This is a genomic window from Pseudomonadota bacterium (genome assembly GCA_023229365.1).
Lineage (GTDB): Bacteria > Myxococcota_A > Polyangia > JAAYKL01 > JAAYKL01 > JALNZK01.
Window position 1 is genome coordinate 1 of the sequence record JALNZK010000020.1, and the last position, 56,407, is coordinate 56,407.

The 56,407-nt window shown below is 69.7% G+C and carries 54 protein-coding genes and 2 tRNA genes (1 of these 56 cut by a window edge); 27 read left to right on the plus strand and 29 right to left on the minus strand.

What is annotated here, in order from left to right; all coding sequences use genetic code 11:
- From M0R80_11515 to M0R80_11525, 3 genes are all read left to right on the plus strand, one after another.
- Positions 1–475: efflux RND transporter permease subunit (locus tag M0R80_11515; GenBank protein ID MCK9460259.1), on the plus strand; the 475-nt coding region annotated here is incomplete at its 5' end.
- Positions 476–559: 84 nt separating this feature from the next.
- Positions 560–2,290 (plus strand): radical SAM protein, encoded by a 1,731-nt coding sequence (locus tag M0R80_11520; protein ID MCK9460260.1) that lies wholly within the window; start codon positions 560–562, stop codon positions 2,288–2,290.
- Positions 2,291–2,360: 70 nt separating this feature from the next.
- Complete coding sequence (locus tag M0R80_11525) at positions 2,361–3,617, plus strand: inner membrane CreD family protein (GenBank protein MCK9460261.1); 1,257 nt, start codon at positions 2,361–2,363, stop codon at positions 3,615–3,617.
- A 49-nt stretch (positions 3,618–3,666) separates the two neighbouring features.
- Here M0R80_11525 and rpsA read toward each other — a convergent pair whose 3' ends face one another.
- The 5 genes from rpsA to selB form a co-directional block, all read right to left on the minus strand.
- On the minus strand, positions 3,667–4,854 hold the full coding sequence (gene rpsA / locus M0R80_11530; protein MCK9460262.1) for a 30S ribosomal protein S1: 1,188 nt from the start codon (positions 4,852–4,854) through the stop codon (positions 3,667–3,669).
- Positions 4,855–4,927: 73 nt separating this feature from the next.
- Positions 4,928–5,140 carry a hypothetical protein gene (locus M0R80_11535; GenBank protein ID MCK9460263.1) on the minus strand — a complete coding sequence of 71 codons (213 nt, stop codon included), beginning with the start codon at positions 5,138–5,140 and terminating at the stop codon, positions 4,928–4,930.
- Positions 5,141–5,447: 307 nt separating this feature from the next.
- Positions 5,448–6,323 carry an MBL fold metallo-hydrolase gene (locus tag M0R80_11540; GenBank protein MCK9460264.1) on the minus strand — a complete coding sequence of 292 codons (876 nt, stop codon included), beginning with the start codon at positions 6,321–6,323 and terminating at the stop codon, positions 5,448–5,450.
- On the minus strand, positions 6,320–7,795 hold the full coding sequence (locus M0R80_11545; protein MCK9460265.1) for a methyl-accepting chemotaxis protein: 1,476 nt from the start codon (positions 7,793–7,795) through the stop codon (positions 6,320–6,322). Before M0R80_11545 ends, M0R80_11540 begins: the two co-directional genes overlap by 4 nt.
- A 62-nt stretch (positions 7,796–7,857) precedes the next feature.
- Entirely contained in the window at positions 7,858–9,774 is a 1,917-nt protein-coding gene (selB, locus tag M0R80_11550) for a selenocysteine-specific translation elongation factor (GenBank protein MCK9460266.1), read from the minus strand.
- A 102-nt stretch (positions 9,775–9,876) separates the two neighbouring features.
- Here selB and M0R80_11555 point away from each other — a divergent pair, with 102 nt between their 5' ends.
- Both M0R80_11555 and M0R80_11560 read left to right on the plus strand, forming a co-directional pair.
- A complete protein-coding gene (locus M0R80_11555; GenBank protein ID MCK9460267.1) occupies positions 9,877–10,257 on the plus strand; it encodes a hypothetical protein in 381 nt (126 codons plus the stop codon).
- 114 nt (positions 10,258–10,371) lie between these two features.
- Entirely contained in the window at positions 10,372–10,671 is a 300-nt protein-coding gene (locus M0R80_11560) for a hypothetical protein (GenBank protein MCK9460268.1), read from the plus strand.
- Positions 10,672–10,678: 7 nt separating this feature from the next.
- On the opposite strand, the gene M0R80_11565 is transcribed toward M0R80_11560, so the two are convergent.
- From M0R80_11565 to M0R80_11575, 3 genes are read right to left on the minus strand one after another with little or no spacing between them, the layout of a single operon-like run.
- Complete coding sequence (locus M0R80_11565; protein MCK9460269.1) at positions 10,679–11,449, minus strand: carbon-nitrogen family hydrolase; 771 nt, start codon at positions 11,447–11,449, stop codon at positions 10,679–10,681.
- On the minus strand, positions 11,446–14,145 hold the full coding sequence (locus M0R80_11570; GenBank protein ID MCK9460270.1) for an MMPL family transporter: 2,700 nt from the start codon (positions 14,143–14,145) through the stop codon (positions 11,446–11,448). Before M0R80_11570 ends, M0R80_11565 begins: the two co-directional genes overlap by 4 nt.
- A 24-nt stretch (positions 14,146–14,169) precedes the next feature.
- Positions 14,170–14,562: a TerB family tellurite resistance protein gene (locus M0R80_11575; protein MCK9460271.1), complete on the minus strand. Its 393-nt coding sequence runs from the start codon at positions 14,560–14,562 to the stop codon at positions 14,170–14,172.
- Between the two features lie 132 nt (positions 14,563–14,694).
- Between M0R80_11575 and M0R80_11580 the strand changes: the two genes are divergently transcribed.
- The 4 genes from M0R80_11580 to M0R80_11595 all read left to right on the plus strand — a co-directional run bounded on the left by M0R80_11580 (position 14,695) and on the right by M0R80_11595 (position 19,350).
- A complete protein-coding gene (locus tag M0R80_11580) occupies positions 14,695–15,813 on the plus strand; it encodes a hypothetical protein (protein MCK9460272.1) in 1,119 nt (372 codons plus the stop codon).
- A gap of 53 nt (positions 15,814–15,866) precedes the next feature.
- Positions 15,867–17,117, plus strand: coding sequence for a hypothetical protein (locus M0R80_11585; GenBank protein MCK9460273.1), 1,251 nt, complete (start codon positions 15,867–15,869; stop codon positions 17,115–17,117).
- Positions 17,118–17,185: 68 nt separating this feature from the next.
- Entirely contained in the window at positions 17,186–17,809 is a 624-nt protein-coding gene (locus M0R80_11590; GenBank protein MCK9460274.1) for an RNA polymerase sigma factor, read from the plus strand.
- A complete protein-coding gene (locus tag M0R80_11595; GenBank protein ID MCK9460275.1) occupies positions 17,797–19,350 on the plus strand; it encodes a zf-HC2 domain-containing protein in 1,554 nt (517 codons plus the stop codon). Before M0R80_11590 ends, M0R80_11595 begins: the two co-directional genes overlap by 13 nt.
- 6 nt (positions 19,351–19,356) lie before the next feature.
- Here M0R80_11595 and M0R80_11600 read toward each other — a convergent pair whose 3' ends face one another.
- Together M0R80_11600 and M0R80_11605 are read right to left on the minus strand one after the other, a co-directional pair.
- The gene (locus M0R80_11600) at positions 19,357–20,457 is read right to left on the minus strand and encodes a hypothetical protein (GenBank protein ID MCK9460276.1); all 1,101 of its coding nucleotides are present in this window, start codon (positions 20,455–20,457) and stop codon (positions 19,357–19,359) included.
- Positions 20,458–20,471: 14 nt separating this feature from the next.
- A complete protein-coding gene (locus M0R80_11605) occupies positions 20,472–22,622 on the minus strand; it encodes a glycoside hydrolase (protein MCK9460277.1) in 2,151 nt (716 codons plus the stop codon).
- 168 nt (positions 22,623–22,790) lie between these two features.
- Here M0R80_11605 and M0R80_11610 point away from each other — a divergent pair, with 168 nt between their 5' ends.
- The 7 genes from M0R80_11610 (at position 22,791) to M0R80_11640 (ending at position 33,801) form a co-directional block, all read left to right on the plus strand.
- Complete coding sequence (locus M0R80_11610) at positions 22,791–23,318, plus strand: sel1 repeat family protein (GenBank protein MCK9460278.1); 528 nt, start codon at positions 22,791–22,793, stop codon at positions 23,316–23,318.
- Positions 23,315–24,943 carry an apolipoprotein N-acyltransferase gene (gene lnt / locus M0R80_11615; protein MCK9460279.1) on the plus strand — a complete coding sequence of 543 codons (1,629 nt, stop codon included), beginning with the start codon at positions 23,315–23,317 and terminating at the stop codon, positions 24,941–24,943. The genes M0R80_11610 and lnt overlap by 4 nt, the downstream gene beginning before the upstream one ends.
- Before the next feature lie 51 nt (positions 24,944–24,994).
- Positions 24,995–26,572: an AmmeMemoRadiSam system protein B gene (amrB, locus tag M0R80_11620; GenBank protein ID MCK9460280.1), complete on the plus strand. Its 1,578-nt coding sequence runs from the start codon at positions 24,995–24,997 to the stop codon at positions 26,570–26,572.
- Positions 26,573–26,728: 156 nt separating this feature from the next.
- On the plus strand, positions 26,729–29,092 hold the full coding sequence (locus M0R80_11625) for a PQQ-like beta-propeller repeat protein (protein ID MCK9460281.1): 2,364 nt from the start codon (positions 26,729–26,731) through the stop codon (positions 29,090–29,092).
- Positions 29,092–30,717 carry an NAD(P)/FAD-dependent oxidoreductase gene (locus M0R80_11630; protein MCK9460282.1) on the plus strand — a complete coding sequence of 542 codons (1,626 nt, stop codon included), beginning with the start codon at positions 29,092–29,094 and terminating at the stop codon, positions 30,715–30,717. Before M0R80_11625 ends, M0R80_11630 begins: the two co-directional genes overlap by 1 nt.
- 50 nt (positions 30,718–30,767) lie before the next feature.
- On the plus strand, positions 30,768–32,348 hold the full coding sequence (gene lysS, locus M0R80_11635) for a lysine--tRNA ligase (GenBank protein ID MCK9460283.1): 1,581 nt from the start codon (positions 30,768–30,770) through the stop codon (positions 32,346–32,348).
- 82 nt (positions 32,349–32,430) lie between these two features.
- Positions 32,431–33,801 carry a hypothetical protein gene (locus tag M0R80_11640; protein ID MCK9460284.1) on the plus strand — a complete coding sequence of 457 codons (1,371 nt, stop codon included), beginning with the start codon at positions 32,431–32,433 and terminating at the stop codon, positions 33,799–33,801.
- On the opposite strand, the gene M0R80_11645 is transcribed toward M0R80_11640, so the two are convergent.
- The 8 genes from M0R80_11645 to thiL form a co-directional block, all read right to left on the minus strand.
- Complete coding sequence (locus M0R80_11645) at positions 33,798–36,089, minus strand: PAS domain-containing protein (protein ID MCK9460285.1); 2,292 nt, start codon at positions 36,087–36,089, stop codon at positions 33,798–33,800. The genes M0R80_11640 and M0R80_11645 overlap by 4 nt on opposite strands.
- A 5-nt stretch (positions 36,090–36,094) precedes the next feature.
- Complete coding sequence (thiS, locus tag M0R80_11650; GenBank protein ID MCK9460286.1) at positions 36,095–36,304, minus strand: sulfur carrier protein ThiS; 210 nt, start codon at positions 36,302–36,304, stop codon at positions 36,095–36,097.
- Positions 36,305–36,312: 8 nt separating this feature from the next.
- Positions 36,313–37,395 (minus strand): 2-iminoacetate synthase ThiH, encoded by a 1,083-nt coding sequence (locus M0R80_11655; protein ID MCK9460287.1) that lies wholly within the window; start codon positions 37,393–37,395, stop codon positions 36,313–36,315.
- On the minus strand, positions 37,392–38,162 hold the full coding sequence (locus M0R80_11660) for a thiazole synthase (GenBank protein ID MCK9460288.1): 771 nt from the start codon (positions 38,160–38,162) through the stop codon (positions 37,392–37,394). Before M0R80_11660 ends, M0R80_11655 begins: the two co-directional genes overlap by 4 nt.
- 15 nt (positions 38,163–38,177) lie before the next feature.
- Positions 38,178–38,705, minus strand: coding sequence for a cytochrome c family protein (locus tag M0R80_11665; protein MCK9460289.1), 528 nt, complete (start codon positions 38,703–38,705; stop codon positions 38,178–38,180).
- A gap of 80 nt (positions 38,706–38,785) precedes the next feature.
- The gene (locus M0R80_11670; GenBank protein MCK9460290.1) at positions 38,786–39,781 is read right to left on the minus strand and encodes an ankyrin repeat domain-containing protein; all 996 of its coding nucleotides are present in this window, start codon (positions 39,779–39,781) and stop codon (positions 38,786–38,788) included.
- Positions 39,778–41,295 (minus strand): protein kinase, encoded by a 1,518-nt coding sequence (locus M0R80_11675; protein MCK9460291.1) that lies wholly within the window; start codon positions 41,293–41,295, stop codon positions 39,778–39,780. The genes M0R80_11670 and M0R80_11675 overlap by 4 nt, the downstream gene beginning before the upstream one ends.
- Positions 41,296–41,309: 14 nt before the next feature.
- On the minus strand, positions 41,310–42,323 hold the full coding sequence (gene thiL / locus M0R80_11680; protein MCK9460292.1) for a thiamine-phosphate kinase: 1,014 nt from the start codon (positions 42,321–42,323) through the stop codon (positions 41,310–41,312).
- A 182-nt stretch (positions 42,324–42,505) separates the two neighbouring features.
- Here thiL and M0R80_11685 point away from each other — a divergent pair, with 182 nt between their 5' ends.
- The 9 genes from M0R80_11685 (at position 42,506) to ribD (ending at position 48,823) form a co-directional block, all read left to right on the plus strand.
- Positions 42,506–43,006 carry a DUF177 domain-containing protein gene (locus M0R80_11685; GenBank protein MCK9460293.1) on the plus strand — a complete coding sequence of 167 codons (501 nt, stop codon included), beginning with the start codon at positions 42,506–42,508 and terminating at the stop codon, positions 43,004–43,006.
- A 1-nt stretch (position 43,007) separates the two neighbouring features.
- Positions 43,008–43,217 (plus strand): 50S ribosomal protein L32, encoded by a 210-nt coding sequence (rpmF, locus tag M0R80_11690; GenBank protein MCK9460294.1) that lies wholly within the window; start codon positions 43,008–43,010, stop codon positions 43,215–43,217.
- 44 nt (positions 43,218–43,261) lie between these two features.
- The gene (locus tag M0R80_11695; protein MCK9460295.1) at positions 43,262–44,254 is read left to right on the plus strand and encodes a ketoacyl-ACP synthase III; all 993 of its coding nucleotides are present in this window, start codon (positions 43,262–43,264) and stop codon (positions 44,252–44,254) included.
- 4 nt (positions 44,255–44,258) lie between these two features.
- Complete coding sequence (gene fabD, locus M0R80_11700; GenBank protein ID MCK9460296.1) at positions 44,259–45,203, plus strand: ACP S-malonyltransferase; 945 nt, start codon at positions 44,259–44,261, stop codon at positions 45,201–45,203.
- 83 nt (positions 45,204–45,286) lie between these two features.
- On the plus strand, positions 45,287–45,523 hold the full coding sequence (gene acpP, locus M0R80_11705) for an acyl carrier protein (GenBank protein ID MCK9460297.1): 237 nt from the start codon (positions 45,287–45,289) through the stop codon (positions 45,521–45,523).
- Between the two features lie 10 nt (positions 45,524–45,533).
- Positions 45,534–46,781, plus strand: a complete 1,248-nt coding sequence (gene fabF / locus M0R80_11710) for a beta-ketoacyl-ACP synthase II (protein ID MCK9460298.1) — start codon at positions 45,534–45,536, stop codon at positions 46,779–46,781.
- Between the two features lie 7 nt (positions 46,782–46,788).
- Positions 46,789–47,226 (plus strand): ribose 5-phosphate isomerase B, encoded by a 438-nt coding sequence (gene rpiB / locus M0R80_11715; protein MCK9460299.1) that lies wholly within the window; start codon positions 46,789–46,791, stop codon positions 47,224–47,226.
- On the plus strand, positions 47,223–47,705 hold the full coding sequence (gene nrdR / locus M0R80_11720) for a transcriptional regulator NrdR (protein MCK9460300.1): 483 nt from the start codon (positions 47,223–47,225) through the stop codon (positions 47,703–47,705). The genes rpiB and nrdR overlap by 4 nt, the downstream gene beginning before the upstream one ends.
- On the plus strand, positions 47,702–48,823 hold the full coding sequence (ribD, locus tag M0R80_11725) for a bifunctional diaminohydroxyphosphoribosylaminopyrimidine deaminase/5-amino-6-(5-phosphoribosylamino)uracil reductase RibD (GenBank protein ID MCK9460301.1): 1,122 nt from the start codon (positions 47,702–47,704) through the stop codon (positions 48,821–48,823). Before nrdR ends, ribD begins: the two co-directional genes overlap by 4 nt.
- Here ribD and M0R80_11730 read toward each other — a convergent pair.
- The 4 genes from M0R80_11730 to rplS form a co-directional block, all read right to left on the minus strand.
- Entirely contained in the window at positions 48,820–49,332 is a 513-nt protein-coding gene (locus M0R80_11730) for a DNA-binding protein (protein MCK9460302.1), read from the minus strand. The genes ribD and M0R80_11730 overlap by 4 nt on opposite strands.
- A gap of 52 nt (positions 49,333–49,384) precedes the next feature.
- Positions 49,385–49,933, minus strand: coding sequence for a hypothetical protein (locus M0R80_11735; protein MCK9460303.1), 549 nt, complete (start codon positions 49,931–49,933; stop codon positions 49,385–49,387).
- Positions 49,934–50,195: 262 nt separating this feature from the next.
- A complete protein-coding gene (locus M0R80_11740; GenBank protein ID MCK9460304.1) occupies positions 50,196–51,032 on the minus strand; it encodes a hypothetical protein in 837 nt (278 codons plus the stop codon).
- A 26-nt stretch (positions 51,033–51,058) separates the two neighbouring features.
- Positions 51,059–51,421 carry a 50S ribosomal protein L19 gene (rplS, locus tag M0R80_11745; GenBank protein MCK9460305.1) on the minus strand — a complete coding sequence of 121 codons (363 nt, stop codon included), beginning with the start codon at positions 51,419–51,421 and terminating at the stop codon, positions 51,059–51,061.
- Positions 51,422–51,577: 156 nt separating this feature from the next.
- On the opposite strand from rplS, the gene M0R80_11750 reads away from it, so the two are divergent.
- Together M0R80_11750 and M0R80_11755 are read left to right on the plus strand one after the other, a co-directional pair.
- A tRNA-Pro gene (locus M0R80_11750) sits at positions 51,578–51,651 on the plus strand.
- A gap of 8 nt (positions 51,652–51,659) precedes the next feature.
- Positions 51,660–51,733, plus strand: a tRNA-Arg gene (locus M0R80_11755).
- Positions 51,734–51,967: 234 nt separating this feature from the next.
- Here the strand turns inward: M0R80_11755 and M0R80_11760 are convergent.
- The 7 genes in view from M0R80_11760 to M0R80_11790 are tightly spaced (at most 57 nt apart) and all read right to left on the minus strand, a layout consistent with a single transcriptional unit that may run on beyond the window.
- Complete coding sequence (locus M0R80_11760) at positions 51,968–52,621, minus strand: TMEM175 family protein (protein ID MCK9460306.1); 654 nt, start codon at positions 52,619–52,621, stop codon at positions 51,968–51,970.
- Entirely contained in the window at positions 52,618–53,082 is a 465-nt protein-coding gene (locus M0R80_11765; protein MCK9460307.1) for a VOC family protein, read from the minus strand. Before M0R80_11765 ends, M0R80_11760 begins: the two co-directional genes overlap by 4 nt.
- Before the next feature lie 18 nt (positions 53,083–53,100).
- On the minus strand, positions 53,101–53,919 hold the full coding sequence (locus tag M0R80_11770) for an MBL fold metallo-hydrolase (protein ID MCK9460308.1): 819 nt from the start codon (positions 53,917–53,919) through the stop codon (positions 53,101–53,103).
- A gap of 13 nt (positions 53,920–53,932) precedes the next feature.
- Entirely contained in the window at positions 53,933–54,694 is a 762-nt protein-coding gene (locus M0R80_11775; protein MCK9460309.1) for a DJ-1/PfpI family protein, read from the minus strand.
- A 42-nt stretch (positions 54,695–54,736) separates the two neighbouring features.
- The gene (locus tag M0R80_11780; protein MCK9460310.1) at positions 54,737–55,105 is read right to left on the minus strand and encodes a nuclear transport factor 2 family protein; all 369 of its coding nucleotides are present in this window, start codon (positions 55,103–55,105) and stop codon (positions 54,737–54,739) included.
- Positions 55,106–55,145: 40 nt separating this feature from the next.
- Positions 55,146–55,571, minus strand: coding sequence for a nuclear transport factor 2 family protein (locus M0R80_11785; GenBank protein ID MCK9460311.1), 426 nt, complete (start codon positions 55,569–55,571; stop codon positions 55,146–55,148).
- Between the two features lie 57 nt (positions 55,572–55,628).
- A protein-coding gene (locus tag M0R80_11790) for an MBL fold metallo-hydrolase (GenBank protein ID MCK9460312.1) crosses the window boundary here: on the minus strand, positions 55,629–56,407 show its 3' portion. Its footprint extends 64 nt past the window's final position; 779 of the gene's 843 nt are visible here — the last part of the coding sequence; the start codon falls outside the window, past its right edge; the stop codon is at positions 55,629–55,631.

Below are 56,407 nucleotides of genomic sequence, written 5' to 3' on the forward strand. Positions count from 1 at the left end.
CGTGGTGATGCTGGCCGTGCCGTTCTCCGCCATCGGCGCCATCTGGCTGTTCTGGCTGCTCGACTACAACGTGTCGATAGCGGCCTGGGTCGGCATGATCGCGCTCCTCGGCCTCGACGCGGAGACCGGCGTGTTCATGCTCCTGTTCCTCGATCTCTCCTACGACGAGGCCAAGCGAGAGGGGAGGCTCCGCTCGATGGAAGAGCTCGATGTGGCGATCCTGCACGGTGCCGTGAAGCGCGCGCGCCCCAAGATGATGACCGTCGCGGCCGCCTTCATGGGCCTCCTGCCGATCATGTGGTCCACTTCGGCGGGCGCCGACGTGATGAAGCGGATCGCCGCACCGATGATCGGCGGGCTCATCACGTCCTTTATCCTCGAGCTCCTCGTCTACCCCGCGATCTACAAGCTGTGGAAGCGTCGCACCTTGCTGCGCACGAGCTCACCCGCCGAGAATCCCGTGACACAACCGTGACAACCGTCATGTAGGGTCTGATCGGGCCGCGGTGGTCCCACCGAGTACGGCGTGCGCGTCGTCCTCCTGGAAATCGAGGCGACAATGGCAACGCAGAGCGGCCGTGTACCTTCAACGAAGAAGCGGATCCTCCTGTCCGGGGTGTTCGGCCCGTTCGGCGTCGACGACGAGTTCGGGCGCAAAGAGAACATCATGGAGCTGTTCCACAACCAGGTGACCAAGGGACAAGGGACCGCCTCCTTCCGCTTCCACCACAGGTCGTTCGGCCTGTACTTCATCGCGGCCAACATCGACGCGGACGTGACGGTGCTCGACTTCCCGAGCCGCCGTCGGTTCACGCGCGAGCTCGCGAAGGGCTACGACATCGTCGGCATCTCGTTCATCGTGCCGAACTTCATCAAGGCCAAGGAGATGGCGCGGCTCGTGCGCCTCCACGCGCCGGGCGCGGAGATCGTGCTCGGCGGCCACGGCGCGGCGATCGAAGGGGTCAAGGAGCTCATCGACTGCGATCACGTCGTCAAGGGCGAGGGGATCCGGTGGTTCCGGGAGCACCTCGGCCAGGAGGCGGACGCCCCGATCTCGCACCCCTCCCTGCCGACGACCGAGTACCAGCAGATCCTGGGCATTCCGATCCCGGGCGCGACGTCGAGCGTCCTCGTGCCCGGAGTCGGCTGCGTGAACGGCTGCAGCTTCTGCTGCACGACGCACTTCTTCGGCAAGACGTACACGCCGTTCATCCGCACCGGGAAGCAGATGTTCGATCTGGCGCGCCGGATCGCCGACGAGCGGGGCACGGACATCTTCTACGTGATGGACGAGAACTTCCTCAAGGACAAGGCGCGGGCGATGGAGCTGATCGATGAGATGGAGCGGCACCAGCGCTTCTTCAGCTTCTACCTGTTCTCGTCGGCCGAGACGATCGTCTCCTTCGGGATCGAGAACCTCGTGCGGCTCGGCGTCCTGTCCCTGTGGATCGGATTCGAGTCGAAGACGCGGCAGGGGCTGTTCTCCAAGAACGACGGCATCGACGCGAAGCGGCTCGTGGGCGAGCTGCGCGATCACGGGATCTCGGTGCTCGCGTCCGGCATCCTGTGCATGGAGCACCACACGCCCGACAACATGCAGGAGGACATCGACTTCCTCGTCGGCCTCGAGTCGGACCTCGTGCAGTTCATGCTGCTCCTCCCGCTGCCCGTGACCGCCGTGTACCAGCGCTTCGCGGAGCTCGGCTGGCTCGATCGCGAGATGCCCTACGAGGAGTGGCACGGGCAGAAGATGCTCCCGTGGCGCCACCCGGCGTTCTCGCCCGAGGAGCCCGCAAAGTGGCTCGCCGCGGCGTTCCGGAAGGACTACGAGACGAACTCGTCGTCCATCTACCGCTACGCCGAGACCGCGTTCCGCGGCTACGAGCACCTCGCGGCGATGCCGGCGGGAGACCCGAACCTCGACGCGCGGCGGGAGCAGGCCCGGGGCCGCGCCATGCAGTACGGGCTCACCCTCGGCGCCGTCGCCAGGTTCGCGGTGAACGAGGTGGAGCGCGAGCGGGCCCACGCCCTCGACGCGGAGATGCGGCGCGCCTTCGGCCCGCTGACCTGGAAGGAGCGCCTCGAGCGCGCGGGGGCGATCGCGTTCGCGGCCGCCTGGCGGCTGCGCGTCAAGCTGCGCGGGGACGGCATCCAGCCGAAGACCATCGTCACGAAGTACAACGAAGCGTCGCGCCTCGCCCTGCTGAAAGACCAGATCGTCGCCTCGGTCACGGAGATCTGCGAGGAGCCGCTCGAGACCCGCGCCGCGGCCATGTCCCGCCTGAGCTGAACGACCTCCTCGGAATACCCGCCCCGCCCGGAGCGTCATTCCTCCAAAGCCCCACGGCGAGGAGGATGCGATGGGAAAGCGGCTCGCGGCGATCGTGCTCGTGTACACGGGTTGCTTCATGGCCTGGATGGTCCTCGGCGGCAGCGTCATGTTCCGCTCCGAGGTCTCGGACGAGGAGATCAAGCAGCGCGTCACGACCCTCTGGGGCAAGGAGCACCGGCAGCGCCAGCCCCAGGTCTTCTTCACGCAGCCGGAGACGCGGACGGAGAAGTATTGGGAGAACGGCGTCGAGAAGGAGAAGCAGGTCCAGTTCGTGAACCAGATCGACGTGCCGCTCTCGAGCTCGGGCATCGACGTCGTCGTGCGCTACGAGCCGCGCCGCAAGGGGCTGTTCTGGTACAGCACGTACACGGTGAAGTTCGCCGCGGAGTACGAGTTCGTGAACACCACCGACGCGAAGCGCACCTTCTTCGCGCGCTTCTTCTTCCCGAGCTCCGACGCGCAGTACGACGACTTCAAGTGCACAGGGCCGAAGGGCGACGTCACCTACGAGAACCAGAACGGGATGGTCGCGTTCACGGCGGACGAGCTCGAGCCGGGCGCGACGTACAGGTTCAAGGTGTCGTACAGCTCGCGCGGCCTCGACACGTGGAACTACATCTTCGACCGCGACGACGCCACCGCGAGCGGCGGCGGCGCCCGCGTCACCGAGGTGAAGAAGCTCGCCTTCAAGATGACGACGAACTTCGACGCGATCGACTTCCCGGTGGGCTCCATGAGCCCGACCGGCAAGGAGAAGACCGGCGGCGGCTACGAGCTCGAGTGGCGGTTCGCGAAGCTGATCACCGGGCTCAACATCGGCATCGCCATGCCGGAGGAGCTGAACCCCGGACCGCTCGCCGGGCGGATCACCTTCTTCGCGCCGGTGTCGCTCCTCTTCTTCTTCTTCGTGCTGTTCGTCATCTCGGTGATGCGCAAGGTCGACCTCCACCCCATGCACTACTTCTTCCTCGGCGCGAGCTTCTTCGCGTTCCACCTCCTGTTCGCGTACCTCGTGGACCACGTGGACGTGAACACCGCGTTCGCGATCTCGGCGGCGACGAGCGTGTTCCTCGTGGTCACGTACATGCGGGTCGTCGTCGGCTGGCGCTTCGCGTGCGTCGAGGCGGGGCTGACGCAGCTCCTCTACCTCGTGGCGTTCTCGTACACGCACTTCTTCCAGGGCTGGACCGGCCTCATCATCACGGTGCTCTCCATCGCCACCCTGTTCGCGGTGATGCAGATCACGGCGCGCGTGAAGTGGTCCGAGGTGTTCGGGAAGAAGTAGGGACGGGGCTCTGGTCGCGGGGACGGCTGTGCCGATCGACGAGGCGCCCCTACTTCTTCTTCAAGCTCGCGCCGAGCAGGTCGCCCAGCGTGCCCATGCCCCGCTTGTGGCTCGCGGCGCTCGCGCGGAACTCCTCGGTCGCCTCGCGCTCCTCCTCCGCGCCCTCGTCGACGAGCGCGAGCGAGATCCGGCGGCGCTCGGGGTCGATCTCGAGGACGCGGACGCGGACCTTTTGCCCGGGGGAGACCATCTCGCGCGGATTCTGCACGCGCCTGTCCGCGGCCATCTGCGACACGTGCACGAGCCCCTCGACGCCCGGAAACAGCTCCACGAACGCGCCGAACGCCGCGAGCCGCGACACCTTGCCCTCGGCGATCCGGCCGGCGGAGAGCGCCGCGAGCGCCTCGTTCCACGGGTCGTCGAGCAGCGATTTCAGGCTGAGCGAGATCTTGCCCTTGGCGCGGTCGATCTCCTTGATCTGCACGCGCACCCGCTGCCCCTTGGTCACCACCTCCTCCGGGTGGCCGATCCGCGTGTGCGAGAGCTCCGAGACGTGGATGAGCCCCTCGACCCCGCCCACGTCGACGAACGCGCCGTACTTCTGCAGCGACGTGACCTCGCCCTCGACGACGTCCCCCTCGCGCAGGTGCTCGAGCGCGACCTTCGCGGCCTCCTCGGCCTCGCGCTCCAGGATCGCGCGCCGGCTGAGCACGATGTTGCCGCCGCCCTCCTCGAATCGGATGATCGAGAAGGCGTACGTCCGGCCCAGGTGCTCGTCCGGCTTCTCGCAGTAGACCTTGTCGATCTGCGAGATCGGGCAGAACGCGCGCTGGCCGAGCACGGTCACCGAGAAGCCGCCCTTGTTGACCTCCTTGACCGAGCCCTCGATCGGCATGCCGGCGTCGAACGCCTCCTTGATCTGGGCGAGCACGGCGCCCGAGTCGTCCCGCCTTTCGGACGCGCTCCCGGTCGCGACGCCCAGCCTCCGGGCGCACATCACAGCCCCGTCCCGCGCCCCGACCGTGAACACCTGGATGCGATCGCCGACCGCCACGGTCAATTCGCCGTCGCGCTCCACCTCGGCGCGCAGGAGCAGCCCCTCGGCGCGGATGCCGATGTCGAGGAACACGTGCTCCTTGCCGATGGAGACGACCTTCGCCTGGAGCTTCTCGCCGACCGCCACTCCCGCGTTCACCGCGGTGGACTCGTTCAGCATGTCTTCGAATTCGTCGTGCATGATTGCCCTCGCGTTGGACGGGACCATAGCGAGGCGCGGTGGGGTTGGCAAACCGGAAATCGCGGCGCGCCCGCTACCTGCCCTGCTCCTTGCCCTCGCGGTTCGACCGGCCCGAGGAGAGGCCGACGACCAGGCTCAGGACGGACACGGCGAGCGACAGGGGCCACAGGATCGCGACGAGCGCGTAGGCCGGGAGCATGGAGGCCAGGTTCGCGCGCTGCGCGTTGATCGCGGACCAGACGGCCACCATGGCGCCGAAGAGGAGATATAGGGTCAGGTACTTCATCTCGTCGCTCCCGCTTCCAAGGTGTGTCCCGCCGCCGGGAAGTCAACGGGCGGGGGAGCGAAGAGATTCCGGGAAAGAATCCAACCCCTACCCCGGCTCCTTTTCGAGACCCATCCCCCGGCCCCTTCCCCACGGGGGAAGGGGAGCAACTGGATATTGTTGCGGTGCATAAACGAGATGCTTCCCCCTCCCGTGTCGGGAGGGGGACCGAGGGGGTAGGTCTCGATGGGAGGGAGACCGAGGGGTGAACATTGTTAATGTGTTACGTTGTATTAAGTATTTAACCAATAGTTATCACTAGCTTAATCTAATCCACACAGTTCGTCTCGATATCGGTCCCGTCGGTCGTGAAGGTGACGTCTCCCATGAGGTCCGTGCGGCAAATCGTCGCGCTGATTGCGGCGTACGCTGCGAGCGCCTCCTCGTGGGGGTGGCCGTAGGGGTTGCCCGCGCCGCAGGAGATCACGGCCCAGTCCGGCATGACCGCCTCCGGGAACGCCGCGGCGAAGTCCGAGGAGCCGTGGTGCGACACCTTGAGGATCTCCGCGCGCAGCTCTTCGTCGTAGGCGGCGAGCAGATCGGACTGCTCCTCGGCCTCGGCGTCTCCGGGGAGGAGGATCCGCACGCCCCTGTAGGTGAGCGAGGCGACGATGGAGTCGTTGTTCTCGTCGGGGTAGCCGGTGTTCGTCGCGAGCACCGTGATCTTCGCCTCGCCGAACGTCCGCGAGTCGCCCGGCGTCGGCTGCACGATCTCGGCGCCGGAGGCGTTGCGCGCGGATCCGTAGCCCGCGTAGGCGGGCGTGGCGAGCGCCTCGCCGTTCTCCCAGATCTCGTCGACCTCGACTTGGTCCATCACCTCGTCGAGCCCGCCGCAGTGGTCGGAGTGCGGGTGCGAGAGGATCATGAGGTCGATCGCCGCGATCCCCTTCTCCTGGAGGAGCGGCCACACCGCGGCGAGCCCCTGCCCTTCCTCGCCGCCGTCGAGGAGCACGATCGAGCCGTCAGGCAGCTCGAAGAGCGCGCTGTCGCCCTGCCCCACGTCGATGAACGTCGCGTGCAGCAGACCGTCCCCGGCGCCGCCGTCCCCCTCGCTCACCTCGGGCGAGGTGTCGATCGCGCAGCCCGCGCCGATCCACAGGGCGAGCGCGCACGCGGAGGCGGCCGCCCGCCGCAGCCCCGTCACGCCCCCCCCTCGCCGGAGGCGAGCACGCCACGCAGATCCTCGTGGGAGGACACGATCTCGTTGACGCCCTCGACGAGCGTGCGCGCGGCGCCCTCGAGCTGGCCCGCCGCGGCGTCGATCTGCGTCAGCGCGACCCGCACCTGGTCGATGCTCACGACCTGCATCTGCGCCGCGTCGGCGATCTTGGAGACCTGGCCCGAGGTGACGACGAAGCTCTCGGTGATCGAGTCGATGAGATCGCCCGTGGCCCGGAGCTCCTCGAAGTACTCGGTGAGCGCCTCGGCGGCCCTCCGCGTGCTCTCCGCGTTCTCCTGCGCCTGGGCCAGGATCTTCCCGAGGAGCCCGCCGGACCGCTTCAGGTTGGCGTCGGTCTTCACGATCATCTCGCGCAGCTCCTCGGCCACGACGCTGAACCCCCGGCCGTACTCGCCCGCGTTCGCCGCCTCGATCGCCGCGTTCACGGCCAGCACCTTGATGTGCTCGCCGATCTCGCGGTTGTAGCCGAGGATCTCCTCTATGCTCTCCGCCTGGCGCGACAGCTCGTTGATGGAGACGAGCGACCCCTCGATCGCCTTCGTCACGTCGCCGAAGCCGCGCTGCACGGCGAGCAGCCGGTCGCGGCTCCGCACGGAATCCTCGCGCGTGGCGTCCGCGACCGCCTTCGCCTTCTTCGCGGCGGAGGCGGACTGGTCGGCGCTCGTCATGATGGCGCCCATCGTCACGCTCACCTCGTTCGTCGTCGCCGCGTGCTCCGAGGACTGGGCCACGAACTCGTCCGCGATCCGCTTGAGCTGCTCCGCGACCTTGTCGATGACCGGCTGGATCCGCACCGCGGCGCCGAGCACCTGTGCCCGGCTCCGGCTCTTCGCCTGGGCCTCGGCGTAGATCGCCTCGTTGATCGTCTGGCCGCGCCTGAGTATGTAGACGACGAGCACTATGATCACGAGCGTGAACGGGATCTGCGCCATGAGCCGATCCGCCGGGGGGATCACGTAGACCGGGTAGAGATCCAGGTTCTTGACGATCTCGCTCGCGATGATGACCGCGGCGAGCCCCAGCGCGGAGGCGTACAAGAACCGCTTGGTGTAGAGCGCCCCGTAGGCGACGACCGCGAAGCACGCGAGGAGCGCGGTGGCCTCCGAGCCGTCCATCATCATCACCTCGAGCCCCTCGAAGACCATCACCGAGCCCATGAACACGTAGACCGACGCCTCGAGGCGGCCGTGGGCGGTGAACCAGAGCGCGATCGCCCACGACCCGAACAGCGCGCAAACGGCGCCGAACATGACGAGGTTCTGCCAGCTCGGGGTCATGTAGGCGGTCAGGGCGTACAGGGCGACGCTCACCGGGCCCGCGAACAGGAACAGCTTCTTCTGGAGCGGCAGGTGCAGGTTCTGGAGGTGGACCCGCCTCTCCTCGGAGAAACCCTCGATCGGCCGCGCGTTCTTCGTAGTCGTTTCTTTTTCGCTCATCGCTTTCATTCACGGCCCGACCCGAAAAGAGATAAGCCCCTCCGGGCGATCCGCCCCCCGGGTCACGCCCCGGACGCCATCTTCGGGCCGGGCACCCGGACGTCGCCGCGCCGGGTCGACCAGCCCTGGCTGTCGTAGTAGTTCAGCAGCGGCACCGAGTACTTGCGCGACGTGTCGAGGAGCGTGCGGAAGTCCGACATCGTCAGCTCGGGCGTGCGCGCGAACCCCTGGCGCAGGAGCTCGACGCCTCGCGCGATCACCTCGGCGTGGAAGTAGATCTTCCCCTCGAGGTTGACCGCGCTCCCGCCGTCCACGAGCACCTGCAGGATCTGCCGCGCCTGCTTCTCGTCGAGCTGCACGCCCTCGGCAAGGAGCGCGATATCCGGGGGCTGGAACCCGCCGTCGCGGAGCTCCCGCTCCATCCTGTCGAGCGCGGACCGCTGCTTCTTCGTGAGCTGAACCGCGAACCCGTAGAGGGCGAGCAGGTCGCCCGCCGGCGACTTGACGCGCAGCCCGCCGAGCGCGAGATCGAGGAGGTGCCGCGCCGCGAACTCCGGGAGATCCCCCGAGACCTTCTTCACCACCTCGCCGCGCTTGGCGCCGCCGCGCAACGGGTTCTTGGCGTGGTACTCGCGGAGCTCCCTCTCGATCGCGTCCACGAACGCCTCGTAGACCCGCAGATCGATGAGCCAGCGCGCGCCCTTGGCCTCGACCTCGATCGCCTCGCCCTCGATGCCGAGCGCCCCGACCACGTCCTCCACCCGCTCCTGGGGAAGGCTCGCCTTGGTGACGAGATCGTCGAAGGAGACGACGCGTTCCTTGGCGAGGACGCGCCGCACGACATGCTCGTCCTTGGCGTCGCCGAGCCCCTGGAGCGAGCCGACGACGTCGCCGAGGTGGCGCTGGCGGTGCTTCGCCGGGTTCGCGTCGAGGATGCGGCCGCCGCCGATGGTGATCTGCGGCGAGTAGCGCCGGATGACGTACCTGTCGAGCCGCTGCGCGGCCGTCCGCTCCTCGAGCCGGAGCTGGACGAGCCCCTCCTCGCCGGGGGCGATCCTGTCGCGGTCGAGGATCACGGCGCGCGCCATGACCTCCTTCGTGCCGAGGTGGACCCGCACGCGCTGCCGCTGCTCGAGCGGCACGGGGCTCCTCTCGAGAATGCGGCACTCGACGTCGAGCATGAACGTGGCCTTGAGCCGCTCCGGCGTCGCGAGGACGTCCCCCCGCGCCGCGTCCTCGACCGCGATCTGCGGGATGTTGAGCGCCACCCGCATCCCGGCCGTGGCCGTCTTCACGTGCTTCCCCTGCGTCTCGACCGCCCGGACGCGGACGAGGTCGCCCCGGGGCAGGAGCTCGAGCCTGTCCTCGACGCTGATCGAGCCGGAGAGCGCGGAGCCGGTGACCACGGTGCCGAACCCCTTGATCGTGAACACGCGGTCGATCGGCAGCCGGAACACCGGCCCGGGCGAGCGCTCCTTCTTCTTGTCCGCGAGCTCCGAGAGCGCGCGCCGCACTTCCTCTATTCCGTCCCCGCTCAGGGAGTCGGCGCGAAGGATCGGGCGCCCCTCGAGGAACGATCCGGCGACCATCTCGCGCAGCTCCTCGACGACGAGGTCGACCCAGTCCGGCTGGGCGAGCGCGCACTTGGTCACGACGACGATGCCATCCTCCACCCCGAGCAGGCGCAGGATGTCGAAGTGCTCCCGCGTCTGCGGCATGATGCCGTCGTCCGCGGCGACCACGAGCATCGCGAAGTCCACGGTCGCGACGCCCGCGACCATGTTCTTGATGAACCGCTCGTGGCCGGGCACGTCGATGATCGCGATCCGCTCGTCGAGGAACGCGTAGCCGAGCTCGATCGTGATGCCGCGCTCCTGCTCCTCCTTGAGGCGATCGGTGTTCGTGCCCGTGAGCGCCTTCACGAGCGACGTCTTGCCGTGATCGATGTGTCCAGCTGTGCCGACGATGACCGGTTTCATGGCGGGCCATGTTACCGCATCAAAACCCCTTTTGACACTCCGACGGATTGCTACGTATGATGGCGCCGAACACCGCGCCCTGCCGAACGCGAGGAGTCGACGATGTCCTGGACCTATTCGTGTCCCAAGTGCAAAGGCGTCGTAAACCCGGACGAGACGGTCATCCTCATCGCCGTGTGCCCGGAGTACCGCTTCCTGATAGGGTTCCACCCGCAGCCGGGCAACTACACCGTGTACACCCCGCCCGGGGTCGAGCTCGTGCACGGCCAGCGCTACGAGTTCGTCTGCCCGCTCTGCCGGGAGAACCTCGAGTCGCCGCAGCACGAGAACCTCTCGATGCTGGAGGTCTGGCAAGGCGAGAGGCGCCGCATCGTGCTCTTCTCGAACATCGCCGGCGAGCGGGCGACGTACATCGTGAAGGACGAAGCGCTCGAGGAGAACCACGGCGAGCACGCGGAGCACTACCGGAACGACGTCCACTGATTGGCTCTTTTTTTTCTGTTCCCGCCGGCCCCTCCCCCCCCACTAGGGCATCGAGTGCGGCGCAACTTGGAATAACTCGCGCCCCTCGGCGGTCACTTGGCCGGAGGTCGAACGATGGGGGAGCCCGACAAGAAGCCGATTGGGCCCGGCGACGAGGCGGACGAGGTGCTCGTCGCGGAGCTGCAGCAGGGGGAGAACCTCTGCGTCCGCGCGTTCCCGCGGGACGTCTGCGAGTTCAGGCCGGCGGGCCGCGGTCCGGCCGCGCTCTGGATCGAGACGATGTGGCGGCTCGAGGCGGAGGAGTCGTTCGCCGCGGCCGAAGACTCGCAGGTCCGCTTCGACGTCGCGCCCCGCTTCCCGGAGATCCTCTACTCGATGTCCAGGACGGCGTTCCTCTGCTGGTCCAGGACGTAGCTCGCCGTCAGAAGCGCCTGTCGCGAAGCGCCGGCAGGCCTTTGCGGGCCTTCGCCAGGAGGTCGAGATCCAGCTCCGCGACGACGAGCCCCTCGGCGTCGCCGCCCGCGGCGAGCGCGTTGCCGAGGGGATCGTAGATCGCGGTCCCGCCGAGGAACGTGTGCCCGCCGCCCTCGCCCACTCGGTTGACCCCGACGACGAACTGCTGGTTCTCCACGGCGCGCGCGGGGAGTAGGAGATCCCAGTGCCGCTGCCGTACCGCGGGCCAGGACGCGATCACCATGACCAGCCCCGTGCCGGCCGCGACGAGGCGGAACAGCTCCGGGAACCTGAGGTCGTAGCAGACGAAGCAGGCCATCTCGACGCCCGCGATCGAGAACGGGCGCGGCGCGGCGCCCGCCTCGTGCACGGCGTCCTCACCGAGCAGCGAGACGAGGTGCGTCTTCGAGTACTCCGCGAGCACGCGGCCGTCCTCGGCCACCGCGAGCCCGACGTTCGCGCCCTTGCCGCTGCGCCGCGTTCGGACGAGACCGCCGACGATCGCCATCCGGTGCTCCCGCGCGAGATCGCGGAGGAACGCGATCGTCTCGCCGCCCTCGCCCTCCGCGGTGACCTTTGGATCGAGGAGGAACCCCGTCGCGAACATCTCGGGCAGCACGAGCAGCTCGACTCCCCGCTCCTTCGCCTCGGCGGCGAAGCGCCGCACGCGCTCGAAGTTTTTGCGCTTGTCCCCCCAGACGACGTCGAGCTGCAGCCCCGCGACGACGAGCCGCGTCATGAAGGCCTCCTGTAGAGGCGCTCCACGAGCACCGGCATGATGACGAGCGCTGCGAGCATGCACGAGGCGATGCCGACGACGAGGATGATCCCGAGGCTGCGCGCGCCCCAGTAGTCCGAGAGGATGAGCGATCCGAACCCGAGCAGCGTGGTCGATGCGGAGATGACGATCGCCTTGCCGGTCGTGCGCACGGCCTTCTGGGCGCTGCCCTCCTGCCGCGCCCGGTGCGCGAGGTTGATCCCGAAGTCGACACCGCAGCCTATCAGGATCGGCAACGCCATGATGCTCGCGTAGTTGAAGTCGATGCCGCACGCCCAGATGAACAGCGCGGTCCAGCCGCCGCCGATGATCACGGGCGCCACCGCGACCAGGAGCTCCCGGGGCCGCCGCAGATCGGCGAGGATGAGGAGAATCACGGCGATCGCGGCGAAGGCGGTCGCCTGGGCGAACCCCTCGTGGATCTGGTGCGTGAACGCGAGGTGCGTCACCGGGTGACCCGTCGTCTTCGGATCCACCGAGAGGACCTCCGCGACGAACCGCTCGAAGAAATCGCGCTCGCCGATGTCGCCTTTGGGGAAGGCGAGCACGGCGAAGCTCGCACCGTCCGCGCTCAAGTACCGTCCGCGGACCTCCTCGGGCAGATCCGCCGCGGTGAACCCCTTCTCGTCGAGGCCCGCGCGGAGCACGCGGCCGGCGCGCACGAGCCCCTCGAAGATCTGCTTCTCCAGACGCTGCAGGCGACCCGCGTCCTTCATCCCGGCCACCGCGTCCCTGGCGAGGCCGACCTTCGACGCGAGCGTCTTGAGCGCCCTGTCCTCGGGCCTCCCGGCCTTCTTGGCGTCGAACGCGAGATCGGTCAGCGTGTCCTGCATCGTCTGCAGTGCGGCGACGAGCGACGCCGGCGTGATCGTGCCCGCAGAAGCCGCGTGCGCTTCCACGTCGGCGAACGACCTCGCGACGCGCTCACGGGCCGCGGGCGAGATCCGCGACAGCGTGGCGACCTTCGCCTCTTGCGCCGTGGGCACGAACAGGGAGAGCGCCTCGGCGCGCACGACCGTCGGCAACGCGGCGAGCCTCTTCCTCTTTCCCTCGGCCTCGTCGAGGGAGCGCGCCTCCGCCACGACGTAGTTCGTCGAGAAGTCGGTGCGCTCGTTCAGGACGCGCAGCCCTCTCGCCGACTCGGCGCTCGCCGGGAGCAGGTTCTCGACCGCGTAGTCGAAGCCGATCCGGCCGATCGAGGCGGCGCCGACGACGAACACGGCGAGGCCGAGCGCGACGACCGCGCGCGGCGCCTTCCCGAGCGAGCCCCACAGGGCGCTCCCGTAGCTGGACGCGCGAACGCCGGACCGCCCCGGGTGCCAGAGCAGGAGCGCCGCCGGCAGGAGCGTGAGGTTCGCCGCGACGAGGATCAAGACGCCGGCCCCCGCGATGACGCCCATCTCCGAGAATCCCCGGAACTCCGAGAGCGCGATCGCGAAGAACGCCGCCGCGGTGGTCGCGCCGCTGGCGACCACCCCGGGCCCGGCCTTCAGGAGCGCCGTCTCGACCGCCTTGCGCCGATCCTCCCCTTCCATGAGCGCCTCGTGGAAGCGCGTCACGAGGTAGATCGTGTACGCCACGCCGAGGCCGAACAGCTCGGCCGCGAAGTAGCCGGAGATCATCGTCAGGTGGCCGTACAGGATCGCCGTGAGCCCCGTCGTCCAGACGAGCCCCACACCGAGCGGCAGCACGACGAAGGCGCCGACGCGGAGCGAGCGGTACGTCCAGAAGAAGACGATGAGCACGGCGAGCCCGGCGAGGATGCCGGTGACGAAGATGTCCCGCGTGACCACCCGCATCTCGTCTGTCGTGAGCGCGGGCATGCCGGTCACGTACGACGTGAACCCCGCGTGCTTCTCCGAGACCTTCGCCGCCTCCGCGCGCAGCATGTCCGTGAACGGCGTGACGACCTCCATCGCCTGGGAGTCGCTCGCGGGCTGGACGAAGAGCACGGCGAGACGCGGCGCCCTGCCGTCCTTCTCGGCCAGGTAGCCCTCGCTCTCGGCGCGTCCGGACATCGACGGCCCGCCCTTCCACACCTTTGCGACGATGTCGAGGTCGTCCTTTGACGGATCCGAGGCGAAGCCCGCGATCTCGTCGATGAGCTCCCCGAACATCGAGAGCGCCTCCTCGATGTCCGCGGGCTTGGCCTCCTCGGGCAGCGGTGTGCTCTCCATGCGCGCGGCGTAGCCCTCGACCATCGACGCGAGGTCCGCCGACGCGCCGAGCACTTCGAAACCGAAGTCGTCGCGCTCTATCGAAGCGGCGATGTTCTTCAGCCCGTCGAGCTCCGTGAACAGCAGCGCGTGGCCCTCGAAGAAGGCGACGTCCGCCTTGTAGAACACGCTCTTGACGAACCCCTTCTTCGCCGCGAGGACGGTGGCGAGCTCGTCGGCCGCCCGGCGAACCTCGCTCGGATCGTCGCCGCCCCGGATGATGACCGCCGCGACGAGGGAGGTGCCGAACCTCTCGTTCATCGCGTCACGGTTTCGGGAGGCCTCGTTGTCCTCGCCGCCGATGAGGTTCCGGTCCGTGGAGATCGTCAGCCGCGGCACGAAGGCCGCGGCGATCGCGGTGACGATGACGCAGACGACGACGACGGTCTTCGGGCGGTTGAGCGGCAGCCGCGCCAGGATGCGCATGAGAAGCGTGATCATCTGCGGCTGTCTCCGAGATCGGACCTAGGACTCCAGCGCGTGCAGGAGCTGTTTCGCGAACGCGTTCGCCGACTCGAGCAGCGGTGCGGCCTCCTCCGTGCTCAGACCGAGCTTGTCGACGAGCGCGCCGATCAGCTTCTTCTCCGACTCGGATTGTTCGCCGTCGATGTACGTCAGCAGCACGCCGTGCTGCAGCGCGAGCTGGACATCCGTCCTTGCGAGGCCGCTCAAGTCGACCGAATCGAGCGTCCGCGGCTCCTTGGCCCAGGCTCGCAGCTCCTCCGCCTCGCCGGCCTCGGCGCCGAACGCGTCGAGCAGCGCCTCGACGACCTCCTGCTCCTCCGTGTCGACCCTGCCGTCGGCCCAGGCGAGCGCCGTGAGCAGCTGGAGTATGCTCTTCTTCTCCGGAGTGAGCATCGCGCCTCCTTGGGGCAGCGTGGCCCCGTCGCGGGTTTCAGGAAAGGTAGGCCAAACACGCGGAGCGGGCAAGGGGCGAGCGGGGGTCCGCCTGTTCCGGCTCGCGGAAATCTATGGTACCGCATTCACCGAATGTTCCTCGCGACACGATCGGGCGCGGCGCTCCTGTGCGCGCTCCTCTGGGCGAGCGCGGCGGCTGGGCAGGCCGGCCCGGGACCTATGTCGCCGTCGGCTCTCGGACCGCGGATCACCATCCTCTCGCTCGGGCCGGAGGATCCCGGCCTGCAGACCCTGCGCACGGCGATCTCCGCGCACCTGAGCGCGTACGGGGTCTCCGTGGAGATCCTCGTCGTCGCGCCCGAGGCGGCCTCGGCGCCGCCGCTGGAGATCGCCAAGAAGGCCCTCGCCCAACGCGACGCGATGGCGGTCGTATGGGTGGACGCGGAGCACGGCCTCTTCACGGCGCTCGTCGCGGACGCAACGGCCGGGGATCAGACCCTCTCGCGCGAGCTTCCCTTCGGACGCGAGGTGTGGGTCGCGAGCTGCGACGGCCTCGCGTCGACGCTGCACGCGGCGCTGATCCCGCGCCTGCGGGTCGGCGACCAGGCTCCCCGGGCGCCGGCGTCTTCGGCGGCCGACCTCGAGCCGCGGCCGGGGCCGGGCGAAGAAGAGGGTGAGGCGCCGGAGCCGCAGAGGAAGCTCACGGGCGACCTCGCGGTGCTCGCGAACCTCGGCTACGGCGCCGTGATCCTGAACAGCAGCGGCGAGGTGCAGCACGGCGCGCGCACGGCGATCGGGCTGTCGTTCCGGCACGGCTTCGAGGCGATCCTCGGGCTCGACCTCCTGTTCCCGTACAAGGCCGGCTCCGAGGCCGCCGGGAGCGGCGACGACGTGCGGCTCGTGCGGTGGCCCCTCCGGCTCGCGGCCGGGTGGTTCTACACGGCGAGGAAGGTGCACGTCGGCGCGCGGCTCGGCCTCGTGCTCGACTTCTCGAGGATCCGCGGCTGGGACCCGCCCGAGGGCTCGGGCGCCCTCTCGGGCGAAGACACCGCGCGGACGAACCCCGGCCTGATGGCCTCGGTCCGCGTCCGCGCCGATCTCGCGAAGTTTCTGTCTTTCTACCTCGAGGTGGCGGGTGACTGGTACTCTCACACCTACATCTACGAAATAGAAGATCGGGAGGTCATCCGGTTCGGCGCGGTCCAGATCGGTTTCATCGCGGGCGTCTCCATCCAGTTCGACGTCAGATAATTTTCCCCCTTTTACGCACGGTCGCGTCCACCCTGTTCAGGCAAGGGGGAGCGATGGAAACGACCATGGCGCGCACGGCGATGTCATTCCTCCTCGGCGCGCTCTGCGCCGCGGCGCCCGGCGGCTGCCTGCAGCACGAGCTGATCTACCTCGACGGAAACGGGAGTGACGGCGGCGCGCCCGCGGAGCCGGGCCTCGACGGCGTCGATCTCCTGTTCATCGTGGACGATTCGAACTCGATGTCGCAAGAGCAGGCGCTCCTCGAGACGTCGGTGTTCCAGCTCGTGAACTCCCTCGCCTACCCGCTCGCCGACACGCCGCACCTGCCCGTGGACGACGTCCGCGCGGCCGTGATCTCGACCAACATGGGCCTCTTTGCCCACGGCGTGAGCGGAGACGAGCACTGGCCCGACGACGTGCCCGCATCCTGCTCGGACCGAGGCGACGACGGGGAGTTCCGGGCGTCGAGCGTCGCGGAGGTGGTCATCGAGAGCGGCGCGATCCCGTGCGCCGGGCTCGAGTGCCACTGCCCGCCGGGCTGGTCGTGCGCGCTCGACGCCGAGCGAGTCGGGAAGTGCGTGCCGCCGACTCCGGACGCGGCGGAGGTCGGCTGTCCCGCGGACGACGCGATCTTCGCCGAGACGCTTCCCGACGCGCCGAACGCGGACTTCGCGCTCGAGCTCGCCTGCCTCGCGTCGATCGGCACGGGCGGCTGCGGGTTCGAGCAGCAGCTCGCGTCGGCGGTGCGAGCGACCCGACGGCAGGATCAGCGGTGGTTCTTCCGCAAGCGGGCGGCGCTCGGCGTGGTCGTCGTCAGCGACGAGGACGACTGCTCCATGTCGGACAACGTCGGGATGTTCGCCTCCGCCGCCGTCGCCGACGATTTCGACATGTGGAACATCGCTTGCGGTGTGAACCCGCAGTTCCTGGACGACCCGGCCTCGTTCGTCCGAGAGCTCGCCGAAGTCAAGGACGGCGTCGAGGAGGCGGTGTTCTTCGCCGCGATCGTCGGCGTGCCGCCGGGCTCCGCGTGCGAGGGGCGGGGCGACGAGATCGGAGGGTGCCTCGAAACGGATGAGATGCAGCTCGACGCCGAGCAGCCCACCGGCACCACCTGGTACTGGAGGCCGGCCTGCACGCGGTTCGAGGGCGCCCTGGAGGTCACGAAGGCGTACCCCGGGCGCCGCTTCGTGAGGCTCGCGATGGAGTTCGGAGCCCGCGGCCACGTGTCCTCCATCTGCAACGGCGGCTGGATGCCCGCGATGGAGGAGTTCGCCCGGATCATCGCCGATGCGACGGAGTAGCCGCATCTTTCTTTTCCCCATCTCGCCCCCCTCGACGTCGGGTACGATGAAAGAGCAGGCAGGAGAAAATGGATTCGGTCACCTTGTCGAACGACATCGCAGCGCCCCTCGAGAATCGCGAGCTGCTCGCGCGCAGCCTCGCGGGTGATCGGGCGAGCCGCGAGGAGCTCGCGCGGGCGTGCCTCGCCCGGGTGCGGCGCACGGTCTTCCTGTCCGTTCGGGGCGCCGCCGACGCAGACGACGTCGTGCAGACCGCGATGTCCAGGATCTTCGCGGGGCTGCCCGAGTTCCGGGCCGACGCGAAGCTCACGACCTGGATCGATCGCGTCACGGTCAACGCGGTGCGCGATCACTTCCGCCGAAAGCCGATCCTCGCGGCGCTCCTCTTCGCCGAGCCGTGCGAGCTCGCGCCGGCGCCAGAGAGCTTCGCGCCGGACGCCGGGTGGGAGCGGCGCCGGCTCGCGGACGCGCTGCGCGGCCACCTCCAGAAGATCCGGCCGAACAAGCGGATCGCCCTCATGCTGTCCGTGGCCTACGGCTATTCGGCGGGCGAGATCGCGGCGATGACCGACTGCACGGTCGAGACCGCGAAGAAGCGGCTGCAGCACGGCCGCAGGGAGCTGATGTCCAGGGTGCGCAAGGACCCGTACCTGTTCAGCGTCCTCGAGGAGCGGGGAACATGTCGAACCTGAGCTGCCGAGAGTTCGAGCGCTCGCTCGGAGACTACGCCGCGGGCGCCATGCCGGCCGACGCGAAGGCCGCCGTAGACGCTCACCTCGCCGGGTGCCGCGCCTGCCGGGAGGCGCTCGCGCTCTGGTCCGGGATCGGCGCGACGCTGCGCGAGATCGAGCCCGCCCCGCTGCCGCCGCTCGTCGAGAGGCGCTGCACCGTGCGGGCGATCGGCGACCCCTCGGAGGCCGCTGCCCGTCCGGCGCGAAGGACGCTCCGGCCCGCCGCCGCGTTCGCCGCGGCGCTCGCAGCCTCGATCGCCGCCGTCGCGATCGCGCTCTACGCGCTCTCGCCTCGGGGAGAAGGCGAACCCGCGGCGCGGATCGCCCTCGCGCCGCGCGTGGAAGGGCTGAAGAGCTCCCCGGAGGAGCTCGCCGAGATCCTGCCGGACGGCCGGACGCTCGTGCACCTCGATCCGGCGACCGACGTCTGGCTCGACCCGGGCACGCACGCGTCGTTCGACAGGATCGAGGCGGACGACGTCCGCATCGCGCTGCACGAGGGCCGGCTCGTCGCGGACATCGGCCCCCACGCGTTCCCGTACCGGTTCGTGGTCGCCACCCCGTCCGGCGAGGTCGAGGCCAAGGGCACGATCTTCATCGTGGAGGTCATCGGGCCCTCGCGCGAGGTGGCGCGCGTGCTCCGCGGCGTCGTCGAGGTCCGCTCCGGGCTCCAGCGCCGGCTGTTCGATCCGTTCCTGGTCTTCGAGGGCCAGCAGGGGATCATCGGCGAGACCGGGCCCGGGCCGATCCCGAGATCCGATCTCCGGCGCGACCTCGCGCTGCTCCTCGGGCAGGACGCCATGGAGGTCGCGAGCTGGCTCGCCGCGATCGATCCCGGCTGCGAGCTCGCCGGGGCGCCCGGAGGAAGCGATCACGCCGCTCGGGCGCGCAGGACCGCCGTCGCGACCGGCGCGGGGACCTTGGCGATGGCCGCGCTCGGGAAAGAGGACGCCTTCCAGGACGGGCAGGCCGGCGCCGCAGGTCCGAAGCAGCAGGTGCGTTCGGCCGGAAAGCGCGCCGGGGATCTCGTGGCGCTGGCGCTCATCCAGCGCCAGGCGGGCGACTACGGGACAGCGGCGTCGACCTACCGGCAGATCGTCTACGAGTACGAAGGGACGATGGAGTCGCTCGCGTCGCTTGTCTCGCTCGGCCAGCTGGAGCTGTACAACCTCGGCCGCGCGACCACGGCGTCGACGCGCTTCGAGGCGTACGTCGAGCGCGCGCCGAACGGGACGCTCGCCGAGGAGGCGCGGCTCGGCCTCGTGCGCGCCTATGACCGCAGCAACCGGGTCTCGGACATCGAGCGCGCGGCGACGGACTACCTCGCGCACCATAGGAACGGGTTCGCCGCGCCGGAGGTGGTCCGCACCCGCGCCGACGCGCGGCGCCTGACCGGCAACTGCGAAGGGGCCCGCGAGGACTACATGTGGATCCGGACCGAGTGGCCGAGCTCGCACGAGGCGACGATCGTCGACGCGATGAAGGGCGCCTGCGCCCCCTGAGCCGGATCAGTCAGCGGCCGGGATCGCGTGCCAAAGGAGGCTCGGCCCGGGGCCGTTCGCGATCACGAACAGCACGCCGTCCGGCGACAGGCTCACGTCGTCGACGCCGCACCGCGGGGAGTCGCCCCCGCACGGCTCGAGGATCCGCGTGAGCCCGCCGTCGTGGAAGCGGTCGAGCCGCCAGTCGTCGATGTTCTCGTTCGTCGCGCTGCCCCTCCCGCCGCCGAGGTACAGGTCGCCGGACGCATCGTCTCGCGCGCCGCTCACCCAGCAGATCGAGTACTCTTCGGCGGAGAGATCGTCGGGGCACGCGAGCACCTCGGTCCACGCCGCGCCGTCGTAGGCGAGCACCGCGTCGCCCTCGAGGACGCTCAGATCCGCGAGCGCCGACCCGTAGGCCCACACGGCGCGCTCGGTCTCGAAGCCGAGGTCGGTCGCGCCGGCGCTCTCCCACAGGCCCGAGCCGTAGAACACGTCGGTCTCGGGCAGCGGGAGCACGCCGTAGATGGTGTCCAACTCCGCGTTCGTCGGCACGACGACGGAGCCCACGATCCACCCCCCGGAGCCGTCCGGGACCCACGAGAGCCGCTCGGCGCTGCACCAGCCGACGATGGCCACATCGTCGACCGAGGTACCGTAGATGGTATCGTAGCGGCACGAATCGTCGGCGCCTTCGACCGCCTCCAGGCTCCACTCTCCCCCGCTCCGCCCGTAGAGCATGGGCTCGAACGTCTGATCCACGACGCCGAACGCCCAGAGGTGATCCGCGTCCAGGCCGAACACGCCCTCGCACACGAAGCCGTCGGCCACCTCCAGGAGCGCCGCACCGTCGAACGCCAGGATGCCGCCCGTGCCGTTCGTCCAGTTGCCGGAGCAGATCGTCGCGTCGTCGGCGGCCGTCGCGTGGACCTTGATGTCGACGCCGTGCCCGGTGAACCCGCCGGGGATCTCGAGGCTCTCCCAGTCCCAGAAGTCGTGGACACTCGTGTCCGTGTCGGAATCCGTGTCCGTGTCCGCGCCGCCGTCGCCCTCGAACGATCCCTCGTCCGAGCAGCCGGCCGCGGCAAGCGCGAGCAGGAAAAGGACGAGACCGCTGCGCTGCGCCATCTGTGATCCTCCTCTCACTCGGCCGCGGTCGCGAGCGACACGCGGGTCAGGCCGCCGCTGCCATAGACGAGCAGCGCGGCCGCGAGATCCTCCGCGAGCGGGATGACGCGCAGCGCCGACGCCGAGACCTCCGATCCGATGTCGTGCGCGGCCCACGTCGTGCCGCCGTCCGCCGACGCGAAGAAGCCGTTCGCCGCCGCGGCGAACACGAGGTCGCGGTCGTACGGGTGGACGTCCACGGCGATCACGGCGCCCGCGTCGGCCGCCGGGGGCGTCACGTCCGTCCACGTCGCGCCGCCGTCCATCGTCTTGTAGACGAACACATTCCAGGACACATCGAGCCCGCGCGCGTACCAGACCTCGGGGTCCGCGGCGCACGCCGCGAGATCCGTCACCGCGAAGCCGGCCTGGTCCGGAATCGCGATCACCGTCTCCTCGAAGGTCTCGCTCAGGTGCACGATCGGCGAGCCGGAGACAGCCAGGAGGTAGCTCCCGTCGGAGAGCGCGACGAAATCGGCCATCGAGTAGCTGCCGTTCGTCCCGGCGCCCTCCCACCCGAAGATCCAGGTCTCGCCCGCGTCCTCGCTCTCGGCGACGAAGGCCCAGGGATCGCCGTCGTTCTCGACCGTGAAGTAGTTGCCCGCCGCGACGAGGTGATCCGGGCCGCCGAGCTCGACGACGATGATCCCCACGTGATCCATGAGCGACTCCTCGAGCGGTCCGATGAAGTCGAACGTCACGCCGCCGTCGTCGGAAACGTAGATCCCGTCGTTCGCCACGGTGCTCGGGCCGTCCGAGACGGCGTACCACCGCCCGGACGGCGCGATGTCGACGAACGTGAACCGCGGCAGCGGCAGGCCCGGCACCGGGTGCCAGCCGTCGACACCGTTCGACGTGATCAGGCCGAGGCCGGAGTTCATCGAGTTGATCGAGATGATCGCCGTGTCTGCATCCGCCGGATCCAGGCCGGCATAGACCGGCGTGACCCGGTTCATCCCCTCGGCTGAGACCTGCCACGTCGCGCCGCCGTCCTCGCTGCGGTACGCGCCGAGCTGCTCCGGCCCGGCGAGCAGTTCGCCGCTCGCGAGCTCCGCGACCGAGTTCATCGACATCTCGCCGAACCCCGAGACCTGCGTCCAGGCGGCGTCGAGCGCGGTCGTCCGCCACAGCCCCGCGCCGTACGTGGCCGCGAGGTAGTCGCCGCCCGACAGCTTCACCACGTCGTTCGCGATGGCGTCGTCGATCTCGTCGGTCGAATCGATCCACATCGCGCCGTCGTCCGTCGAGTACCAGATCCCCGCGAAGGCGCTCCCGAAGACGTGGCCGCCCGCGACGACCGCCTCGGCCTCGCCGAGGATCACGCGGTGGTACGGCACGTTCGGCAGGCCGGATGAACAATCCGCCCAGGTCGCGCCCGAGTCGGTCGAGCAGAAGACGCCGCCGCCCGCAGAGAAGCTCTGCTCGTACGCCGCGAAGATCAGGGTCTCGCCGCTGCCCGCGTCGTAGCGCGTCGCGAGGCTCGTGAAGTACGCCGCGCCGTTGAGCGGATCCGCGTCCCAACCGGCCGGCGCGTTCCACGGTGTCCAGTCCGTGTCGCCGTCCGCGAGCGACCAGATCGGGGCTGTCGAGTACGAGCCGCCGAGCGCGGCCCACAGCCGGCCCGGGGTGCCCTCCTCGTAGGCGAGCCCCTTGACCGTGATGCCGAAGCCCGAGCCCTCCTCGATGTTCTCTCGGATGTCGTCCCAGGTCGTACCGAAGTCGTCGGTCACCAGGACCTCGAAGTCGGTCCCGACGACGAGCCGTCCGGTGTCAAGGAAGAGGAGGCTCGTGGTGCTGAGATCGGTCGGCACCGCGACCTCGACCCAGGTCTCGCCGTCGTCCTCGGACGCGTACATCCCAGTGTCGAAGTCGGCGCCGACGATCGCGGCGAGCCGTCCCTGGGTCGTTGGATCCTCGACGACCTCCGTGAAGGCGCCGCCCCACGGCCCGAGGTAGACCGCCTCACCTATCGACCCGACGTAGTCGGCGTCCGAATCGGCGTCCGTGTCCGTGTCGCCATCCGTGTCCGCATCCGTGCCGCCGTCGCCCCCGGAGCCACCGCTGTCGCCGCAGCCGAGGGCCAAGAGCGAAAGAAGCGAAAAGAAAGGAACGAGGTCACGGGTCATGAAGGCACCTCCGGTTGTGGGACTAGGAAGAAGAGTAGGACACAGGGGACAGTTAGGACAAGTGGGTCCGGTTTCGGGTCTCACCAGTCCCACCTGCCCCCGCTGTCCCACTCCGCCCTCGTCCCGCTTTCTCTTGCCTTGCTCCGCGGTTCACCGGAAAACACGATCATGATTCTCCGACCCCTCGCGCTCGCCCTCGCCGCGCTCGCCCTCGCCGCGTGCGAGGACCGGGCGCCGTTCGAGAAGGCGTGCGACGACGGCGACGCCGCGGCGTGCGTGAAGCTCGGCGACATGCTCGCCAAGGGGCTCGGCGGCCCGATGGACAAGAAGGCGGCGGACAAGGTGCTCGAGCGGGCCTGTGACGCGGGCGACGCGGCGGCGTGCGCGTTCGGCGGCGACGTGGCCTACGCCCGGGACGACGCGGACTCGCGGCGCATGCTGCTCGTGGCGTGCCGGCTCGGCCACCTCGAAAGCTGCGTGAACGCCGCGTGGATGCTCCGCCACGGCGAGGGCGGAGACGTAGACGCGGCCGAGGCGGACGCGCTGCTCGCGGGCGCGTGCGAGGCGGGCGAGGCGGACGGCTGCTTCTTCCTCGGGCTCGAGCGCGCGGCGCGCGGAGGGGACGGCGCGGCCGAGCTGTTCGCGAAGGCGTGCTCCCTCGGGGACCCCGTCGCGTGCGGGAGGGGGACGCCGTGAGCCGGCGCAGGACCTTCGCGCTGATCCTCCTCGCGGCGGTGCTGTACTTCCTCGCCTTCCCGCCGTTCCCGACGGGCTTCCTCGCGTGCGTCTTCCTCGTGCCGTTCTTCGCGGCGCTCGAGGGCAACGGCTTCCACCGCGGCGCCCGGCTCGGCTACGCGTTGGGGTTCCTGTCCGCCGGCGGCCTCGTGTACTGGATCGCGCTGAACAAGGGGACCTCGACCGCGCAGTCGGTCGCCATGCTCGCGATCGGCGCCGCCTACCTCGCCTGCGCCTGGGGCGTCCTCGGCCTGTGCCTCGCGTTCGCGTGCCGCAGGTTCGGGCGCGCAGGGCTGTGGGCCGCGCCGCTCCTGTGGACCGCCATGGAGTTCGTGCAGTCCATGGGCTCCCTCGGGTTCACATGGCATTCGGTCGCCACGACCCAGACCGGGTACGCGCCCGTGCTGCAGCTCGTCAGCGCGACGGGGATGTTCGGCCTGTCGTTCTGGATCGTGTTCCTGAACGTCCTCGCCTACCGCGCGCTCGTCGCCTTCCGCGGACCGAAGGAGGCACGGAACGGTCGCGCGGCGCTGCGGTTCGCGCTCGTCGCGGCCGCGGTCGCGGCAGCGCCGATCGTCTACGGATTCGTCGTCACGAAGCCCGCCGCCGCCGCGGGCCGGGGCGCGATCCGGGCCGCGCTCGTCCAGCCGGACACCGACTCCAACAGGAAGTTCCCGGAGCGCAACCTCGCGTACCTCGCGCTCATGAAGCTGACGATGTCGCTGCGCGACGGCGCCAACGACGTCGTCGTCTGGCCGGAGACCGCGACGGCCTTCGTCCTGCGGGAGCACGAGGACCGCCTACGGGACGTGCGCGAGCTGCTCGAGGCCAAGCGCGCCTCGCTGATCACGGGCATGTCGGATCGGCGCGCCGCGGAGGGCGGGAAGACGAAGCGCGTGGGCGAAGCGGACGGGGAGTCCCGCGCCGAGACGATCAAGAAGGGCAAGTTCCGCAAGGTGAACGCGGTCGGCCTCCTCCGCCCGGGATCGTCGGAGCTCGAGACGTACGAGAAGCTGCACCTCGTGCCGTTCGGCGAGTACGTGCCGCCGTTCCTCGGGTTCCTCGAGGACATGGCGATGAACGTCGGCTCCGGCATCTACGTGCCGGGCACCGAGGTGCGCGTCTTCGAAGTCCCGCTCGCCGAGGGCGGGACAGCCAAGATCGCGGCGGTGATCTGCCTCGAGTCGAACTTCCCGGCGCTCGTGCGCCGCTTCGTCGACCGGGGCGCCGAGGCGCTCGTCGTGGTCGCGAACGACGAGTGGTACGAGGGGACGACCGAGCCCGTGCAGCACGCGGAGATCGCGCGGCTGCGCGCCGTGGAGCACCGCATCCCGGTGCTGCGCTGCTCCAACGCCGGCGTCTCTGCCGTCATCGACGCGTACGGCCGTGTCGTCGCCGCGTCGGAGGAGGACGTGCAGGCGATCGTCTCGGCGCGCGTCCCGCTCGGCCCGGGCCCGAGCTTCTACTCGCGCCACGGCGACTGGTTCCCCATGGGCGCGCTCGGGCTGTCGCTCATCCTGCTCGGCGTCCTGTCGGCGCTGGGCATCCGCAGTCGCCTGTCCCGAAGGTCCCGGCGGTCCCGGTAGTCCCAGCGGTCCCGATGCGCTATCCTCCTCCCATCAGACTCGGAGGTCTCCATGCGAACCATCGCGGCGGCCGCTTGGATCTCGGTGCTCGTGGCGGCGTGCGCCGGGTGCAACGACAACAAGCCCACGATCACCGCGCCGAAGCCGGAGGCGAAGGCGGGCGCGCCGGAGCCGGAGGCGGGAGCGGGCGGGTCGACGCGCGTGGAGAACGCGTTCCCGGCCCAGGTCGCGGGCCAGTTCTACCCAGACGATCCGGAGGAGCTGCGCAGGATGGTCCGCGGCTTCATCGACGCCGCGAAGCAAGGCGCCGTGAGCCCGGATCGCGACATCGTCGGCGTCCTCTCCCCGCACGCCGGATACCCGTACTCCGGAAGGGTCGCCGGCGCCGCGTTCCGCGCGCTCGAGGGCCGCGGCTACAGGACGGTCGTCGTGATGTCGCCGAACCACAGGCACGGTGCGCGGAAGATCGCGACGCTCGCGCGGCCCGCCTACGACACGCCGCTGGGCTCCCTGCCGATCGACGGCGAGGGCGTGCGGGCGCTCACGGCGGCGCACCCGGATCTCTTCGAGGCGAACGAGGCGATGTTCGAGCGCGAGCACTCGCTCGAGGTCGAGCTCCCGTTCGTGCAGGTCGCGCTGCCCGGGGCGGCGATCGTCCCCCTCGTGGTCGGGGTCGACGACGAGGCGCTGCTCGAGCGGGCGGGGAAGGCCCTCCACGAGGCGTTCGGCGCGCGGCGCGACGTCGTGTTCGTGATGAGCTCGGATCTCTCGCACTACCACCCGTACGACCAGGCCAACGCCCTCGACGAGGAGAGCCTCGGCGCGCTCGAGCGGTTCGACCTCCCCGCGTGGCGCAAGGCCGCGGCGCGCTCGGCGGAAGGGATGTGCGGCTTCAAGCCGCTCGTGGCGTTCGCGGCGGCGTTCGGAGCGTACGCCGACAAGGCGCGCGCGGTCGTCCGGCTCGACCACGGGAACAGCGGAGACACGGCAGGGGACAAGTCCAGCGTCGTCGGCTACGGCGCGCTGGCGTTCACGGTGGAGAAGGGAATGCGAAACGAAGAGAGCAAGGCCGCGAGCTACGGTCCGTACGACGTCGCGGCGCGGCGCGAGCTGATGTCGATCGCGAAGAAGGCGGTCGAGGCCGCCGCCAAGGGCGAGGCGTTCGCGCCGCCCGAGCCGTCCTCGGCGCCGTTGCGCGAGCGCGGCGCCGCGTTCGTGACGCTCAAGAAGGGCGGCGACCTGCGCGGCTGCATCGGGCACGTGATCGGGAGGATGCCCCTGTATGAGTGCGTCGCCGAGGTGGCGCGCGCGGCGACGATCCACGACTCGCGCTTCGATCCCGTGCGGCCGGACGAGCTGCCAGCGCTGTCGTTCGAGATCTCCGTGCTCACCGCGCCGGAGCCGACGACGCCCGACGAGATCGTCGTCGGTCGCGACGGGCTCATCATGTCTCGCGGCGGCTATTCGGGGCTCCTCCTGCCCCAGGTGCCGGGCGAGTGGGGATGGGGGAAGGAGGAGTTCCTCATGCACACCTGCCGAAAGGCCGGCCTGCCGTTCGACTGCTGGAAGGACCCGGCGACGCGCATCGAGAGCTTCCGCGCGATCGTCTTCGGCGAATCCGATTTGTAGAGCGCGCGAAGGCGGGCCGATAAATTGCGGCCGCGTTCCGCGGCACGCTACAATGACGCTGGAAGGCGAGACGGACGCCTCGCGCCGCGGGACGGGCTCCGGCGGGCGCCGGAGCGGCATGCGTCGATCGCCCCAGGACCGCGAGGTGTGCTGGAAATGAAGGGTGACGGCTCTTTCAAGCTCGTAATCGGGAGCGATTGGCACGACGCCGGCGTGCCCGGCGCCGGGACGTTCCCGTCCGGCGAACGGCTCGGCTTCGATCCGGCCGTCGCGCGCGGCGTTCTCGACATGGTCGTCGACGGGCAGAGCCTGTTCCACCCCGCCGACGAGGACTCCGTCTTTTTCCTGGTCCGCGACCTGCTCGCGGCGCTCGAGCGCCTGGCGGCGGCCGAGGGCACGGCTCGCGTCAGCTTCTACGAGAGCCCGCACGAGCTCGTGCTGCAGCGGGTCGGACCTCGGGTCTACCTCACGTTCTACCGCGGCGGCAGCCTGCCGGAGGTGATGGTCAAGGACCAGCAGGTCCAGTTCCAGGCGTTCGCGGAGGGCGTCGTCTCGTCGGCCCGCGATCTCATCGAGTCGGCGCGGGAGATCTCGCCGCAGGTCGCCTTCGATCCGCTCCTCGTGTGGATGGACGCGATGATCGACCGGCTGTCCGCGCTGCCGCTCGCGGAGATCTCGGGCGACGGCGCCATCGAGCGGAAGACGATCGAGAGCACGCGGTTCCAGAAGCCGCGGAACGACGCCGGGTTCTCGTTCGGCTTCAAGCTCGAGGCGAGCACCACCGACCTCCTCTGCCCCGGACGCCCCCTGAGCAACGACCTGAACGCGCTCCTGTTCCGCGGGAGGCTCGCCGTCCACGCACGCGGCCGCCGGCGCGCGCTCGGCGAGGGTTTCCTCTTCCTCCAGATCGAGAAGATGCTCGCGTCCGTGCACCAGCTCCTCGCCGCGTGGGAGGAGGGTCGGCCGATCGCGATCCGGCTCATCTCGGAGGGGATCTCGGTGGCGCTGAAGCTGACCGCGGACGACAAGCTGCTTGTGACGCTGATGGATCCGGTCCACCCGGAGTCGATCGCCGCCGTGCACGACCTGACTCCGTGGCAGTACGCCGACGCGGTGCTCGGCGCGGCGCGGGAGCTGCGTCGGCTCGCGGTCGAGGCCGCCCCCCGGCAGCGGCGGAACATCCGCCTCGAGTCGTTCTCCCGCGAGGTGCGGACGCTCGCGGCGTGGGCCAAGGAGCAGCAGCGCGGCGCCGTGTTCAATGAGGACGTCGAGCGCTACAGGCGCCTCGAGGAGCGCCGCCGCGTCGAGGATGCGCGCGAGGGGATCGGCGAGGCGAGCCGCCTCACGTTCCGCGAGCGCTGGCGGATCGAGGCCGAGGGGCTCGACCTGGACGGCACGATGCTGTGCGATCGCGTCGCGCTCGTCTCGGCGCGCGGGTTCGTGCTCGGCGTCGAGACCGAGTCCGGCGCCATCGTCTGGCGACGGGAGACCGACAAGGCCGAGGCGCGCATGCAGATCGCGGGCCGCGACGGCGTCGTGCGGGTCGCGCCGTCGGGACAGGTCGACATGGTGGACATCGCCACCGGCGCCCTGCGCTGGCGGACGAACCTCGCGGCGCGTTCGGGCGGCTCCCCGGTCGTGCTCGTGGTGGATCACGGGCCGGTCCCGGGTGTCGTCGTCGTCGCCGAGGAGGAGCGCAAGCTCGTGGCGCTCGACCTGCGCACGGGAGAGCCGCGGTGGCGGTTCTCGGCGTCGCGCGGCTCGAGGTTCGCCCTGCGGCGGCACGGCCGCCTCCTGTACGTGGCGAGCAGCGACTCGCATCTCAGCGCCATCGACCTCGAGGACGGCTCGCTCGTGTGGCGCGTCCCGAGCAGGACCCGGTTCTCCCTGCCCCCGACCGTGGCCGGCGACGTCGTGATCGCGCCCGGCGGGCGGTTCGGCAAGCAGGACGGGCGGATGTACGCCTTCGACGCGTACAGCGGCCACCCGGTGTGGGAGAGGCCGCTCGACGGCGGCGCCCTCACGGCGCCGATCGTCGCCGCGTCGGCCGCGCTCGTGCCGGTGCGCTCCGGCAAGGGGAAGCACGACCTCGTCGCGATGGGCACCGCGACAGGCGAGACCTTGTGGCGGCTCCCCTGTGACGGGTGGGCCGAGTCGTGCGCGCTCATGGCGCTCGACGACTGCTTCATCATCAACGCCGCGGGCGGCGTGCTGCGATCGGTCCGCGCGCTCACGGGCGAGGAGCGGTGGTCCACGACGCTCGGGCCGACGTGCTCCGACGACGTGCCTATCAACCTGCGCCTCGCGCTCCGGTCGGGCGTCCTGTTCGCGCCCGCCGACACCGTCTACGTCGTGCGGCCCGAGGACGGCCACGTGATCCACTCGCTCGGCGGCGAGCCGCCCGTGCCGGACCTCATGTTCGTCGATCCCGCGTGCGCCGTATTCGTCGCCGAGGAGAGCGGCCACGTCGCCATGTACGAGCTCCAGCGCAGGTTCAGCGTGGTCAACGGGAAGGTTTGATGAGCGCCGTGCGTCGCGCGGCGCTCCTCCTGGCGCTCCTGTTCTGCCTCGCGTGCGGCGGCGGGGCCGTCGTCCCGCGGGAGGCGGATCCGCTTCGCTACGACGTCGCAGTGATCGGCGCCGGCGGCGGGGGGCTGTCCGCTGCCGCCATGCTCGCCCGCAACGGGAAGAAGGTCGTGCTCCTCGAGCAGGGATCGCACGTCGGCGGCTACATGACCGCCTTCGAGCGGCCTCCCTACACCTTCGAGGTCTCGCTCCACACCATGGACGGGTTGAACGAGGGGGGCAGGAGCCGGCTCATCTTCGAGCAGCTCGGCATCCTCGATCGCGTGCAGCCGATCCGGCTCGAGACCGCCTACCGGGCGAGGTTCCCGGACTTCGAGATCGACGTCCCCGCCGACCCGGAGGCCTACAGGGCCGAGCTGAAGCGCCTCTTCCCGGCCGAGTCCGACGGGATCGACCGGTTCTTCGAGGTCACGGGCGACATGTACACGGCCGTCGCCTGGAAGAACCGCGACAACGCCGGAGACCGGAAGGGCGCGGGCCAGACGGTCGCCAAGAACCCGCGGTTCTGGACCGTCTTCTTCAAGTACGGACGCAAGTCGTTCAAAGACCTCCTCGACGAGTGCACCGAGGACCCGAAGCTCCAGGCGGTCCTCTCGTGGTTCACGGGGTACATCGGGGCGTCGCCGTCCGAGATACCGGCCATGCAGGTGATGGCGATGTGGGCCAGCTACCACCACGACGGGTTCTACTACTTCGAGGGCGGCTCCCGCTCGGTGACCGAGGCGCTCGCCGACGTCGTGCTCGAAAACGGCGGGGAGATCCAGCTCGGCGCCCGCGCCACGAAGATCGAAATCGAGGGCGGCCGGGCCGTGGCGGTGGTGACCCTGGACGGGGAGCGGTACCCGTGCCGCCACGTCGTCTCCAACGCCAACGCCTCCTCCACGCTCCTCGAAATGGTCGGTCGCGGGCACCTTCCCCGCGGCTATGTCCGCAGGCTCGAGCGCATGAAGGTGGGTCCTTCCCTCGTCCAGATCTACCTCGGCGTGGATCACGACTACACGGAGATCTTCGGCAAGGCCCACACGATCTCGGTCTCCGACTCGTACGACCCGGCCGTGTACGTCGGCACGGCCCCGGGTGCGGCGGACCCGGAGAAGGTCGGCTTCTTCCTCGCCGACTTCTCGGTCGTCGACCCCGGGGCGGCGCCCCCGGGAAAGAACGTGATCGAGATAACGACCTACCTGCCCTACGACTGGGAGGACGGCTGGCGCCTGCGGGAAGGCGCACGGGCGCACCGCGCTCTCAAGGAGCGCACCGCCGCCGTCCTCATCCGCCGCGCGGAGAAGCTCCTCCCCGGGCTCTCCGAACACATCGAGGTGATGGAGATCGCGACGCCGCGCACCATGCAGCGCGAGACCCTGAACCCCGGCGGCGCGGTGTACGGCTGGGCCGCGGGGCAGTCGATGGGCGCCGGCACGTACACGATGAACCGCCGGACGCCCATCCCCAACCTGTACCTCTCGAGCGCGTGGAGCGCGGGCGGCGGCCAGAGCAACGTGCTCGCGGTCGGCGTCAACGTCGCGCAGGACATCCTGAAGGCGGAGGGATCGGGAGAGTGACGCGCCGCTCGCCGCTTGACCGCCCGCCCTGCCCTCTTCATAGTCGCCCCATGAACGAAGCCAAAGCGCCGAGCTACAAGTCCTGGCCCTTCAAGGAGGCGGAGCGGATCGTCAAGGCGCACCGCGGGAAGCTGCCCGAGGTCGCGGTGTTCGAGACCGGGTACGGGCCGAGCGGGCTGCCGCACATCGGGACGTTCGCCGAGGTCGCGCGCACGACGTGGGTGCGCCGCGCGTACGAGAAGCTCACGGGCGCCGGGACGCGCCTCATCGCCTTCAGCGACGACTTCGACGGCCTGCGCAAGGTGCCGGACAACCTGCCCGCGCAGGCGATGCTGAAGGAGAACCTCGGCAAGCCGCTCTGCGACATCCCGGATCCGTACGGCTGCTGCGCCTCGTTCTCGAGCCACATGATAGGCAACCTCGAGAAGTTCCTCGCGACGTTCGGGTTCACGGTCGAGATGCGGCGCGCCTCGGAGGCGTATAGCAAAGGCGAGTTCAACGAGGGGCTCACGCGGCTCCTCCACAACGTCGACAAGATCCTCGACATCATCCTGCCGACGCTCAAGGAGGAGAACCGCGCCGCGTGGTCGCCGTTCCTCCCGAAGTGCGAGAAGTGCGGGCGCATCTACACGACGCGCGTCAGTGCCTACCGCAGGGAAGAGCTCGCGGTGGACTACGCGTGCGACGGCCGCTTCGGCGAGATCGGCGGCTGCGGCCACACGGGCACAGCGAGCGCGCTCGACGGCGGCGTCAAGATGGGCTGGAAGGTCGACTGGGCGCTGCGCTGGTTCTCGTACGGGGTGAACTACGAGATGTACGGCAAGGACCTCATCCCGTCGGCCGAGCTGTCACAGGCCATCACGCGCGTCATCGGCGGCGAGCCGCCGTGCGGCTTCTTCTACGAGCTCTTCCTCGACGAGAACGGCGAGAAGATCTCCAAGTCGCGCGGCAACGGCGTGACCGTCGAGGAGTGGCTCGGGTACGCGCCGGTCGAGTCGCTCGCGCACTTCATCTTCCGCGAGCCGCGCACCGCGAAGAAGCTGTACCTCGACATGATCCCGCGCACCATGGACGAGTACCTGGCGGATCTGAAGCGCTACGGCGAGATGGAGGAGGCGAGGCGCCCGGACGCGCCGCTCTGGCACATCCACGACGCCGGCCGCCGCGTGCCGGAGTACGAGTCAGCCATCAACTTCACGATGGTGAGCAACCTCGTCTCCGCGCTCGGCCGCCCGAGTCGCTCGCTCGTCGAGCAGTTCCTCCTCCGCTACGACCCGGCGGCGAACCGGTTCCCCGCGATGATCTCGGCACTCGTCGACAAGGGGATGGCGTACTACACGGACCGCATCCTGCCGCACAAGAGGTACCGCGCGCCGACCGACGCCGAGCGTCCGCTGTTCGCCGCGATCCGGGAGAAGCTCTCGGCCCCTGGCGCCGCCGAGCTCGACGAGAAGGCGCTCCAGGGAATCGTATTCGACGTGGCCCGCGAGGGCGGGGTCGAGCCGCGCGACCTGTTCGCCGCGATCTACCAAGTGCTCCTCGGCCAGGAGCAGGGCCCGCGCTTCGGCACGTTCGCGAAGCTCGTCGGCGTCCCGCGCGTGCTCGAGCTCATCGCCGAGAAGGTCGGGTAGGCGGGGCCGACAGATCGATTTGCCTTCACCGACGTAAGGTCAGATAACTGCCCCACATGGAGGCGTCGGAAACGGAGGCGGCATGGACTCGACCCAAGGCATGACCGCGCGGCTCTTCCCGCGCGGCACGATCCCGCTCGCGCTCGCCACGGCGTTCGCGGCGCTCGCCCATTTCGTGACGCTCGGTTGCCTCTACGGCTTCCTCGTCGACGCCCTCGGGCTCTACCGCGACGAGGGGCGCGTCGTCTGGAGCCTGTACACGGCGGCGACGATGATCTTCTACGTCGTCGGCGGCCTCTGGGGCGACTTCGGCGGCCACCGGCGCAACATGATCATCGGGCCGGCCATCACGCTCACGGCGCTCTTCCTGCTGCTGATCACGCCGAGCTACGGCAACGACGCGACCGTGCTGTGGATCGTCGTCGCCGTGTCCGCGTTCGCGTGCGGCCGGTCGCTGTTCACCGTCGCGTCGACGACGCTCGCGGCCCACCTCCACGAGGGCGGGGCGACGCGGGTGCCGCTCGCCGGGACGTACACCCTGCTCCACCTCCTCGCGAACGTCGCGGTGCTCCTCCTCGCCCCGTTGGCGGCGGCGTCGATCGACGCGTTCATCGGCGACGTGGCGGGCACGAGTCCCGAAGAGAGCCGAAAGCTCGTGTTCGCGCTCGCGACGCAGCCCGCGATCTGCGCGCTGGTCTTCGGCGCCGTCTCGCGACGGACGTTCGCCGCCGCGGAGCTTTCCGTGCGGGCCAAGGCCGCCGCGCGTGACGTTTCGCCGCTCCCCGACGGCGCGGTCGGCTACCGGCGCTCGGCGATCTGGCTCCTCCTCGCGGCCGGCGCGCTCGGCTTCGCGGCGTACGACAGCGCGATGTCCGGCGCGCTCGATCTCGCGGCGCGCATCGGCGGCGGCGACGACTGGCACGGCACGATGCAGCTCCTGAACGGCGCGATCATCGTCTTCCTCGCGCCGGTCGCGGTGATCGTCTACGGCCGCATGCGGCGCGGAAGCGGGGCCGTCCCGACCGCGGGCGTGGCCGTGGTCGGCGCGACCCTCTTCGGCATCGGGCTGACGATCCTCTTGGCGGTCTCCGCGATGATGCCGGACGCCGCGTCGGAGCTGGCGCCGCCGTGGCTCGATGACACGCCGTCGATCGCCTGGCCCGTCGCCGCGCAGATCCTCGTGTCGCTCGGCGAGATCCTGTTCATCCCGCTCGTGTCGGCGCTTGTCGCGGGTCTCGCGCCGCGGAGGCTGCGCGGCCTCTTCCTCGGCCTCGCGCTCGCGATGACCGCCCTCGCGGTGCTCTTCACGCGGACCGTCGACGCGGCGTTCGACGGAATCCCGCTCTCCTTCGCTGCGGCGTTCGCCCTCGCGGCGTCCGTCGCCAGCGCCGCGCTGCTCGCGGTCGTGGGGACCGTGTTCCGGAAGAAGAGCAGCTCCAGCGTTCCGTCCTAGATCAGCCGCCGGAGCGCCGCGGCGAGCTGAGCCACGGTGTACGGCTTCGGCAGCACGCCGTCGAACCCGTGCGCGGCGTGATCGCTCATCACCGGATCGTTCGAGTAGCCGCTCGACGCCAGCACGACGGCGGTCCTGTCGCGCTCCTTGAGGAGCCGCACGGCGTCACGGCCGCCCATTCCGCCGACGATCGTGAGATCCATGATCACCGCGTCGAACCGCCTTCCCCCGTCGAGCGCCGCGCAGTACGTCTCCACCGCCGCGGCGCCCTCCTCGACGGCCTCCACGGTATAGTCGAGGCTCTCGAGCATCCGCGTCGCGACCTCCCGTATCACGGCGTCGTCGTCCATGAGCAGGACGCGGCCGCTGCGGGCCTCGGAGTCCGCCGGCGCGTCGAGGACCCGCTCCTCGCGCGAGCGCGCCGTCGCCGGCAGGTACACGCGAAAGGTCGAGCCGACGCCGACGGTCGACTCTACGCTCACGTGACCGCCGTGCCGCCTCAGGATGGAGTACGTCGTCGCGAGCCCGAGCCCCGAGCCGCCCGGCTTCGTCGTGAAGTACGGATCGAACACCCGGTCGAGGTTCTCCTCGGGAATGCCGCAGCCGCTGTCCGCGACGCCGATGCGCACGTACCGGCCGGGCTCCAAGGGGAGCCCCTCGTCCGCGGCGACGCGCACGTTCTCGGCCGAGATGCGGACGACCCCGCCCTCGGGCATCGCCTGCGACGCGTTGAGCACGAGGTTCTGGAGCACCTGGCTGATCTGCCCCTCATCCACCTCGACGGGCCAAAGATCCTCCGCGATCGAAAAGGCGCGCCCCGCCGCCGAGCCGTGCAAGGCGAACCCCGTGGACTCCTCGATCAGGGCGCGCGCCGAGGTGAGCGTCTTGACGGGCATCCCGCCCTTGGAGAACGTGAGCAGCTGTGACGTGAGGCCTCGGGCCCGCTCCAGGGCGCGGCACGCCGCCTCGAGGTTCTTCGCGACGCGCGGATCACCTGCCTCCTGCCGTCCCGCCAGCGTGACGCTCCCCATCGCCGCGGTGAGGATGTTGTTGAAGTCGTGCGCGATGCCGCCCGCGAGGACTCCCACGGACTCGAGCTTCTCGATCCGGGCGAGCTCCTCCTCGAGGAGCCGCTGGCGGGTCACGTCCTGGAACACGACCAGCGCGCCCGTGACCTCTCCGGCATCGCCGTAGATGGGGGCGCAGGTGTCGGCGACGAGCGCCTCCTCGCCGGCACGCGACACGAGGCGCCGGTCCTGGACGTGGCGGGCGGCGCGCTCACCGAGCTTGAGCATTGCGCGGACCGGGTTGTCGAGCGGCGCGCGCGTCCTGTGGCTCACGAGGCGGAACACCTCGCCGACGGGCCTCCCGAGCGCCTCTCCCTGCGTCCAGCCGGTGAGCCGTTCGGCGATCCCGTTCATCGTGGTCACGCAGCCGCGGAGATCGGTCGTGATGACGCCGTCCCCAACGGCCGACAGGGTGGCCGCGAGGCGCCCCCGCTCCTCCGCCAGGGCGCGCTCGGTCTCGACGCGGTCGGTGACGTCCGTCGACACGCCGATGGTGCCGCGGAACTTGCACTCGGGCCCCATGATGGCGCTCAGCCGCGACTCGATCACCTTGCCGTGGATCTCGCTGATGAGCGTGATCGTCTCGCCCGCGGCGAGCCTGGGCCGCAGCTCCGACCAGCCGGTCAGCGCCGGGAACACCTCCGCCACCTTTCTGCCGACGATCTGCTCGGGGGTCAGGCCCAACGCGTAGACGGTCACGCCGTCGGCGAACGTGAACCGCTGCTCCCGATCGACGGTCCACAGCGCGATGGGCGCGTTCGCGATCGTCGTCCGCAGCCGGCGCTCGTACTCGAGTCGGGTGGTGATGTCGCGGGAGACGCCGAACACCGAGGTCACGGCGCCGGAGTCGTCGCGGGCCGGCACGAGCCACGTGTCGAGCCAGCGCGGCGCGTCCGGGAACTCCGTCTCAGCCTGCAGGTGCAGCGGCTCCCCGCTCTCGAACACGCGGATCAGGTTCGCGACCTGGCGAGCCGACGTGTCATCCGGAAACAGCTCCGCGACCGGGCGCCCGATCAGCGCCTCGGGAGACGACGACAGCGTGGAGGCGGCGAAGCGGTTGACGTACAGGACGCGCCGGTCCGCTCCCACCGCGAACACCATGTCCTGAGCGGACTCGACGACCGCGCGGTACATCGCCTCGCGCGCGCCGAGATCCGCGTTGGCGGCCTCGAGCTGCGCGATCCGCGCCTCGAGCCTGGCGATCTCGTCGTCCTTCGCCATGCCCCTCACCCGCCTCCCATGAGCCGGACGAGCTCGAGGCGATCGCCCGCCTCGATCACCTCCGCGTCGAAGCGTGACTTGGGGACGACCTCGCCGTTGCGCTCGACGACCGTCACCGCGATCGCGATCCCGAGCCCCGCGAGCAGCCCGGCCACGGTGATCCCCTCGTCGAACTCCCGCGGCTCGCCGTTGAGCCGCACCTCGATCCTGCCCATCGGCCCTCCTACAGCTCGGTGAAGCCCCGGTCCCAGTCCTTCCAGACCGGATCGTAGCCGCGCGCGCGCAGGGCGCTCGCGACCTCCGCCGGCCGCCGGTCGTCCACCACCTTGAACTGCTCGCCGCCCGCGTCGCCCTTTGTGTACGAACCGGGGCGCGTCCTGGAGCCCGCGGACATCTGCGTGATCCCGAACGGCAGGAGCGCGTCGCGCAGTCGCGGCGGCTCGCGCGTGGACAGCACGATCCCGACCTCCTCGGCGTACAGCCGCAGCGCGCCCACCACGTGCGCGAGCGTTCGGTCGTCGACAGGATGCGGGATCTCGAAGCCCGCCGGGACGTTCTTGAGCCTGGGGACGCCCAGCTGCACGCGGCTTCGCCACCAGCGCCGCGACAGATCCGCCGCGTGGAGCCCGAGCGCGAACGCCTCCTCCCGCCACGGCGAGAGCCCCCAGAGCGCGCCCACGGTGAGCGTCCGCATGCCGGCCGCGCCCGCCCGGTCGAGCGCGTCGAGCCGGAAGGCGTAGTCCGCCTTCGGCCCCGCGGCGTGCAGCGAGGCGTACCGCGCGGCGTCGTAGGTCTCCTGGTACAGGGTGACGCCGTCGACCGCCCCGCCCTCGGCGAGCGTGCGGTACCCGGCGTCGTCGAGGGGCACGACCTCGACCGAGACAGAATCGAACGCCCCGTCCTTGAGCGCGCGGGCCGCGGCGGCGAGGTACGGCGGATCCACGTCCCCCGGCGCGTCGCCCGACACGAGCAGGAGGTGGCGGATCCCGAGGCGGGAGATCGCTTGCCCCTCGGCGACGGTCTCGTCCAGGGTGAGCGAGACACGCTCGATCCGCTGATCGCCGCGGAAGCCGCAGTACGGGCCCCGGCCGACGCCGCGGTTCGACACGTAGAGCGGCGCGTACATCTGCACCGTGCGCCCGAAGTGGCGGAGCGTGGCCGCGTGCGCCTCGCAGGCGATCTCCTCGAGCAGAGGGTCCGCTCCCGGCGACAGGAGGAGCGCGAGCTCGCGCGGCCCCTTGCGCCGCGTCCGGATCGCCGCGCGCACGAGCGCGGGATCGCGGTTGGCGAGCAACCCCTCCGTCATCTGAGGAACCCGGTGAGCGGCGACGACGCCCGGGCCTCGCGGCTCGTCCCGCCGGGCCCCGCGAGCCGCGCGACGCGGCCGGCCTCCACCGCGAGCTTGAACGCACGGGCCATGGCGGCGGGATCGTCGGCGATCGCGAGCGCCGTGTTCACGAGCACCGCGTCCGCGCCCATCTCCATCGCCTCTGCCGCGTGGCTGGGCAGCCCGAGGCCGGCGTCGACGACCACCGGCACCCGGGCCTGATCGATGATGATCTCGATCGCGTCCCGCGTCCGGATCCCGAGGCCGCTGCCGATGAGGCTGCCGAGCGGCATGAGCGTCGCGGCGCCCGCGTCCTCGAGCCGGCGCGCGAGGATCGGGTCGGCCGGCATGTACGGCAGCACCGTGAACCCCTCGGCGACCAGAATCTCGGCGGCGCGGAGCGTCTCGACGGGATCGGGCAGGAGCGTGCGCGGATCGGGCGTCACCTCGAGCTTGATCCACGGCTCGAGCCCGGCGCCCCGGGCGAGCCGGGCGAGCCGGACCGCCTCCTCGGCGTCCCTCGCACCCGAGGTGTTCGGCAAGAGGAGCAGCTTCCCCCGGTCGATGGCGGAGATCATGTCGTCCGCGGGGTTCGCGAGATCGACGCGCCGCAGCGCCACCGTCACGATCCGCGCGCCCGACGCGTCGATCGCCGCGCGCATCTTTTCGCCGCTCGCGAACTTCCCGGTACCGACCAAGAGGCGTGAATCGAAGGCGCGGCCTGCGATGACGAGGGGATCGGCCATTTCGCGCTCCATGGCTCAGCCGACGTGGCAGCCCTTGCAGCTCTTCACTCTCTTCAGCTTCTCGTTGCCGGGCTGCCTCCCGAGCGCCTCCTCGTGGCAGCCGCGGCAGAGATCGTGGAACGCATCCTTCGCCCCGTTCTTGCCGCGTCCCTCGTGGCAGCCCGCCGCCGTGCACTTCCCCGCGCCCGCGCCGCTCTCGTCCGTCGTGTGGTGGCACCTTCTGCACTTGCCGTCCATGATCGGGAGCCCGACATGCATCTCGTGGGGGAACGTCACCGCGCCCTTCTCCGCGCCCTCGAGCGCGAGCCTCACGACATCGGGTTGCGCGATCTCGCCGGCCGTCGGCGCCGCGGGCTCCGTCGCCTTCGGGGGCGGCTCGGGTGCCGCCACGGGTTCGGGCTGCTGCGCGGGCTGTGCGGGTTTCAAAGCCTCGTCGATCTTCGCGATCGGTGCCGGCTCGGCTTCGCGCGCGATCTTCTCCTCACCGCACGCGACGAGCGCCAGCGCGGCCACCGCGAGCGACGCTGCCGTCTTCCACTTCATCACTTCTATTCCTCCCGAACGGGTTCGAGCACCTCTCGTGTATAGTCGAAATCCGCTGAGAATCAAACGGCCTCCGGCGATCACGGCGTCCCGGCGGCTGCCTCGATGGCAAACGCAACGGCCTCGTGCCCTGCGGCGCGGGCGATCTGCGCCGCCGTGGCGCCCAATCCGTCCGCGAGGCGCACGTCCGCGCCCCGGCCGAGGAGGTACGCGACGGCCTCTGCGTGGCCCTTACCGGCGGCGAACATCAACGCGCTCCACCCGGCGAAGTTGACGTCGTCCAGCCGCGCGCCCGCCTCGCACAGGATCCGGGCGATCTCCGCGCACCCGGCGCCCGCCGCGACCATGAGCGCGGTCAGCCCCTGCTTCTTCGCGGCGTTCGCGTCGGCGCCGTGCTCGAGGAGGGTCCGCACGACGACCGCATCCCCGGACGACGCGGCGGCCATCAGCGCCGTCTTGCCGTCCTCGCGCGCCGTCCCGGCCTTTGCGCCGCGCGCGAGCAACAGATCGACGACGGTCGACCGCCCCTCCGAGGCCGCCACGAACAGAGCGTCCTCGCCGACCGCCTCGACGGCCTCGATGGACGCGCCGCGATCGAGCAACAAGGCCGCCGTCTCGGCATCGCCCGCCATGGCGGCGAACATCAGCGCCGTGATCCCCTCGGCCGTCCGCGCGTCGACCTCCGCGCCCGCGGCGACGAGCACCTCCGCGATCTCGGTCTCTCCGAGCCCGGCCGCGATCATGAGCGCCGTCGCGCCGTCCGCCTGCCGCGCGTTCACGTTCGCGCCCGCGGCCAAGAGCGCGTCGACCGCGTCCGCGTCGCCGAGCATCGCGGCGATCATCAGGGCCGTGCGGCCGCCCTCCTCCGCCGCGTCCGGCTCGACGCCCGCCCCGAGCGCAGCGCTCAACGCGCCCGGATCGCCCTTGCGGATCGCCGCGAGGAGCGCCTCCTCCGCGCCCTCGTCGTCGAGATCCCGCACCTCCAGCGTGTACTCCGGCGCCGCGGGCTTCCCCGCCCCGCACGACGCAGCAACGGCCACGGCGAGCGACGCGAGGACTCGTATCGTTCGCCTCATGTTCCGGGCAGCTTTCCGTTGACGTGCGCGGTTCGCCCCGGCGCGACCTTCACGTCGAACCTCTCTCGGTACCCCGCCGCGGGGTTGGACAGGATCACCTCGTGCGCGCCGGCCGACACGCGGAGCCGGTTGATGGGCGTCGTCCCGATAGGCTCCCCGTCGAGCGCGACCTCCGCCCAGGGTCGGCAGTTGATCTGCAGCCAGCCGCTCTTCGAGGCCTTCTCGACGGCCGCGGGCAACGGCGCGATCGGCTCCGCCGCCGCCTCGGCGCGGGCGCCCGAGTCAGGCCCGTCGACGAGAATCGCGTCGGCCACGGGCGCGGCCGCCTGCAGGGGAGCGACGAGGGGATCGCTCGGCGGCGCCGCGGGTTTCGGATCCGCCCCCGCGCCGATGAGCCATCCGGCGCCCAGACCGGCGCACAAGACCGCCGCCGCGATCCCGAGAGCCGGCGCCGGCTTCAACCCGCGCCGCGGGGCCGAAGGCGGTTGCGACGCCCGCGTCGGCCCGTCTGCGAGCGGCCGCCCGGCCGGCACCTCTCCCCCAGGCCCCGAGCGCGACCGGCCCGCGCCGCGAACGCGCGACGACGGCGTGAGCAGGCCCGTGGATCCGCCGACGCTCCGGAGCTCGAGGAGCGCCTTCACGAGGGCGCCCGCGTCCGCCGGCCCGCAAGGGGCGTGGATCCGCAGCGGCGCCAGCTCGGCGAGCGCCCGCTCCGCGCTGCCGATGCGGGTCTCGAGCGCGGGCGCGAGCAGTCGCGCGAGGAAGCCGTTCAGCGCCGGCGACAACCATGGGAGCTCCGGAACGCTCGGCCGCAGCGCGAGCGCGAGCACCTCCTGCTCGTTCCGCCCCACGTGGAGGCGCCGGCCGGCGAGCATCTCGAAGAGCACGAGCCCGGCGCAGAACAGATCCGACGCCGGCCCGACGTCGCCTCCGGCCGCCTGCTCCGGGGAGAGGTAGGCGAGCTTGCCCTTCACGACCCCGGTGCGCGTCGCGCTCGTGCCGCCTCGCGTCTTCGCGATCCCGAAGTCGGCCAGCTTGACGAGCCCCTCCCTGGAGACGAGGAGGTTGTGCGGCGAGACGTCGCGGTGCACGACCGGGCGCAAGACCCCGTCGACGGTGTGCTCGTGGGCGCAAAGGAGCGCCGAGAGCAGCCCCTCGGCGACGTGGAGCGCGAAGCCCGGCGGCACGCGCAGCCCGAGGTCGTCCGCCTGCCGCAGGACATCGCGCAGATCCAACCCGTCGACGTACTCCATGGCGAGGAACAGGCGCCCGTCGTGCGAGTCGAAATCGAACACCTGCACGATGTTCGGGTGCGCGAGCGACGCCGCGATGCGCGCCTCGCGCCGGAACATCGCGGAGAACTCCGCGTCGTCGCCGTGCTCCGGGCGCACCATCTTGAGGCACACGGTCCGCCGAGCGCCGGACGGGTCGATCCGGGAGGCGCGGTAGACCTCGGCCATGCCCCCCCTGGCCAGGAGCGCTTCGAGCTCGTACTTGCCCCACCTGTCGTGCACCCCACCCTCCATCGTCACGCGGGCGGGAAGTGATCGAAGCCGCCGCGCCCGGCGGGGATCGCGCGTCCGCTCAGCTCGACGACGACCCCGGACGCACCCGCCGCGATCTCGCCGATCCGGTGCGCCGAGACGCCGCCGGCGGCCTCGAGCGCGGCGCACACCGCGTCCTCCGCGCCCCGTTCCGCCGTGAAGAGCAGCTCGAAGTCCTCGCCTCCGCGAAGGGCGAGCTCGATGGGATCGCCTCTCGCACCGGCGCAGATCGCCGCCGCGGCGCCCGAGATCGGGATCCGGTCCGCGTCGAGGCGTACGACCACGCCGCTCTCCTCCGCGACGTGCCGCGCGTCCGCCTCCAGGCCGTCGCTGACGTCGATGCACGCGGTGACGCGTCCCAAGTCGCCGAGCGCCCGCCCTTCCCGGAGCCGGGGCGACGGGACGAGGTGCCTCGCGATCGCCGCCGCCGCGAGCCCGGGCTCGACGGCGCCGATCCCGCCCTTCAGGAGCTCGAGCCCCGCCGCCGCGCCGCCGAGCTCGCCGGTCACGAACACGAGATCGCCCGGCTTCGCGCCGCCGCGCCGCAGCCCCCGGCCTCGCGGCACGTCGCCCACGAGGAAGAGGTCGATCATCACCCCGGCGTCGAGGCGGGCCGTGTTGCCGCCGACCAGCGGGGCGCCCTCCCGATCGAGCCCCTCCCGCAGCCCGGCGTAGAGCTCCTCGATCCACTCGACCTCGGTCCCTCCCGGGATCGCGAGCGAGCAGAGCGCCCACCTCGGCTGAGCCCCCATCGCCGCGACGTCGCTCAGGTTGACCGCCGCGACGCGGCGCCCGAGCTGCATCGCCGAGATCCACTCGTTCCTGAAGTGGACCCCCTGGATCTGGCAGTCGCAGGTCAAGACGAGATCCCGATCGCCGTCGGGCCGGACGATCGCGCAGTCGTCGCCCGTGCCCGCGACGACGGACGGCGACCGCACGACCCCTTTGCCGCAGAGGCGCGCGATCAGACCGAACTCGCCGATTTCCTTGGCCCTCATGGGAGCACCTCGCTGCGAATCAGCTTACTCACCGGTCAGCTGATATGCGAATAAATCTATCCACTTGACACTCGAGGGGATGCCCCGTACTGTCCGCCCGGTCCGCGAGGCGGCAGTGCGCGCGCCCGCGGCCAATGTACGTTATGGGCAACGAACGCAAAACTGGTCTATTCGAAATCGACGTGGAAGCGCTCAAGCGCGGTCCGACGATTTTCGATTGCGACATCCCGTTGACGTGGCTCGCCGAGGAGCTTCGGGCCTGCGAATATCCGGTGGAGCCCACGGGCGCGCGCCTCGACGCGTCCGTCTCTTTGGCCGATTCCGGCGTGCTCGTCAGCGGCGAGGCGAAGGCCAGCGTGAAGACCCAGTGCGGGACCTGCCTCGACGACGTCCACCTCGAGCTGGTTGCCCCTCTTAGCGCCTTCCTCATGCCGCGGCCGAGCGTGGCGGACGGGCCCGGCGGGGAGCTGACCCCCGAGGACCTCGAGCGCGAGTGGTACGACGGCGATCGCTTCGCCCTCGACGACCTTTTGCGCGACGCGATCGTGCTCGAGCTGCCGATGACCCCGCGCTGCGAGGGGACCTGCCGCGGCGAGGCCGTGGCACACCTCGTGCAGAAGAAAGACAGAATCGACCCGAGGCTCGCCCCGCTGGCGAGGATACGAATCGCAAAGGAGAAGTGACGTGGCTGTTCCGAAGAAGAAAATGTCGAAGTCGCGCCGCGACAAGCGGCGCGCGAACCACGACCGCATGGACCACCCCGCGGTGTCGAGCTGCCGCCAGTGCGGATCGCCCGTGCGACCGCACAACGCGTGCCAGGAGTGCGGCACCTACCGCGGGCGCCAAGTGATTGATGTCGAGGCGGGCGAGGGAGAGAAGGCAGAGGCCAAGTAGGCGCGTTCGATGGTCGACCGGGGCACTGCAAAGGCGGACCGCTGATGAGCGTTCAACTTCGCACCAGGATCGTCGGCACGGGGAGCTACCGCGCCGAGGGCGTGCTTACCAATTTCGATCTCGAAAAGATCGTCGACACTTCCGACGATTGGATCGTGGGGCGGACCGGCATCCGCGAGCGGCGCGTGGCCGGAGCGGGGATCTGCACCTCCGACATGGCCGCGGCGGCGCTCAAGAACGCGCTCGAGATGGCCGGCAAGTCCGCCAACGACCTCGACATGATCGTGTGCGGGACCGTCACGCCCGACAGGCCGCTCCCGGCGACCGCCGCCTACGTGCAGCAGAAGATCGGCGCGACCAACCACTGCGCGTCCTTCGACCTCGCGGCGGCCTGCGCCGGGTTCATCTACGGGCTGTCGATCGCCGACAGCTTCATCCGCACCGGCAAGGCGAAGACCGTGGGCGTGATCGGCGTCGAGCTCTTGTCGCGCGTGTTGAACTACCAGGACCGCAACACGTGCGTGCTGTTCGGCGACGGCGCGGGAGCGGTCGTCGTGACCGGGGAGACCGGAGAGCCCGGCGTGCTCTCGACGCACATCTTCACCGACGGGTCGCTCACCGAGCTTCTGACCATCCCGGCGGGCGGCTCGCAGCTGCCGACCTCCGCCGAGACCGTGGCGGCGCGCCAGCACTACGTGTCGATGGAGGGCAAGGAGGTGTTCCGCTACGCGGTGCGCTACCTCTCGTCTGCGGCGGAGCTCGCCCTCGAGCGCAACGGGCTCGGACCGAGCGACATCGACCTCGTCGTGGCGCACCAGGCGAACATGCGAATCCTGGACGGCGTGTCCAAGCGCATCAAGGTCCCGCTGGACAAATTCGTCCTCAACATCGAAAGATACGGAAACACCTCGAGCGCCTCGATCCCGATCGCGCTCGACGAGGCGGTGCGGGCCGGCCGGGTGCACCCGGGCAACACGCTCCTCATGGTCGCCCTGGGGGGCGGGATCTCGTGGGGCTCCGCCGTGGTGAGATGGTGATTGCATGACGGGCAGGTACGCGCTGGTGTTCCCCGGACAGGGGGCGCAGAAGGTCGGCATGGGGCGCGAGCTCTTCGATGCGTTCGAGGCCGCGCGCGCGACCTTCGCCGAGGCGGACGCCGCGCTCAAAGAGCCGCTCTCCAGGCTGATCTTCGAAGGTCCCCTCGAGGCGCTGACTTTGACCGCGAACACCCAGCCGTCGATCCTGACCGTCTCGGTCGCGGCGTTCCGCGCGCTCGCCTCGAAGGTCCCGCTCGCGCCGGCGTTCGTCGCGGGGCACAGCCTCGGGGAGTACAGCGCCCTCGTCGCCGCGGGGTCGATGTCGTTCGCGGACGCCGTCCGCACGACGCGCGCGCGCGGCGCGTTCATGCAGGAGGCGGTCCCGGCAGGGATCGGGGCGATGGCGGCGGTGATGAAGCGCACAGAGGCCGACGTCGCTGCGGCGTGCGAGCGGGCCGCGGAGGGGGAGATCGTCTCCCCGGCGAACTTCAACTCCCCGGATCAGATCGTCGTCTCCGGCCACGCGGGCGCCGTGGCGCGCGCGTCGGAGCTGCTCCAGGGCGGCGGCGGCCGCGTCATCCCGCTGAAGGTGAGCGCGCCGTTCCATTGCGCGCTGATGCGGCCCGCGGCGGAGCGGCTCGCCGCCTTCCTCCGCGAGGTGCGGTTCGCGGCGCCGACCGCGCCTATCGTCACGAACGTCGAGGCCGCGCCCAACGCCGACGCGTCGCGGATCCGCGATCTGCTCGTGACCCAGGTGACCTCGCCCGTGCGTTGGACGAACACCGTGCGCCGCATGATCGAGGAGGGCGTCACGACCTTCGTCGAGCTCGGCCCCGGCAGCGTGCTCGCTGGCTTGATCAAGAAAATCGACGCGGGCGCGACGGTCGTGTCCGCCGGCGATCCGAAAGGCATTGAGGCGGCCGCGACGGCGCTGGCCGAGCTCGGTTGATGAGGTAAGAGCGCGGCGAACGCCGCCACACGTGAACGCGCAGGCTTGGTGAAGGTGCCTGCGCCACATTTCGGAGGAAAAAAATGGAGATCGAGAACAAGGTGCGCGAAATCGTTTGTCAGCAGCTCGACGTGGAGCCCGGCCAGGTGAAGATGGAGACGTCGTTCGTCGATGACCTCGGCGCCGACTCGCTCGCGGTCGTCGAGCTTGTTCTCGCGCTCGAGGAAGCTTTCGAGATCGACGTGCCCGACGAGGACACGGAGAAGCTCCGGACCTTCAAGGACGCCGTCGAGTACATCACCGCGAAGGTCAACGGTTGAGGAGAGCGACGTGACGGGAAATCGAAGGGTAGTGATCACGGGGTGCGGCGCCATCAGCCCGCTCGGGCTCGACGTCGGCGCGCTGTGGAGCGGGCTCGTCGGTTGCCGGTCGGGCGTCGGCATGATCACGCGCTTCGACGCGACGGACTTCACGACGAAGATCGCCGCCGAGGTGAAGGGCTTCGATCCGACGAAGTGGGTGGCCCCCCGCGAGGTCCGCCAGATGGACCGGTTCATCCAGTACGCGATCGCGGCGGCCGACGAGGCGATGCGCGACTCGGGGTTCGTCATCACGGACGAGAACGCGACCCGCGTCGCGACCGTGATGGGCGTCGGCGTGGGCGGCCTCGAGACGATCGAGATCACCCACCTCCTCATGAAGGAGAAGGGCCCGAAGCGGATCTCCCCGTACTTCATCCCGGGCATGATCTCGAACCTCGCGCCGGGCCACATCTCGATGCGCTTCGGCGCCAAGGGGCCGTCGGTCACGACGACCTCCGCGTGCGCGTCGTCGGCCCACGCCATCGGCGAGTCGTACCGCATGATCCAGTACGGCACGGTGGACGCGGTCATCTGCGGCGGCGCGGAGGCGACCGTCACGCCCCTCGGCATCGGCGGGTTCAACGCCCTCAAGGCGCTGTCCACGCGGAACGACAGCCCCGAGACCGCGAGCCGCCCGTTCGACAAGGATCGGGACGGCTTCGTGATGGGCGAGGGATCCGGCGTGCTCATCGTAGAGGAGCTCGAGCACGCGAAGCGGCGCGGCGCGAAGATCTACGCCGAGGTGACCGGGTACGGCTCGACGGCCGACGCGAACCACATCACCCAACCCGCCCCGGGCGGCGAGGGTGCGGTCCGCTGCATGCAGCTCAGCCTGGCCGACGCGCGCCTCGCGCCCTCGCAGATCGACTACATCAACGCGCACGGCACCTCGACGCCGATCAACGATCCGCTCGAGACGCTCGCCGTGAAGACGGCGTTCGGCGATCACGCGAGGAAGCTCGCGATCAGCTCGACCAAATCGATGACCGGTCACCTCCTCGGCGCCGCGGGCGCCATGGAGGCGATCGTGCTCTCCAAGGCGATAGAGCTCCAGATCGCGCCGCCGACGACCAACCTGACGACGCCGGATCCGGCGTGCGATCTGGACTACATCCCGGACCAGGCCCGCCAGATGAAGATCGAGCACGCCCTGTCGAACTCGCTCGGCTTCGGCGGGACCAACGTCTCCCTCATCTTCTCCCGTTTCCGGGGTTGACGCGGCCATGCGTCGCATCGCGATCGCCAGCGATCACGGTGGATTCGAGCTCAAGGAGGAGCTGAGGCGGGTGCTCGCGGGAGGCGAGCTCGAGCTCGTCGATCTCGGGTGCGGCTCTGCGGACGAGTCCGTCGACTACCCCGACTACGCGGGCCTGCTCTGCGACGAGGTCCTCTCGGGGCGCGCGGAGCGCGGCATCCTCGTGTGCGGCACCGGCATCGGCATGAGCATCGCCGCGAACCGACGGCGCGGGATCCGGGCCGCGCTCTGCTGGGACCTCTTCACCGCGAGGATGGCCCGCGAGCACAACGACGCGAACGTGCTGTGCCTCGGAGGCCGCGTCCTCGCCGCGGCGACCGCAGCCGAGATCGCGCGCGAGTTCCTCGGCAGCGCCTTCGCCGGCGGCCGGCACTCGCGACGCCTCGCCAAGATCGACCCGTCATGAAGTGCCCGACCTGCGGCGAGGCGGACACCCGGGTCATCGATTCGCGCGCCCTGCGGGACGGCTCGGAGATCCGGCGCAGGCGCCAGTGCGACGGCTGCAACGCGAGGTTCACGACGTACGAGCGCGCGGAGGGCACGTTCCCGCTGGTCGTGAAGAAGGATGGGCGCCGCGAGCCGTGGAGCCGCGAGAAGCTCCTGCACGGCCTCGCGAAGGCGTGCGAGAAGCGACCCGTGCCGATCGAGGTCATCGAGCGCGTCGTGGACGAGATCGGACGCGCCGTGACCGGGCTCGGGGAGGCCGAGATCCGGAGCGAGCGCATCGGCGAGGAGGTCATGCGCCGGCTCCGCAAGCTGGACGAGGTGGCGTACGTCCGCTTCGCGAGCGTCTACCGCTCCTTCAAGGACATCGACGAGTTCATGATCGAGCTCTCGACGCTCATGAAGAAGCGCGAGTCCGGAACGAAGGAGGGGGAGCCGTGAGCGGCCGCCTCTCGCCCCGCGATCTCGACCTGATGCGGCGCGCCCTCGAGCTCGCGCGGCGCTCTCGCCCGAGCCCCAACCCTCGGGTCGGCGCGGTCGTCGTGCACGGCGACGCGATCGTGGGCGAGGGCTTTCACGAGCGCCCCGGGCTGCCGCACGCAGAGGTGATGGCGCTGAACGCGGCGGGGGAGCTCGCCCGCGGCGCCGAGCTGTTCGTCACGCTCGAGCCGTGCTGCCACGAGGGGAGGACCGGTCCGTGCACCAACGTCGTGCACGCCGCCGGAATCCGGCGCGTGGTCGTCGGCATGATCGATCCGGACGAGAACGTTCGCGGGCGCGGAATCGCAGAGCTCGAGCGGCTCGGCCACGAGGTGATCGTCGGGGCGCTCGAGGCCGAGATCGGCCTCATGCTGGAGGGCTACGTGGTGCACCGCACGTGCGGACGACCGCTGGTCAGGCTCAAGGCCGCGGTGTCGCTCGACGGCGCGATGGCCACCCGCGGCGGCGACTCCCGCTGGATCTCGGGAGCGGAGTCCCGGCGCCGCGCCCACGAGCTGCGCGCCGACGCCGACGCCGTCGCCATCGGCGCGGGCACCGCGCTCGCCGACGATCCGCTGCTCACGGTCCGGGACGCCGACGGGCCGACGCCGTTGCGCATCGTGTTGGACTCCGCGCTGAGGCTCCCCGTCGCGAGCCGGCTCGTCGAGACCGCGACCCCCGCGAGCCCCGTGCTGCTCGTGCACACGACGCGCGGCGCGCCTCGAGCACTATCCTTCGAAGGGCGTCCGGGGCTCGAGACGCTCGAGTGCCGCGCCACCGCCGAAGGGCGCGTGGATCTCCATGCCCTGCTCGAGGCGCTCGCGAGGCACGGGATCCTCACGCTGCTCGTCGAAGGCGGCCCCGAGCTCTCGAGCTCGTTCGCGAAGGCCGGCCTCGCCGACAGGTTCTCGCTGTTCGTCGCGCCCAAGCTGATAGGTTCCGGGAGAAACTGGATTTCTCTCGCGGACGTCACGCGCGTCGACGACGCCGTCGCGGTCCGCATCGAGGCGGCGACGCGCCTCGGCGGAGATCTGCTCGTCGAGGGCTCGTTCGTCCGCGCAGGGCCTGCTGGGCGCTAGCCTTCCCGCGTCAGGTCGAGCTCCTCGGCGAACCCCCGAAGGTCGGCGCCCCGCTCGTCGTCGCCGAGGTGCAGCTTGCTCAGGCCCGACATCTCGAGCTGCCGGATGCGCTCGCGGGTCAGGTTCATGATCTCGCCGACCTCCTCGAGCGTCACGCCGCCGCGCTCCGCGACGTCGAGCGCGCACGTCTCCGTCATCTCCCAGACCTCGATGTCAGGGAAGTTCAGCTTGATCGAGCCCGTCTCGGGGTTCACGTCGAGGTACAGGTGGTACTTGCAGCTGACGAACGGGCACGGCCGCTCGCCGTTCTCGCAGTCCGCCCAGGTGAGGGGCCTGTCGTACTCGACCTCGGGATACAGGATCTGGCCGAGCCGGATCTGCTCCTTGGTCATCTTCTTGATAGGGATCGTCCGCGCCCGGACCGGGCGCTTCCGCCGTGTGCTCCGCCGCCTGCTCTCGTCGCCCTGATCGCCCTCGAGCTCCACTCCCAGCCGCTTCGCCTCTTCCATGGTCTCCTCCCGGTTTCTTGCCTCTTGTGACCCGCGACCCGCGCGCCGCCCGTCACACCGCGTCCCGCGCAAAGTGCGCATTCTCTCGAATCGACCTCGCCGCCGCCTCCAACAACGTCATCAGCTGCTCCGCAGATCGTTTCGCCTCTTCGATCTGCTTGCGCGTAGTCTTCGCCACGATGTCGCCACCCCGCTCGGCCGAGATGCTCTCCTCGAGCTTCCGGACGATGTCCTTGAGCAGCCTTCTGAGCTCCTCGAGCTCGCCCCCGACGAACGCGAACTCGTGCCGGATCTCCTCGATGGTGTAGTCGAGCGACATCATCCGCTTGATCTCGTTGATCTGCCGGAGCGTCCCGACCGGGTAGACGCCCTTCGACCCCTTGTGCTTGCCCTTGGTGCCGACGCGCGTGCTTCGCGGCAGGAGCCCGAGCTGCACGTACTTGCGGAACGTCGCCTCGGAGAAGCGGATCCCGCGCCGGCAGAAGACGTCCACGATCTCGCCGGAGCTGAGCCCCTCCGCGTGCTCGGCCTCGAGCGACTCGAGCTCCGCGGCGTCGAGCAGGGCGCGCGTTCCGGCGTGATTTTCTCGAATATCATCCATTCAATGGAATCCATTCTTTGTTTTATTTTCACTGTGTGATTTGGAATGTAATCTACTGAATAGAACTGTGTCAAGCGTCATTTTTCGAACCCCTCGCGGACGCTAAGATCCTCTTCACGCGAGGCTAATCCGCGAAGCCGCGGGGGGCGGCTGGGGAGAATCCCGGCGGCTCGAAAGGGGCTCCCCCGGTCCTAGGCCGTCAGAGGGGGCCCCTCATGGAAGGTGATCGAGGAAATGGATTGTCGCGGGAACGCCCGCGAGATCACTCACCGGAATCGATTCTGTCGAGAAGCTGTCGCGCGTAGGGTCGCCAGGCCTCGCCCTCGTGCGCCCACCGCCCCGTCTTGGGCGCCGAGAGCACCATCTTCAACTCCTTGCGCGCATCGGCGGGCTCGCCCGCTTCGATGAGCACCTCGCCGCGGATCAGGTGGTTCATCGGGTAGTCCACCGTGGCGACCGCCCTGTCCGCGTACTCGATCGCCTTGTCGAGGTCGCCGATGCTGGTCGGCCACGGCGGCGCGTGCATGTACAGCATGGCGAGCAGCCGGTACGGCCCCCCGGACTCGAACACGGGATCCAACGACGCCGCCTTGAGGCCGAGATCCTCGACGTTCTTGGCGAGCTGCATCGCGCTGAACCCGATCCCGGAGTGCTGCGCGCGCCTCCCCTTGAGCACGGCGAGGTAGTAGTACCCCTCGACGCGGTCCGGGAGCTCATCGATGACCCGCTCCGCCGCCTTCTCGCCGCGGGCGATCCAGATCAGCTTGTCCGCCGTCCCCTTCTCCCGCTCCGCCGCGAAGAAGCACACCTGGGCGAGGCGCCAACGGAGCTCCCGCGGATCGACGACGGTCTTCCGAGTCTTCGCGAGCTCGATCGCCCTGTCCAGCGCGTCGGCGGCCGTCGTGAGCTCGGAGAGCGCCGAGTCCTGGAACGACTTGGCCTCCGCAAGCGCGACCAGCACTTCGATGTCGTTGGGCAGGGTGTCGGCCTTCTTCTTTCCCGGGCTGACGGCGGGAAGCGTGGGGCCGCACGCCGCGAGGAGGAATGCGGACGCGAGCAGGACGACGACGCTCTTCTTGGTTCGAGCCCCACGAGGCATGGTGTGGGCCTCCGTCTGGGGCACGCTCAGTGGACGCCGACTTCGCGGATGCGCGCTGCTTTCCCGCGCAGGCCACGGAGGTAGAACAGCCGGGCCTGACGCACGCGGCCGTGCGCCTTGACCTCGACCTTCTCGATGCGCGGAGAGTGGTTGGGGAAGACGCGCTCCACGCCGACGCCGTAGGACACCTTGCGGACCGTGAATGTCCCCCGGAGGCCGCCGTTGTGCCGCGCGATGACGATCCCCTCGAAGACCTGCACGCGCTCCTTCTCACCCTCGCGGATCTTGTAGTGGACGCGAACGGTATCGCCCGACTTGAAGTCCGGCAGGACGTTCACGCGCAGCTGCTCCTGCTCGATCTCGTATAGCTTCAGAACCGTGCCGCTCATGGCAGTAACCTCTTTCCCGGAACCGTATCTCCCCGCTGTCTCCGGGGTGGAGGCATTATGCGTATTCTCCCCTCCTTGTCAACAACTCTGTCCGCCGCCGCGGCGCATCCGGGCTTGTCTTCGCGGCGAACTGCGCGTACCTTTCCGCCTTGCTTTCGGGGCGTGGCGCAGCCTGGTAGCGCACGAGTTTTGGGTACTCGGAGTCGGAGGTTCGAATCCTCTCGCCCCGACGGGAGATGCGCCCGTAGCTCAGTCGGATAGAGCAACGGCCTTCTAAGCCGTGGGTCGCCCGTTCGAGTCGGGCCGGGCGCGCAGGAAAAGTTGATCCCGCCTTGGCCGAGCATCTCGCGCGCCTGTTGTGCAGGGCGCGTCGCATTCAGGTGGGCTGTTTCCTCGACCATCGCTATTCCCCTCTGCGCAGCTCGACACAGAACCGTGTGTCAGCTTGTACCACATCGAAAACACAACGAAAACGCCAAAGCATCGGGTCCAAACCCGGTTCACGGGTCGGGCGGGAAGGTGAGCTAAAAAGGTCGGCTGCCGTCATCAGGGCTTCACATCGGGCGCGGCACGCTCGCGGTCGATCCGATGCGGCAGGATCTGCATCACGATGTAGGCGGCAGGGATGGCCACGCAAAGCAGGAAGCCAACGGTTGCGCTCAGCCACGAAGCGGCCGCGGCGAACGCGAAGAGGATGGGGTAGAATAGCAGGCGTATCGAGACCGCCTTGCGCACGTTCTCGGGAAAGCTGACCACCGTCAGCCGCCCGCCGTGGGTTGCGTAGCGCCAGTTCCAGAGCAGCGCCATCCCGGCCGCCGCCATGTTCCCCGCGTAGACCACCACACCGACGTGGTACCTGTAGAACTCGCTGAACAGCGCGGTCGAGGCGGGGACGAGCGAGATGAGGAGCATGAAGAGGACATTGATCCAGACATGGCGCCTATCGGTCCGCGCGAAGAAGCTGAACTCGAAGTGGTGGGCGAACCAGAACGACGCGAGCAGAGCGAAGCTCACCACGTAGCTGACCAGCTCCGGCCACATCGATAGGAGCCTCTCCGTCAGCTTGTCCGCGCTGCTGATCTCGGCGATCTTCGGCACCCCGATCTCCAGGACCAGCAGGGTCATCACGATCGCGAAGATCCCATCGCACAGCGCCTCGAGACGGGCCTTGCTCAGCCCCGGGACCCCCGTCGCGCTCATCGTCGGCCTTCCAGCGCCGGAGGGTTCTCCTCGTCGACGTAGCCCTGATTCAGCTCGACGATGTTGCCGTCCGGGTCGGCCAGCCAGCACACCCGCATGCCCTTGACGAACGCGCCCATGTCGAGCGGCCCGAGGGTCAATCGCGCCTCGGCGCCCATCCGCGCGAGCTGCGCGTCGAGATCCGGCACCGAGAAGCACAGGTGACGGAGGCACGGCCACGACGGACCGGCTTCCTTCGGCGGCGGGCATGGCGCCTCTTCGGTCGCCTTGAACAGCTCGAGGTAGATCTCGCCGCTCCTGATCATCACCACCTGCCCGGGCCCTGGCGCGTACACGCGCGTCCTCTGGAATCCGAAGTGCTTCGAATAGTAGCGCTCGGTGGCGATCGGGTCCTTGCACATCACGCCGACGTGGGAGAACGACACTGCCGGAACGGCGGCACCCGTACTATTCTGGCTCATGGCTCGGCTCCTGCCCCGCTACCAGGTGCGGTGGTAAAGGAAGAGGCTCATCAGATCCAGCATCTCGGGCACGCGGTACCCTGGATACCGTTCGACGAGCTCCCGCCGGAGCGATTGCTCCCCCGCCCCGGCTTCGAAGCGCCCCTTCGCGAACTCGATGTATTCCAAGAGCTCCCCGAGGATCCCCGTGGAGGTCGGCTCGCCGTGACCGGCGAGCAGCAGATCGTAGTCCTCGGCCTGCGCCTCGCGCAGCGCCCGCATCCAGCCGTCGAACAGGTACTGCCCGGCCGCGTTCTTGTCGCCGACCACCGGAAACACGCGGTTGTAGACCAGGTCCTGGGCGACGAGCGTTCGTTGCTCGGGCAGCTCGAACAACGCCATCAGCGGCGCCTCGGTATCGACCAGTCGACGGCATCGCAGGGTCACGCCGTCCAGATCCGCGTCCCCCTCGGCCAGATCTCCTATCGGCAGCACGAGGCGGCGAGCGATCCTGTCGCCGAGGGTCTTCCGTTTGAGATCGAGCAGGTACTCGCCGATCCGGGCCAGCTCGTCCGCCGTCTCGGGGAGAGCCGACAGGTGGAGGCCAAAGAAGGCCTCGAGCCCCATCCAGTGGTCGGGATGCGTGTGCGTGACGACGACGCGATCAATCGGCTTCCCGAGCGCATCGGCGTACTCCCGCACTTCGCGCGCGTACGGAACGAGGAGCTGCGCGTCGACGACGACGAGGCGGCGGGCGGTCTCGATGATGTGGGAGCAGACCATCTCTCCGTCCACGGGGGAGATGTACGTGTGGGTCGTGCACGGACCCCTGCGTTTGACGACGATGGTCCCGTTCATCGACGTCGCTCCGTCACTTCGCCAACGCGTTCACGAGGGCGGCGCCGAAGGCGATCGAGGACTCCACCGAGAGCCCCGTGACGAAGGGGTGGTCCACCGCGGTGCACGGCTTCTCCCGGTTGGCCGTGGCGTCGGAGATCACCCTCCCCTTCGGGCCCACGGCGTCCTCGACCATCCGCTGCAGCGGGAACATGAAGCCCGTCGTCGTGATGTCTGTTCCCGGGTTGTCCGCGGTCGCACCGTAGAGCGGGTAGTTCATGTCGAAGGTGAAGTCCCACTCGTGCGGATGTGCGACGACGGTGCGTTCATAGATGACGCTCTTGCTGTCACGATCAGGGTCCCGCGTGAAGGCGAGCGCGCCGACGCCGTAGCACAGGGCGCCCACCAGCTTGCCCGCCTTGACCGCGTCGAGGACGAGGGCGTGGACGTTCGCGTTGCCGACGAGATCCAGCGACGCTCCCGGGCCGCCGACGATCACCACCGCGTCGTAGTCGCTCATCTTCGCGTCCGCGAGCTTGATAGGCGAGGCCCACTCGGGACCGTCGAGCAGCTGCTTCGTCCGCTGCACGACCTCGGGCGTGTTGACCTTCGCGTTCTGCATCGGATCGACGAATTCGGGATCCATGCTGACCACGATCGGCAGGGGCTTCTTCCCCAGACGCGTCGCCAGCGTCGGAAGGTGACCCGCCTTGCGCAGCGCATCCCACGGCGCCTGCAGCTCCTCAGCCCAAATCCCGTAGTTCGACGCCAGGACCAGCACTCTTTTACCTGCCATGTGAAGAAGCCTCCTCGTTGCGGACCGTCACCCCGAGCACGTTCACTCTCCCAGAATCGGCTTGAACGGACGCGAGTCGTGGTAGTTGCGGAAGTAGGAGATCTTGCCGTTCTTGATCTCGTAGTAGTTCACCCCGTCCGCCTCGATCGGCTCGCCTTTCGGCCCGACCGTCGAGATGTGCCAGACGACCGCCGCCGTGTCGCCGTCGATGAAGAACCTGCGCGGGCGGTTCTCGAAGGTCTTCGAAGTCCGCAGCCCCTCGATCGACGCGGACAGCGCCTTGATCCCTTCGAGATGCCCGCCGAGCTGCTCGTCCATGACGATGTCGTCGGCGAACAACGCCAGCCAGTCATCCCACCGCCCGCTGTTGACGCACTCGAAGTACTCCGCGACCACTTCTCTCGTTCCCATGCGATACCTCCTCGCGAGCCCTGCTCCCTTCGGCGATCCGCTAGCCCTTCATCCTGTCGAACGCGCCGACGATGTACTCGGAGATGACGGCCTTCTCGGATTGGGGATCGCGGATCACCTCCCAGCGCTGGTGCACGTTGGAGCCGGTCCATTCGCTGTAGGGGGCCGGCGGGGTCCACGTCTTGGCCTGCCAGTTCACCACGAGATTCACCTCGGCCTTGTCGCCCGCCAGCCGCACGTCGAGGAACAGCACGTCGTGCACCTGATCGAAGAAGAGGTTCGTGACCTTGTGGAGCCAGACGCGGAACTCCGCTTGGCTGCGCAGCGAGTCGCCCGGAAACTCCATGTGCAGCGACGCGGCCGACAGCATCGCCTCGAGCTCTTCCGCCGGCGCCTTGTCGGTCAGCTTCTTGAACCACGCGTAGACGAGCTCCTTCACCTCCCAGGCCGTCAACGTTTCCGCCATGATCTCCTCCGTGTATTCGTTCCGAACCGCGAAAACTCTCCGACTCGCCGCCGGCTGCTACGCCATGCCGTACTTCCTCCAATAACACTCGATCACGTGCGGAAGGTCGTATGTCAGCAGAAAGATCGCCGCATCTCCCGGCATGTGCTTCTGCATCGCCGCAATCACCGACGCCTGATCCGCCTCGCTCGGCAGCCTGTCCTTTTCCGGGATCGCGCGGATCGCGTCCAAGAACGCCTGGTTGTAGCCGCGCTGCCAGCGGAGCTGCTCCATTCCTCCCGGCTCGCCGTGGCCGTAGTAGAGAAAGACATCGGCGGGAAGCGTCGTTTCCAGCCGATCGAGGAGCTTCATCCACTCTCGGAGGTGGCCGTCTCGGAAGAAGCTGTGGCAGTCCTTTGCGACGAGGTCGCCGATGAACGCGTGCGTCCCGCTGGCGCCCCGCACCACCCACATCCCGTCGGCGTCCGACTCGCCTGGACCGAGGTCCGAGAAGGCGAACGCGGTGCCGTCGATGGTGAGGGTCGTGCCGCCCTTCACGATCATGTTCGGGAAGACACGCGGCTCCGCAAAGTCGTCTCCGTGGTAGCTCTTGCCCAGCGCACCTTTCTCGGCGTCCTCCTTGCGGGAGAAGTCGAGACAGCCCTGCGAGGCGTACCGCGGTACGTCCTCGAACACCTTGAGGCCGGAGAAGTGATCCGGATGCCCGTGCGTCATGAGCACCGCCCGGATCGGCTTGCCGACCTCCTCGGCGATCGCCACGAGCTGCCGCGCGCTCGACAGCGCGATCGTGGCGTCGATCACGACGGAGGCGTGCTCGAGCTCCACCAGGAAGGCGT

Coding starts and splice junctions, on each gene's coding strand:
- M0R80_11520 (MCK9460260.1), top strand. CDS start 560: ATGGCAACGCAGAGCGGCCGTGTACCTTCAACGAAGAAGCGGATCCTC.
- M0R80_11525 (MCK9460261.1), top strand. CDS start 2,361: ATGGGAAAGCGGCTCGCGGCGATCGTGCTCGTGTACACGGGTTGCTTC.
- rpsA (MCK9460262.1), bottom strand. CDS start 4,854: ATGCACGACGAATTCGAAGACATGCTGAACGAGTCCACCGCGGTGAAC.
- M0R80_11535 (MCK9460263.1), bottom strand. CDS start 5,140: ATGAAGTACCTGACCCTATATCTCCTCTTCGGCGCCATGGTGGCCGTC.
- M0R80_11545 (MCK9460265.1), bottom strand. CDS start 7,795: ATGAGCGAAAAAGAAACGACTACGAAGAACGCGCGGCCGATCGAGGGT.
- selB (MCK9460266.1), bottom strand. CDS start 9,774: ATGAAACCGGTCATCGTCGGCACAGCTGGACACATCGATCACGGCAAG.
- M0R80_11555 (MCK9460267.1), top strand. CDS start 9,877: ATGTCCTGGACCTATTCGTGTCCCAAGTGCAAAGGCGTCGTAAACCCG.
- M0R80_11560 (MCK9460268.1), top strand. CDS start 10,372: ATGGGGGAGCCCGACAAGAAGCCGATTGGGCCCGGCGACGAGGCGGAC.
- M0R80_11565 (MCK9460269.1), bottom strand. CDS start 11,449: ATGACGCGGCTCGTCGTCGCGGGGCTGCAGCTCGACGTCGTCTGGGGG.
- M0R80_11570 (MCK9460270.1), bottom strand. CDS start 14,145: ATGATCACGCTTCTCATGCGCATCCTGGCGCGGCTGCCGCTCAACCGC.
- M0R80_11575 (MCK9460271.1), bottom strand. CDS start 14,562: ATGCTCACTCCGGAGAAGAAGAGCATACTCCAGCTGCTCACGGCGCTC.
- M0R80_11580 (MCK9460272.1), top strand. CDS start 14,695: ATGTTCCTCGCGACACGATCGGGCGCGGCGCTCCTGTGCGCGCTCCTC.
- M0R80_11585 (MCK9460273.1), top strand. CDS start 15,867: ATGGAAACGACCATGGCGCGCACGGCGATGTCATTCCTCCTCGGCGCG.
- M0R80_11590 (MCK9460274.1), top strand. CDS start 17,186: ATGGATTCGGTCACCTTGTCGAACGACATCGCAGCGCCCCTCGAGAAT.
- M0R80_11595 (MCK9460275.1), top strand. CDS start 17,797: ATGTCGAACCTGAGCTGCCGAGAGTTCGAGCGCTCGCTCGGAGACTAC.
- M0R80_11600 (MCK9460276.1), bottom strand. CDS start 20,457: ATGGCGCAGCGCAGCGGTCTCGTCCTTTTCCTGCTCGCGCTTGCCGCG.
- M0R80_11605 (MCK9460277.1), bottom strand. CDS start 22,622: ATGACCCGTGACCTCGTTCCTTTCTTTTCGCTTCTTTCGCTCTTGGCC.
- M0R80_11610 (MCK9460278.1), top strand. CDS start 22,791: ATGATTCTCCGACCCCTCGCGCTCGCCCTCGCCGCGCTCGCCCTCGCC.
- amrB (MCK9460280.1), top strand. CDS start 24,995: ATGCGAACCATCGCGGCGGCCGCTTGGATCTCGGTGCTCGTGGCGGCG.
- M0R80_11625 (MCK9460281.1), top strand. CDS start 26,729: ATGAAGGGTGACGGCTCTTTCAAGCTCGTAATCGGGAGCGATTGGCAC.
- M0R80_11630 (MCK9460282.1), top strand. CDS start 29,092: ATGAGCGCCGTGCGTCGCGCGGCGCTCCTCCTGGCGCTCCTGTTCTGC.
- lysS (MCK9460283.1), top strand. CDS start 30,768: ATGAACGAAGCCAAAGCGCCGAGCTACAAGTCCTGGCCCTTCAAGGAG.
- M0R80_11640 (MCK9460284.1), top strand. CDS start 32,431: ATGGACTCGACCCAAGGCATGACCGCGCGGCTCTTCCCGCGCGGCACG.
- M0R80_11645 (MCK9460285.1), bottom strand. CDS start 36,089: ATGGCGAAGGACGACGAGATCGCCAGGCTCGAGGCGCGGATCGCGCAG.
- thiS (MCK9460286.1), bottom strand. CDS start 36,304: ATGGGCAGGATCGAGGTGCGGCTCAACGGCGAGCCGCGGGAGTTCGAC.
- M0R80_11655 (MCK9460287.1), bottom strand. CDS start 37,395: ATGACGGAGGGGTTGCTCGCCAACCGCGATCCCGCGCTCGTGCGCGCG.
- M0R80_11660 (MCK9460288.1), bottom strand. CDS start 38,162: ATGGCCGATCCCCTCGTCATCGCAGGCCGCGCCTTCGATTCACGCCTC.
- M0R80_11665 (MCK9460289.1), bottom strand. CDS start 38,705: ATGAAGTGGAAGACGGCAGCGTCGCTCGCGGTGGCCGCGCTGGCGCTC.
- M0R80_11670 (MCK9460290.1), bottom strand. CDS start 39,781: ATGAGGCGAACGATACGAGTCCTCGCGTCGCTCGCCGTGGCCGTTGCT.
- thiL (MCK9460292.1), bottom strand. CDS start 42,323: ATGAGGGCCAAGGAAATCGGCGAGTTCGGTCTGATCGCGCGCCTCTGC.
- M0R80_11695 (MCK9460295.1), top strand. CDS start 43,262: ATGAGCGTTCAACTTCGCACCAGGATCGTCGGCACGGGGAGCTACCGC.
- fabD (MCK9460296.1), top strand. CDS start 44,259: ATGACGGGCAGGTACGCGCTGGTGTTCCCCGGACAGGGGGCGCAGAAG.
- acpP (MCK9460297.1), top strand. CDS start 45,287: ATGGAGATCGAGAACAAGGTGCGCGAAATCGTTTGTCAGCAGCTCGAC.
- rpiB (MCK9460299.1), top strand. CDS start 46,789: ATGCGTCGCATCGCGATCGCCAGCGATCACGGTGGATTCGAGCTCAAG.
- nrdR (MCK9460300.1), top strand. CDS start 47,223: ATGAAGTGCCCGACCTGCGGCGAGGCGGACACCCGGGTCATCGATTCG.
- M0R80_11730 (MCK9460302.1), bottom strand. CDS start 49,332: ATGGAAGAGGCGAAGCGGCTGGGAGTGGAGCTCGAGGGCGATCAGGGC.
- M0R80_11735 (MCK9460303.1), bottom strand. CDS start 49,933: ATGGATGATATTCGAGAAAATCACGCCGGAACGCGCGCCCTGCTCGAC.
- M0R80_11740 (MCK9460304.1), bottom strand. CDS start 51,032: ATGCCTCGTGGGGCTCGAACCAAGAAGAGCGTCGTCGTCCTGCTCGCG.
- rplS (MCK9460305.1), bottom strand. CDS start 51,421: ATGAGCGGCACGGTTCTGAAGCTATACGAGATCGAGCAGGAGCAGCTG.
- M0R80_11760 (MCK9460306.1), bottom strand. CDS start 52,621: ATGAGCGCGACGGGGGTCCCGGGGCTGAGCAAGGCCCGTCTCGAGGCG.
- M0R80_11765 (MCK9460307.1), bottom strand. CDS start 53,082: ATGAGCCAGAATAGTACGGGTGCCGCCGTTCCGGCAGTGTCGTTCTCC.
- M0R80_11770 (MCK9460308.1), bottom strand. CDS start 53,919: ATGAACGGGACCATCGTCGTCAAACGCAGGGGTCCGTGCACGACCCAC.
- M0R80_11775 (MCK9460309.1), bottom strand. CDS start 54,694: ATGGCAGGTAAAAGAGTGCTGGTCCTGGCGTCGAACTACGGGATTTGG.
- M0R80_11780 (MCK9460310.1), bottom strand. CDS start 55,105: ATGGGAACGAGAGAAGTGGTCGCGGAGTACTTCGAGTGCGTCAACAGC.
- M0R80_11785 (MCK9460311.1), bottom strand. CDS start 55,571: ATGGCGGAAACGTTGACGGCCTGGGAGGTGAAGGAGCTCGTCTACGCG.